At 71.8% G+C, this 56,910-nt stretch carries 53 protein-coding genes (2 of these 53 cut by a window edge); 19 read left to right on the forward strand and 34 right to left on the reverse strand.

What is annotated here, in order from left to right; all coding sequences use genetic code 11:
- A protein-coding gene (locus JHE00_RS01620) for an NAD(P)/FAD-dependent oxidoreductase (protein WP_200313998.1) crosses the window boundary here: on the reverse strand, positions 1-1,314 show its 5' portion. Its footprint begins 363 nt before the window's first position; the window shows 1,314 of its 1,677 coding nt (coding positions 1-1,314); it begins with the start codon at positions 1,312-1,314; its stop codon lies off the left edge, out of view.
- Between the two features lie 98 nt (positions 1,315-1,412).
- Here JHE00_RS01620 and JHE00_RS01625 point away from each other — a divergent pair, with 98 nt between their 5' ends.
- Together JHE00_RS01625 and JHE00_RS01630 are read left to right on the forward strand one after the other, a co-directional pair.
- Positions 1,413-1,874 carry an SRPBCC family protein gene (locus JHE00_RS01625; RefSeq protein WP_200314000.1) on the forward strand — a complete coding sequence of 154 codons (462 nt, stop codon included), beginning with the start codon at positions 1,413-1,415 and terminating at the stop codon, positions 1,872-1,874.
- A gap of 259 nt (positions 1,875-2,133) precedes the next feature.
- Complete coding sequence (locus tag JHE00_RS01630; protein WP_200314002.1) at positions 2,134-2,595, forward strand: SRPBCC family protein; 462 nt, start codon at positions 2,134-2,136, stop codon at positions 2,593-2,595.
- Here JHE00_RS01630 and JHE00_RS01635 read toward each other — a convergent pair whose 3' ends face one another.
- The 4 genes from JHE00_RS01635 to JHE00_RS01650 form a co-directional block, all read right to left on the reverse strand.
- The gene (locus tag JHE00_RS01635) at positions 2,596-3,384 is read right to left on the reverse strand and encodes a crotonase/enoyl-CoA hydratase family protein (RefSeq protein ID WP_200314004.1); all 789 of its coding nucleotides are present in this window, start codon (positions 3,382-3,384) and stop codon (positions 2,596-2,598) included.
- 132 nt (positions 3,385-3,516) lie between these two features.
- Complete coding sequence (locus tag JHE00_RS01640) at positions 3,517-3,903, reverse strand: VOC family protein (RefSeq protein WP_200315748.1); 387 nt, start codon at positions 3,901-3,903, stop codon at positions 3,517-3,519.
- Positions 3,904-3,957: 54 nt separating this feature from the next.
- On the reverse strand, positions 3,958-4,788 hold the full coding sequence (locus tag JHE00_RS01645; RefSeq protein ID WP_200314006.1) for an ABC transporter permease: 831 nt from the start codon (positions 4,786-4,788) through the stop codon (positions 3,958-3,960).
- The gene (locus JHE00_RS01650) at positions 4,778-5,671 is read right to left on the reverse strand and encodes an ABC transporter ATP-binding protein (protein WP_200314008.1); all 894 of its coding nucleotides are present in this window, start codon (positions 5,669-5,671) and stop codon (positions 4,778-4,780) included. The genes JHE00_RS01645 and JHE00_RS01650 overlap by 11 nt, the downstream gene beginning before the upstream one ends.
- Before the next feature lie 95 nt (positions 5,672-5,766).
- Here JHE00_RS01650 and JHE00_RS34855 point away from each other — a divergent pair, with 95 nt between their 5' ends.
- On the forward strand, positions 5,767-6,258 hold the full coding sequence (locus tag JHE00_RS34855) for a tetratricopeptide repeat protein (protein ID WP_200314010.1): 492 nt from the start codon (positions 5,767-5,769) through the stop codon (positions 6,256-6,258).
- Here JHE00_RS34855 and JHE00_RS01660 read toward each other — a convergent pair.
- The 12 genes from JHE00_RS01660 to JHE00_RS01715 form a co-directional block, all read right to left on the reverse strand.
- Positions 6,239-7,066: an inositol monophosphatase family protein gene (locus JHE00_RS01660; RefSeq protein ID WP_200314012.1), complete on the reverse strand. Its 828-nt coding sequence runs from the start codon at positions 7,064-7,066 to the stop codon at positions 6,239-6,241. The two genes, JHE00_RS34855 and JHE00_RS01660, sit on opposite strands and share 20 nt — an antisense overlap.
- Complete coding sequence (locus JHE00_RS01665) at positions 7,063-8,262, reverse strand: alpha-D-ribose 1-methylphosphonate 5-triphosphate diphosphatase (protein ID WP_200314014.1); 1,200 nt, start codon at positions 8,260-8,262, stop codon at positions 7,063-7,065. The genes JHE00_RS01660 and JHE00_RS01665 overlap by 4 nt, the downstream gene beginning before the upstream one ends.
- Positions 8,259-8,975, reverse strand: coding sequence for an ATP-binding cassette domain-containing protein (locus JHE00_RS01670; protein ID WP_200314016.1), 717 nt, complete (start codon positions 8,973-8,975; stop codon positions 8,259-8,261). Before JHE00_RS01670 ends, JHE00_RS01665 begins: the two co-directional genes overlap by 4 nt.
- A 5-nt stretch (positions 8,976-8,980) precedes the next feature.
- The gene (locus JHE00_RS01675; RefSeq protein WP_200314018.1) at positions 8,981-10,798 is read right to left on the reverse strand and encodes an alpha-D-ribose 1-methylphosphonate 5-phosphate C-P-lyase PhnJ; all 1,818 of its coding nucleotides are present in this window, start codon (positions 10,796-10,798) and stop codon (positions 8,981-8,983) included.
- Positions 10,795-11,904: a carbon-phosphorus lyase complex subunit PhnI gene (locus JHE00_RS01680; RefSeq protein WP_200314020.1), complete on the reverse strand. Its 1,110-nt coding sequence runs from the start codon at positions 11,902-11,904 to the stop codon at positions 10,795-10,797. The genes JHE00_RS01675 and JHE00_RS01680 overlap by 4 nt, the downstream gene beginning before the upstream one ends.
- Positions 11,904-12,509 carry a phosphonate C-P lyase system protein PhnH gene (phnH, locus tag JHE00_RS01685; RefSeq protein ID WP_200314022.1) on the reverse strand — a complete coding sequence of 202 codons (606 nt, stop codon included), beginning with the start codon at positions 12,507-12,509 and terminating at the stop codon, positions 11,904-11,906. The genes JHE00_RS01680 and phnH overlap by 1 nt, the downstream gene beginning before the upstream one ends.
- Positions 12,506-12,940 (reverse strand): phosphonate C-P lyase system protein PhnG, encoded by a 435-nt coding sequence (locus tag JHE00_RS01690; protein WP_200314024.1) that lies wholly within the window; start codon positions 12,938-12,940, stop codon positions 12,506-12,508. Before JHE00_RS01690 ends, phnH begins: the two co-directional genes overlap by 4 nt.
- Positions 12,937-13,692, reverse strand: a complete 756-nt coding sequence (locus JHE00_RS01695) for a GntR family transcriptional regulator (RefSeq protein ID WP_200314026.1) — start codon at positions 13,690-13,692, stop codon at positions 12,937-12,939. The genes JHE00_RS01690 and JHE00_RS01695 overlap by 4 nt, the downstream gene beginning before the upstream one ends.
- 94 nt (positions 13,693-13,786) lie before the next feature.
- Positions 13,787-15,406, reverse strand: coding sequence for a phosphonate ABC transporter, permease protein PhnE (phnE, locus tag JHE00_RS01700; RefSeq protein WP_200314028.1), 1,620 nt, complete (start codon positions 15,404-15,406; stop codon positions 13,787-13,789).
- Positions 15,403-16,170, reverse strand: a complete 768-nt coding sequence (phnC, locus tag JHE00_RS01705; protein WP_200314030.1) for a phosphonate ABC transporter ATP-binding protein — start codon at positions 16,168-16,170, stop codon at positions 15,403-15,405. Before phnC ends, phnE begins: the two co-directional genes overlap by 4 nt.
- On the reverse strand, positions 16,155-17,078 hold the full coding sequence (locus JHE00_RS01710; protein ID WP_200314033.1) for a phosphate/phosphite/phosphonate ABC transporter substrate-binding protein: 924 nt from the start codon (positions 17,076-17,078) through the stop codon (positions 16,155-16,157). Before JHE00_RS01710 ends, phnC begins: the two co-directional genes overlap by 16 nt.
- A gap of 140 nt (positions 17,079-17,218) precedes the next feature.
- On the reverse strand, positions 17,219-18,799 hold the full coding sequence (locus tag JHE00_RS01715; protein WP_200314035.1) for an alkaline phosphatase D family protein: 1,581 nt from the start codon (positions 18,797-18,799) through the stop codon (positions 17,219-17,221).
- Between the two features lie 110 nt (positions 18,800-18,909).
- Here JHE00_RS01715 and JHE00_RS01720 point away from each other — a divergent pair, with 110 nt between their 5' ends.
- Complete coding sequence (locus JHE00_RS01720) at positions 18,910-19,452, forward strand: GNAT family N-acetyltransferase (RefSeq protein WP_200314037.1); 543 nt, start codon at positions 18,910-18,912, stop codon at positions 19,450-19,452.
- Positions 19,453-19,459: 7 nt separating this feature from the next.
- Here JHE00_RS01720 and cysC read toward each other — a convergent pair whose 3' ends face one another.
- Positions 19,460-20,065 carry an adenylyl-sulfate kinase gene (gene cysC / locus JHE00_RS01725; protein ID WP_200314039.1) on the reverse strand — a complete coding sequence of 202 codons (606 nt, stop codon included), beginning with the start codon at positions 20,063-20,065 and terminating at the stop codon, positions 19,460-19,462.
- 157 nt (positions 20,066-20,222) lie between these two features.
- On the opposite strand from cysC, the gene JHE00_RS01730 reads away from it, so the two are divergent.
- On the forward strand, positions 20,223-21,404 hold the full coding sequence (locus tag JHE00_RS01730; protein WP_200314041.1) for a hypothetical protein: 1,182 nt from the start codon (positions 20,223-20,225) through the stop codon (positions 21,402-21,404).
- Positions 21,405-21,620: 216 nt separating this feature from the next.
- On the forward strand, positions 21,621-22,547 hold the full coding sequence (locus JHE00_RS01735; RefSeq protein WP_200314043.1) for an alpha/beta hydrolase: 927 nt from the start codon (positions 21,621-21,623) through the stop codon (positions 22,545-22,547).
- Between the two features lie 113 nt (positions 22,548-22,660).
- Here the strand turns inward: JHE00_RS01735 and JHE00_RS01740 are convergent, their stop codons facing one another.
- The 4 genes from JHE00_RS01740 to JHE00_RS01755 all read right to left on the reverse strand — a co-directional run bounded on the left by JHE00_RS01740 (position 22,661) and on the right by JHE00_RS01755 (position 26,890).
- A complete protein-coding gene (locus tag JHE00_RS01740) occupies positions 22,661-23,668 on the reverse strand; it encodes a hemolysin family protein (protein WP_307831774.1) in 1,008 nt (335 codons plus the stop codon).
- The gene (locus JHE00_RS01745; protein ID WP_200314045.1) at positions 23,665-25,035 is read right to left on the reverse strand and encodes a hemolysin family protein; all 1,371 of its coding nucleotides are present in this window, start codon (positions 25,033-25,035) and stop codon (positions 23,665-23,667) included. The genes JHE00_RS01740 and JHE00_RS01745 overlap by 4 nt, the downstream gene beginning before the upstream one ends.
- A gap of 167 nt (positions 25,036-25,202) precedes the next feature.
- Complete coding sequence (locus tag JHE00_RS01750) at positions 25,203-26,231, reverse strand: fatty acid desaturase family protein (RefSeq protein WP_372440339.1); 1,029 nt, start codon at positions 26,229-26,231, stop codon at positions 25,203-25,205.
- A gap of 71 nt (positions 26,232-26,302) precedes the next feature.
- On the reverse strand, positions 26,303-26,890 hold the full coding sequence (locus JHE00_RS01755; protein ID WP_200314048.1) for a TetR/AcrR family transcriptional regulator: 588 nt from the start codon (positions 26,888-26,890) through the stop codon (positions 26,303-26,305).
- Between the two features lie 137 nt (positions 26,891-27,027).
- Between JHE00_RS01755 and JHE00_RS01760 the strand changes: the two genes are divergently transcribed.
- Complete coding sequence (locus tag JHE00_RS01760) at positions 27,028-27,894, forward strand: SDR family NAD(P)-dependent oxidoreductase (protein ID WP_307831775.1); 867 nt, start codon at positions 27,028-27,030, stop codon at positions 27,892-27,894.
- Between the two features lie 4 nt (positions 27,895-27,898).
- Here the strand turns inward: JHE00_RS01760 and JHE00_RS01765 are convergent, their stop codons facing one another.
- Complete coding sequence (locus tag JHE00_RS01765) at positions 27,899-30,202, reverse strand: molybdopterin-dependent oxidoreductase (protein WP_200314052.1); 2,304 nt, start codon at positions 30,200-30,202, stop codon at positions 27,899-27,901.
- A gap of 69 nt (positions 30,203-30,271) precedes the next feature.
- On the opposite strand from JHE00_RS01765, the gene JHE00_RS01770 reads away from it, so the two are divergent.
- Positions 30,272-31,060 carry an enoyl-CoA hydratase gene (locus JHE00_RS01770; RefSeq protein WP_307831776.1) on the forward strand — a complete coding sequence of 263 codons (789 nt, stop codon included), beginning with the start codon at positions 30,272-30,274 and terminating at the stop codon, positions 31,058-31,060.
- A 19-nt stretch (positions 31,061-31,079) separates the two neighbouring features.
- On the opposite strand, the gene JHE00_RS01775 is transcribed toward JHE00_RS01770, so the two are convergent.
- On the reverse strand, positions 31,080-31,634 hold the full coding sequence (locus JHE00_RS01775) for a putative immunity protein (protein WP_200314054.1): 555 nt from the start codon (positions 31,632-31,634) through the stop codon (positions 31,080-31,082).
- Positions 31,635-31,770: 136 nt separating this feature from the next.
- Here JHE00_RS01775 and dinB point away from each other — a divergent pair, with 136 nt between their 5' ends.
- Complete coding sequence (gene dinB / locus JHE00_RS01780; protein ID WP_200314056.1) at positions 31,771-32,967, forward strand: DNA polymerase IV; 1,197 nt, start codon at positions 31,771-31,773, stop codon at positions 32,965-32,967.
- Positions 32,968-33,024: 57 nt separating this feature from the next.
- Here the strand turns inward: dinB and JHE00_RS01785 are convergent, their stop codons facing one another.
- Positions 33,025-33,774 (reverse strand): ABC transporter permease, encoded by a 750-nt coding sequence (locus tag JHE00_RS01785; RefSeq protein WP_200314059.1) that lies wholly within the window; start codon positions 33,772-33,774, stop codon positions 33,025-33,027.
- On the reverse strand, positions 33,771-34,757 hold the full coding sequence (locus JHE00_RS01790; RefSeq protein WP_200315753.1) for an ATP-binding cassette domain-containing protein: 987 nt from the start codon (positions 34,755-34,757) through the stop codon (positions 33,771-33,773). Before JHE00_RS01790 ends, JHE00_RS01785 begins: the two co-directional genes overlap by 4 nt.
- Before the next feature lie 74 nt (positions 34,758-34,831).
- Between JHE00_RS01790 and JHE00_RS01795 the strand changes: the two genes are divergently transcribed.
- Entirely contained in the window at positions 34,832-35,800 is a 969-nt protein-coding gene (locus tag JHE00_RS01795; protein ID WP_200314061.1) for a helix-turn-helix transcriptional regulator, read from the forward strand.
- Here JHE00_RS01795 and JHE00_RS01800 read toward each other — a convergent pair.
- From JHE00_RS01800 to JHE00_RS01810, 3 genes are all read right to left on the reverse strand, one after another.
- On the reverse strand, positions 35,790-36,014 hold the full coding sequence (locus tag JHE00_RS01800; protein ID WP_200314063.1) for a DUF5703 family protein: 225 nt from the start codon (positions 36,012-36,014) through the stop codon (positions 35,790-35,792). The genes JHE00_RS01795 and JHE00_RS01800 overlap by 11 nt on opposite strands.
- Entirely contained in the window at positions 36,011-36,970 is a 960-nt protein-coding gene (locus JHE00_RS01805; protein WP_200315755.1) for a YncE family protein, read from the reverse strand. The genes JHE00_RS01800 and JHE00_RS01805 overlap by 4 nt, the downstream gene beginning before the upstream one ends.
- 122 nt (positions 36,971-37,092) lie before the next feature.
- The gene (locus JHE00_RS01810) at positions 37,093-38,055 is read right to left on the reverse strand and encodes an aldo/keto reductase (RefSeq protein WP_200314064.1); all 963 of its coding nucleotides are present in this window, start codon (positions 38,053-38,055) and stop codon (positions 37,093-37,095) included.
- Between the two features lie 85 nt (positions 38,056-38,140).
- Between JHE00_RS01810 and JHE00_RS01815 the strand changes: the two genes are divergently transcribed.
- The 4 genes from JHE00_RS01815 to JHE00_RS01830 are packed head-to-tail and all read left to right on the forward strand — an operon-like array spanning position 38,141 to position 42,819.
- A complete protein-coding gene (locus JHE00_RS01815) occupies positions 38,141-39,187 on the forward strand; it encodes an LLM class F420-dependent oxidoreductase (protein WP_200314065.1) in 1,047 nt (348 codons plus the stop codon).
- Complete coding sequence (locus tag JHE00_RS01820) at positions 39,187-40,026, forward strand: undecaprenyl-diphosphate phosphatase (protein ID WP_200314066.1); 840 nt, start codon at positions 39,187-39,189, stop codon at positions 40,024-40,026. The genes JHE00_RS01815 and JHE00_RS01820 overlap by 1 nt, the downstream gene beginning before the upstream one ends.
- Positions 40,027-40,045: 19 nt before the next feature.
- Entirely contained in the window at positions 40,046-40,762 is a 717-nt protein-coding gene (locus JHE00_RS01825; protein WP_200314067.1) for a histidine phosphatase family protein, read from the forward strand.
- A complete protein-coding gene (locus tag JHE00_RS01830) occupies positions 40,759-42,819 on the forward strand; it encodes a M3 family metallopeptidase (RefSeq protein WP_200314068.1) in 2,061 nt (686 codons plus the stop codon). Before JHE00_RS01825 ends, JHE00_RS01830 begins: the two co-directional genes overlap by 4 nt.
- A gap of 78 nt (positions 42,820-42,897) precedes the next feature.
- Here JHE00_RS01830 and JHE00_RS01835 read toward each other — a convergent pair whose 3' ends face one another.
- The 5 genes from JHE00_RS01835 to JHE00_RS01855 form a co-directional block, all read right to left on the reverse strand.
- Positions 42,898-43,887, reverse strand: coding sequence for a malate dehydrogenase (locus tag JHE00_RS01835; RefSeq protein ID WP_200314069.1), 990 nt, complete (start codon positions 43,885-43,887; stop codon positions 42,898-42,900).
- 79 nt (positions 43,888-43,966) lie between these two features.
- Entirely contained in the window at positions 43,967-46,033 is a 2,067-nt protein-coding gene (locus JHE00_RS01840; RefSeq protein WP_200314070.1) for an FUSC family protein, read from the reverse strand.
- On the reverse strand, positions 46,030-49,170 hold the full coding sequence (locus JHE00_RS01845; protein ID WP_200314071.1) for a GH92 family glycosyl hydrolase: 3,141 nt from the start codon (positions 49,168-49,170) through the stop codon (positions 46,030-46,032). The genes JHE00_RS01840 and JHE00_RS01845 overlap by 4 nt, the downstream gene beginning before the upstream one ends.
- Before the next feature lie 32 nt (positions 49,171-49,202).
- Positions 49,203-50,513, reverse strand: a complete 1,311-nt coding sequence (locus JHE00_RS01850; RefSeq protein ID WP_200314072.1) for a M20/M25/M40 family metallo-hydrolase — start codon at positions 50,511-50,513, stop codon at positions 49,203-49,205.
- 9 nt (positions 50,514-50,522) lie between these two features.
- A complete protein-coding gene (locus JHE00_RS01855; RefSeq protein ID WP_200314074.1) occupies positions 50,523-51,350 on the reverse strand; it encodes a M55 family metallopeptidase in 828 nt (275 codons plus the stop codon).
- A 154-nt stretch (positions 51,351-51,504) separates the two neighbouring features.
- On the opposite strand from JHE00_RS01855, the gene JHE00_RS01860 reads away from it, so the two are divergent.
- The 5 genes in view from JHE00_RS01860 to mptB are tightly spaced (at most 14 nt apart) and all read left to right on the forward strand, a layout consistent with a single transcriptional unit that may run on beyond the window.
- The gene (locus tag JHE00_RS01860) at positions 51,505-53,283 is read left to right on the forward strand and encodes an ABC transporter substrate-binding protein (protein ID WP_372440369.1); all 1,779 of its coding nucleotides are present in this window, start codon (positions 51,505-51,507) and stop codon (positions 53,281-53,283) included.
- Positions 53,284-53,289: 6 nt separating this feature from the next.
- Positions 53,290-54,309, forward strand: coding sequence for an ABC transporter permease (locus JHE00_RS01865; RefSeq protein WP_200314078.1), 1,020 nt, complete (start codon positions 53,290-53,292; stop codon positions 54,307-54,309).
- Positions 54,306-55,190 (forward strand): ABC transporter permease, encoded by an 885-nt coding sequence (locus JHE00_RS01870; RefSeq protein WP_200314080.1) that lies wholly within the window; start codon positions 54,306-54,308, stop codon positions 55,188-55,190. Before JHE00_RS01865 ends, JHE00_RS01870 begins: the two co-directional genes overlap by 4 nt.
- Positions 55,187-56,833, forward strand: a complete 1,647-nt coding sequence (locus tag JHE00_RS01875; RefSeq protein WP_200314082.1) for a dipeptide ABC transporter ATP-binding protein — start codon at positions 55,187-55,189, stop codon at positions 56,831-56,833. The genes JHE00_RS01870 and JHE00_RS01875 overlap by 4 nt, the downstream gene beginning before the upstream one ends.
- Before the next feature lie 14 nt (positions 56,834-56,847).
- Positions 56,848-56,910, forward strand: partial view of a polyprenol phosphomannose-dependent alpha 1,6 mannosyltransferase MptB gene (mptB, locus tag JHE00_RS01880; RefSeq protein WP_200314084.1) — the 5' end (the start) only. It continues 1,530 nt past the right edge of the window; 63 of the gene's 1,593 nt are visible here — the first part of the coding sequence; the start codon lies at positions 56,848-56,850; the stop codon falls past the right edge of the window.

Consider the following 56,910-nt stretch of genomic DNA (forward strand, 5'->3'; position numbering starts at 1 on the left):
GCAGACCACCTCGGTGCTGGTGCGCACCGTGATGTTGGGCTGGGCCGCGATCTGCTGGATGAGGTAGTGCGACATCGACGCCTCGAGCGAGGTGCCGCGCACCAGCATGGTCACCGACTTGGCGCTCCTGGCGAAGTAGACCGCGGCCTGGCCGGCGGAGTTGGCGCCGCCGACCACGTACACGTCCTGCTCGGCGCAGCTGGCGGCCTCGGTGAGCGCGGAGCCGTAGAACACGCCCTTGCTGGTCAGCTCGTCCAGGCCCGGCGCGCGGAGCTGCCGGTAGGACACGCCCGTCGCGAGGATGACGGAGTGGGCGTGCAGTTGCGAACCGTCCGCGAAGCGCACCGAGCGGGCCGATCCGTGGGCGGAGAGTCCCACGGCGTCGCGGGTGGTGAGGACTTCGGCGCCGAACCGGGTGGCCTGCCGCCGCGCGCGGTCGGTGAGCTGGGAGCCCGAGACGCCGTCGGGGAAGCCGAGGTAGTTCTCGATGCGGGAGCTCTGCCCGGCCTGGCCTCCGGTGGCGGTGCGTTCGACCAGCACCGTGCGCAGTCCCTCCGACGCCGCGTAGACGGCGGCGCCGAGCCCGGCCGGGCCACCGCCGATCACCACGACGTCGTAGAAGTCCGACGACGGCACCGTCGACAGACCCACGCGTTCGGCGAGTTCGGCGTCGCTCGGGGCGACGAGCGCGTCGCCGCCCGGCGGGACGACCACCGGCAGCCGGAGCCCGTCCGCGCCCGCGGCGTCGAGCAGTCGCCTGCCCTCGGGCTCGTCGGCGAGGCACCAGCGGTAGGCGATCTGGTTGCGCGCGAGGAAGTCGCGGACCTCGTGCGAGCGCGCGGACCAGCGATGGCCGACCACCCTTGTCTCGGTGACGGGCGTGCGGTCGGACGTGCGCCAGGCGTCGAGCAGCGCGTCGACGACGGGGTAGAGCTTCTCCTCGGGCGGGTCCCACGGCTTGAGGAGATAGTGGTCGAGGTCGACGACGTTGATGGCCTCGATCGCGGCCCCGGTGTCGGCGTAGGCGGTGAGCAGCACGCGCCGCGCGGCCGGGAACAGGTCCATCGCCTGCTCGAGGAACTCGATGCCCGTCATGCCGGGCATCCGGTAGTCGGCGAGCAGCACGGCCACCTGATCGCCACGCAGCGTGATCTCGCGCAGGGCCTCCAGCGCCTGCTCACCCGACTCGGCGCGCACGACGCGATGGTGCTCGCCGTAGCGGCGCCGCAGGTCTCGCGCGACGGCACGGGAGATGCTCGGATCGTCGTCCACCGTCAACAGGACCGGGCGCAGGCCGGCCAGACTCTCGGTCACGGTGTCGAGTATGCCGCCACTGCCAGCCGACTCTGACAAATTACGCGGTTGAGGGACGGGCGTGGTGGGTACGCGGTCGCCATGACGAAGGCGGCGACGTGATCGGCGTCAGCCGGGTGGTTCCGGCACCACCGCACGAGGTGTTCGGGGTGCTGGCCGACGGCTGGTCGTACGCGGGCTGGGTGGTGGGCAACGCCCACATCAGGACGGTGGACGGTGATTGGCCCTCCGTGGGCAGCCGCATCCACCACAGTGCGGGCATGTGGCCGGTGCAGGTGCCCGACGTGTCGACGGTGGTGGCGATGCGGCCGGACGAGCTGCTGGAGCTCGAGGCGCGGCTGTGGGTGCTCGGCAGAGCCAGGGTACGGCTCACGTTGCAGCCGCAGCTCGACGGCGGCACCGAGGTGATCATGGAGGAGCGGGTGGTGTCGGGGCCGGCGTCGCTCGTGCCGGTGGCCGTGCAGGCGCTGGTGGTGAAGCCACGCAACGCCGAGGCGCTGGGCCGGCTCTGCGACATCGCCGTGGCCCGCACGGCGCTGGCGGGCGCCCGGCACCTCTGAGCGCCGGGACTCCACCGTGGACGGTGGGGGAGCGGCACGATCCACGTCGGACTCACCGGCGCCGGGCGCACTTGAGTCACGCCTCCTGACGCGCCGGTGCCCGCCCGTCAGTTCGATGGTGTCCGCCACGGTGAAGTCCGCGGCGACCGTGCCCGGCATCCGGTTCGGATGTGTGTCCCGTGCACTCGCGGGTACCCGACCACGACGACCTGACGCACGAGGTGCGTCTGACCCCCGAGTGCGGAACGAGGAGGTTGTGGTGAGCACGATCATCAAGGCCGTCGATGTGAACGTTGCCGTATCGACCGCCTACAACCAGTGGACGCAGTTCGAGTCCTTTCCGGAGTTCATGGAAGGCGTCGACGAGGTGAGGCAGCTGGACGCGACCCGCACGCACTGGGTCACCAGGATCGGTGGCATCACGCGGGAGTTCGACGCCACGATCACCGAGCAGCACCCCGACGAGCGCGTGGCGTGGACCTCGGACTCCGGTCCGAACCACGCCGGGGTGATCACGTTCCATCGCCTCGGCGATGGCGTCACCCGCGTGACGGCGCAGATGGACATCGACCCCGAGGGCTTCGCCGAGAACGTGGCCGACAAGGCCGGGCTGATCGACCAGCGCGTCAACGGGGATCTCCAGCGGTTCAAGGAGTTCATCGAGGACCGCGGCCGGGAGACCGGTGCGTGGCGAGGCGACATCGACCGCCCCGGGCAGTAGTCACCGGCCGGTGAAGCGTGCGTCGCGCCGTTCGAGGAAGCTCTGGACGCCCTCGGCGGCGTCCTCACTGGACACGATGCCGGGCATCGCGGCGCGCAGGTGCTCCGCGGCCTCGGCTTCGGAGCCGGAGCGCAACGCGACCCTGGCGTTGGCCAGCGTCGTCCGCACGCCCAGGGGTGCCTGTGCGGCGACGAGCCTGGCCAGTTCGACGGCGCGCGGCAGTTGCTCGCCGGGACGCACCACTTCCTGCACGAGCCCGATCCGGTGGGCCTGTTCGGCGCCGAACTCCTCGCCGGTGAGCAGGAACCGCATCGCGTTGCCCCAGCCGAGTTGAGCGGGCGCGCGCAGGGTGGCTCCGCCGAAGGGCAGGATGCCGCGGGCGATCTCGAGTTGCCGGAACCGGACGTCGTCGGCGGCGACCACGATGTCGCTGGCGAGCGCGAGCTCGATCGACAGTGTGAACGCGATGCCCTGGACGGCCAGCACCACCGGCTTTGGCACCGGTTCCTTCCAGAGCCCGAAGGGGTCGTGCCTGCCCTCGCCCGACAGCGCGTCGGGGCCGTGCTCGGTGACGGCGGGCCACACGTCGGCGAGGTCGAGTCCCGCGCTGAAGTGGTCGCCGTGTCCGAACACGACACCGACCCTGGCCTCGTCGTCGTCGGCAAGCCGGTCGTAGGCGAGGGCCACCTCGGTGATGGTGGCCCGGTCCCAGGCGTTGCGTTTGTCGGCCCGGTCGATGCCGATCAGCAGGACGTGGCCGTCGCGTTCGACGGTGACTCGAGGGGACACGCTCGGGCTCCTTCGTTGGCTGCGCCGCTCAGACTCTCACGAGAGATATGTATAACGACCTATACGGCTCGGCATTGGAGGGGCCTGTTGGCCCCTTACCGACGTCCTCACACCCAAAAACAGCACGGAAGGTCAGGGGCAGCGGGTCTCCAGCACGCAGAACTCGTTGCCCTCGGGATCGGTGAGCACGATCCAGGTTTCGTCGCCCTGACCGACGTCGGAACGCCGGGCGCCCAGTTCGAGCAGCCGGCGCACCTCGTCGTCCCGGCTCCGGTCGGTCGGGTTGACGTCGATGTGGACCCTGTTCTTGACGGACTTGCCCTCGGGGACCCGGGCGAAAGTCAGGGTCGGAGGAATCGGACCGGGGTGGTTCCTGCCCTCCGGCACCTCGGGCGGGCCGATGGTGACGAGTCCGTCCTCCTCGTCCTGCACCACATAGTCGAGGACCGAGCACCAGAACCCGGCCAGCCGGCGAGGATCGGCGCAGTCGATCGCGAGTTCGGTGAACTTGCTGGCCACGTCGAACCTCCCCGTCACGCCGACCTTTGTCGAGGGCCACACACTAATCGCCGGTCACTCGATGTCGCGACGCCACAGCAGGAATCCGCCGACGACCGTGAACACCACCAGGTAGCAGGCCACCACGACCGCGCCCTGCCCGGCGCCGACGACCTCGGAGACCCCGGGCGTCCCTGACGGTGCGCCCAGTGCCGAGACGAGCGAGCCCGCGTTGGGCCCCGGCAGCACCTTCTGCAGGGACGCGATCCAGTCCACGAGCGGAGCCGCCACGGCGGACAGCAGGTTCTGCACGGCCAGCAACCACACCAGGCCGAGCCCGATCGGCAGCGCGACGCCGCGCAACGCCACCGCCAGCAGCACCCCCGCCATCGCCCACATCGTGGTGATCAGCCAGCCGCCACCGGCGCCGACGAGCAGGGCCGGCAGCGATGGCCACGTGATCGGCGCACCCTGCAGCAGCGCGACGCCGAGTCCCGCCGCGGCACCGGTCGCGAGCAGGGCGAGCACCAGCACGAGCGAGCCGAGCGTGGTCACCACGACCTTGGCGGCGAACACCCGCAGCCGAGGCGAACCCTGCGCCAGCACGGTCTTCCAGGTCTGCCAGCCGTACTCGCCGCCGACCACCAGCACTCCGAAGATCAGCGCGAGCGCGCCGACGAACACGGGCGTGCCCGCGATGGTGTTGCCCACCAGCTCGGCGGGCAGCATCGACTCGAGACCTCGGCTGCGCTCACCGGAACGACCGGTGTAGCCCAGGTACGGGATCACGTAGGCGAAGGTCAGTGTCAGCACCACGGCGACACCCAGGAGCAGCCAGTGCGCGGGCCGCCGGACCTGCTTGCGCAGCTCCGCGCGGACATCGGCGAGGACACGGTCAACGAGCACGGGAACCACCTCCGGTGAGTTCGAGAAACCTCTGTTCGAGATCCACCTCGGCGGGCCGCAGCTCCCGCACCGCGAGTCCGGAGTGGACCAGCTCGGCGTTGAGCGCCGCCGCTCGGTCGGCGGGAACATCGACGCGCAGGGCGTCGCCGTCGACCTCGACGCGGCCGTGGCCGACGAGCGAGGTGAGCAGAGTGCGCGCCTCGGTGAGGGGATCGGCGACCACCCGCAGGCCGCGCGTGCCCAGGTCGGCCACGGCGAGCTCGGCCACCAGACTGCCGCGCGAGATCATGCCGACGCGGTCGCAGATCTGCTGCACCTCGCCGAGCAGGTGGCTCGAGAGCAGCACGGTCCGGCCCTCGTCGGCAAGCCGGCGGACGGTGGCGCGGATGTCGGCCATGCCCGCGGGGTCGAGCCCGTTGGTGGGTTCGTCGAGGATCAGCAGACCCGGGTCCTTGAGCAGCGCGGCGGCCAGACCGAGGCGCTGCTTCATCCCGAGCGAGTAGGTCGAGTAGCGGTCGCGCCCGCGCTCGGTGAGGTCGACGACGTCGAGCACCTCGGCGACCCTCGCGGTCCCCGCCCCGGCGTGGCGGGCGAGCACCCGCAGGTTGTCGCGCCCCGAGAGGTAGGGATAGAACGCGGGGCCCTCGATGAGGGCGCCGACACCGGCGAGGGCGGCGGTGCCACGCACTCCGTACAGGCGCACCGATCCCGAACTCGGCCGGATGAGCCCGAGCAGCATGCGCAGGGTCGTTGTCTTGCCCGCGCCGTTGGGTCCGAGGAAGCCGTACACCTCGCCCTGACGCACGGTCAGGTCCAGTTCGTCGACGGCCACGAGGTCGCCGTAGCGCTTGGTCAGCGCGGTGGTTTCGACTGGTTCGCTCATGACACCCATCGTGGGCGCGCGGAGCGGTGTGGTCGTCCGTCGCGGAGCGCGTTCCGTCGCTACGCCCGCCGACGTAGGTGTGCGAGGCTGCGCGGGTGACCGAGACCGACTGGGAGCAGCGGGTCGCCGGGGTGTGGAGCACGCTTGACGACCGCACCGAGGCCGACTTCAGGGACGCCATCGACGCACTCGCCGCCGAACGGCCGGGCGAGGCCGCGGCGGTCTTCGAACGGGCGGCAGCGTTCGACTCGACGGGCCACTCCGATCGCGCGGTGCCGCTCTACCGGGAGGCGCTCGCGACCGGGTTGGCCGGCGAGCGCAGGCGGCGGGCGGTGATCCAGCTGGCCAGCTCGCTGCGCAACCTGGGCGAGTCGCACGAGAGTGTGCGGCTGTTGACGGCCGAACTCGCGGAGGGCCCGGATCACCTGGACGACGCGGTGCGGGCGTTTCTCGCGCTGGCGCTGACGGACGTGGGGCGCGAGCGCGAGGCGGTGTCGCACGTGCTCACCGCGCTCGCGCCGCACCTGCCGCGTTATCAGCGTTCGGTGGGCAACTACGCGCGGCTGCTCACCGATCCTCCCGCGTGATCGTGTCGACGAGCTCCTCCGCCAGTTCTCTGCTCGCCGCGATCACGCCGGACCACCGGCGCGTCAGGTCCGGGTCGAGCTCGAGCGGCCTGCCCCTGACGTCGAGCACGGCCCCGCCCGCGGCGGGCAGCGTGACCAGCGCGGTGGCGAGGTCGACGATGCGGTGGGTGTCGGAGCCGGGGTCGCAGAAGGCGTCGGTGGAACCCTCCGCGACGAGTGCGGCCTCGAGCACGGTGCTCGACAGGATCCGCACCCGGCCCGCGGCGCGTTCGACGCGCCACCAGGCGTCGGCGCTGGCGCGTTTGGGGCGCAGCATGCTCACGGCCGCGCCCGTGAGGGTCGTTCGTCCTGTCGTGCGGTAGGAAGTGGCCTCACCGGCGACCGCGTGCCAGGCGCGGCCGGTGTCGAGCCACGTCGTGAGTGCTTCGGTGGCGGTGCCGTCGATGGCGACGACGCCGCCGAAGCAGCTCAGCGGCACGCCCGCGGCGGCGTTGGCGGAGCCGTCCATGGGGTCGACCACGAGCGTGACCGCCGAGCCGTGGTCGAGGAAACCGACCTCCTCGCTGAGCAGGTTCACGCCCGAGCGCTGCGCCGCCTCGGCGATGGCGTCCTCGACGAGCTGGTCGACGCGCATGGTGGGAGTGCCGTCGGCGCCGTCGGCGACCTCCTCGGCCAGTTCGAGCCTGGTGAACCGGCGGCGGGCGTCGGCGTAGGCGGCCGAAGCGGCCCTGGCCGCGGCGGCCAGCGCGCCGTGCACGCCGTCGGGGAGCTCGGGTTCGGGCACGGGCCAGGCGATGCGGGTACTCACAGCTCCATCCTCACCGGCTCGCCCGCCCGCAGCACGGCGGGCACGGCGGGCCACGGTTCACCGGGTGCGACGAGTGCCAGGTCGGCGCGCAGGCCGGGTTCGAGCCTGCCGCGGTCGGTCAGTCCGGCGACGTCGGCGGGTCCGCTGGTGACGAGTGCGACGGCCTCCGGAAGGGTGACCAGTTTCTGTTCGGCGAGCAGCAGCGCTGCCCCCAGCAGGCCGGAGGGCAGGTAGTCCGACGCGAGTGCGGTGACGAGGCCGAGGTCGACGAGTTCCTGCGCTGAGGTGTTGCCGTTGTGGGAGCCGCCGCGCAGGACGTTCGGCGCGCCCATCACGACGGCGAGGTCCTGCTGCCTGGCCGCCCGTGCGGCCTCGACGGTGGTGGGGAACTCGGCGACGCGGCCGCCGCGCTCGCGCAGCGCGTCGATCTCGCCCGCCGTGGCCGGGTCGTGCCCGAGCAGTCGTACGCGGCCCGCGTGGGCCTGCTCGCCGAGCCAGCCCAGCGACTCGTCGCGCACGGTGAGCCTGCCCGCGCGTTGTTCGATGAGCTCGTCGACGACGTCGCGCGCCTCGTGCTCGCTCATGCCGCGGGAACCCGAGAGGTAGCGCTCGAAGTAGGTGCGGTCGGCGTACTGGCCCTGGCCGGGGGTGTGGTCCTCGTGCGACACGAGCGCGGGCTCGGTGAGTCCGGCGAGGCGGTCGCGCAGGGCGGCGAGGCCGGTGGGGCAGCGGACGTCGAGCCGGTACAGGATCCGGTGGTCGACCAGGCCGTCGTGGTGGGCGTCGACGGCGCCGCAGACGTCGAGCGCCGTGCTGACGGAGCGCGCGAGGCCGCGGCCGGAGCTCTCCTCGAAGCCTGCGCCGTGGAAGACGGTGGTCACTCCGGCGGCACGCAGTTTGCCCTCGAAGGACAGCAGGGCGAACTCGATCGGCAGTTCGGCGCCGGGGCGGGGCAGACGTTCCTTCTCCAGGCCGTCGCTGTGCACGTCGACGAGGCCGGGCAGGCACAGCAGGCCCTGGCCGTCGACGTCGGCGGTGACGCCGGGCCGGTGGGGTTCGACGGCGGCGAGTACGCCGTCGCGCACGGCCACGAGCGCGTCGTCGAGCACGCGGTCGGGCAGTACGGCCCTGACGTGGCCGAGCACGTAGTCCTCGGGTGGGGCGGCGAGTGTCCAGGGGGCGATCGCGGTGGTCATACGGTCTCCAGCAGGTCGGCGGGGGCGCCCTGGTCGGCGATGAGTCCGTCGCGCATCAGCACCACGCGGGTGGCGAGCCTGCGCATGGCGTCGAGGTCGTGGAACACGGCGAGCACGGCGACGCCGTGTTCGCGCAGTGCCTCGATCAGGTCGAGTGCGGCCTCGCGGTTGGCGGGGTCGAGTGCGGAGACCGGTTCGTCGAGCAGGAGCAGCCGAGGGGGCCGGACCGTGCCCGCGGCGAGGTTGACGCGCTGGCGTTCGCCGCCGGAGAGCACGGAGCAGTCGACGTCCCACAGGGTCTCGTCGAGGTTGAGCCGTCGCAGCGAGTCGGCGGCGGCGTCGCGGGCCTCGCTCGGGTCGAGTCCGCGGCGCCGGGCGGAGGCGGCGACCACGTCCAGCGGTCCCGTTCGCGGTGGTGCGCTGAGGAACTGGGAGACGTAGCCGAACTCGCGGCCGCGCAGGCGGGCCATCGCGCGGTCGGGCAGCGAGGTGAGTTCAGTGTCGCCGAGCCGGACGGAACCGGAGTCGGGCAGGTAGGTGCGGTGCACGCAGCGCAGCAGCGACGACTTGCCCGCGCCGCTGGGTCCGGCGAGCGCGACGTGCTCGGCTTCCTCGACGTCGAGGTCGACGCCGTGCAGGGACGCGACGGTGCGCCCGTCGATGGTGTGCAGGGTGAAGGACTTGCGCAGAGCCCGGATCGAGAGCACCGGCATGGCGGTCACCTCCGTGCCGCGGCGACGAGCCGCTGGGTGTAGGGGTGGTGCGGGTCGTGGAAGAGCTGGTCGGTGAGTCCGCGTTCGACCACGCGGCCGAGCTGCATCACGAGCGTGCGGTCGGTGAGTGCTTCGATGACGGCGAAGTCGTGGCTCACCACCACGGCGGCGATGTCGCGTTCGGAGAGCAGTCCGCGCAGCAGGTCGAGCACGCCGGCGGCGACGGAGGCGTCGAGTCCGGTGGTGGGTTCGTCGAGTAGCAGCACCGGTGGTTCGGTGGCGAGTGCCTTGGCGATCTGGACGCGCTGGCGCATGCCGCCGGAGAAGGTGCGCACCGGATCGTCCATCCTGGACAGTGGGACCTCGACGCGGTCGAGCAGTTCGGCCGCGCGTTCGCGGATCCCGTGGTAGGAGCGCCAGCCTGCGGCGGTGAGGCGTTCGGCGATGTTGCCGCCCGCGCTGACGCGCAGGTCCAGGCCCGCCGCCGGGTTCTGGTGCACCACGGCCATGGAGTCGATGCGCAGCCGTCTGCGGGCCTCGGGCGGCAGGGTGAGCAGGTCGGTGCGGCCCTCATCGAGTGCGGCCAGGCGCACCGTGCCCGCGGTGGCCTGTTCGTCGCCGATCACGCACGCCAGCGCGGTGGACTTGCCCGAGCCCGACTCGCCGATCACGCCGAGTGCCTCGCCGGGCGCCACGTCGAACGAGACGTCCCAGGCGGCCACGATCGCGCCGGTGGTGGGGCTGATGGCGCTGCCGGACTCGGGGCCGGTGCCGGGCACGGCGTCGGCGCCGCCCGCGCCGAAGACCTTGCCGAGTCCGTCCACGCGCAGCGCCCAGTCCTGTCCCGGTGTGGGCGCGGGCCGGGCGCGTTGGGGGCGCGGTGTGGTCGTGGTGGTGCCGGTGAGCCGGGTGGCCGGGTCGGGCAGCAGGTGCAGTGGCGCGCGGTCGCGGTGGGCGGTGAGGTCGGCGTCGGCCTCGCGCACGCGGGCGCACCACTCGGTGTCGCTGCACGCGTAGGCGCCGGAGGTGCCCGCCGCGACGAGGAAGACGTCGTCGTGGCCGCAGAGCACACAGGCCGCTCCCGGCGTGTACTCGACCTCGAACGGCACGTCGTCGAAGGTGAGCGGGCGGACGTCGGTGTGAGGCGGGATGGCGTAGATCCGCTTCTCCCTGCCCGCGCCGAACAGGCTCAGGTGCTCGCTGTCGTGCAGGCGCGGCACGTCCCAGCGCGGGATCGGCGTGGTCGCCAGCACGTAGCGGCCGTCGACGAGCACGGGGTAGCCGGTGGTGCGGGTGATCATGCCGTTGCGGACGAGGTCCTCGTAGAGGCTCACCCACATCGCCGAGTAGTCGCCCTCGGCGTGCATCCTGGCGCACTCGACGACCGACTTCTGCACGCCGCGCAGCGGTTCGGGCACGGGCACCTGCAGCACGAGTACCTGGCCGTCGGCGAGGTGTTCCTCGGGGACCCGGTGTCGGGTCTGCACGATGGTCGCCTCGCGGGTGTCGGCGGTGTCGGCGCAGCCGGTGGTGCTCGCGATCATGCGGCGGAGGTTGGTGGCGTTGACTCCGGCGTCGTCGCCCTGGTCGATCACCTTGACGGTGTCGTCGGCGCCGATGACGGCGAGGGTGATCTGGAGTCCGCCGGAGCCCCAGCCACGGGCCACCGGCATCTCGCGGGAGCCGAACGGCACCTGGTAGCCGGGCACGCACACGGCGGTGAGCGTGGCGCGGCGGATCTCGCGTTTGGCGCCCTCGTCGAGGATTCCCAGGGTCAGGGTGTCCTCGGCGGTGGCGGCCAGTGCGTCCAGTGTGGAGGTCATCGGCACTCCTGTCCGGCTGGTTCGGCGACGCGGGGGCCTTCTGCGGCCTCGGCCGCGGCGCGCATGGCCTGCTTGCGCTCGACCATCGAGCGGAACGTGACGTAGTGGGGGAGCTTGAGGTGTTCGAGGAAGCCGCCGGAGTCGAGGCCGTCGGTGGTGAGCAGCAGCAGCTGTTCGAGCGGGCCGGTGCGGCCGAAGCGGCGGTTGGCGACGTCGAGGTTGGCCATCGCGATGGCCTTGCGTTCGTTGTGGCCGAAGCACAGGCCGTAGCCGACGTCGAAGCGGCTGCGGTCCTCGTCCGCGCCGTCGAGGTCCTCGATGGCCTCGGCCTCGGTGACCCGGAACCGGCCGACGCACACGGGGTTGCCGGTGTGCGGGTGGCGCACCCGCAGGGGGAGCCTGCCGTGGCGGACCTCGCCGAGGGTGACCTCGTGGATGTCGCCGTCGGGTCCCAGGATCGAGCGGTACCAGAGCGCGACGAGCGCACCGGTCTCCGCGCGGGCCATCGACGCGAGCGCGGCGGAGCGTTCGGCGGGAGGCCTGGCGGGGGTGCGGGTGATGTCGACGGGTTCGGGGTCGTCGACGCGGCGGTGGTCGACGACGAGGTCGAGCTTGCGCAGCAGGTCGAGGAAGCGGCCCGGTCGGCGTTGCTCCTCGGTCCGCTCGCGGACCTCGGTGTCGGGTTTCGGTGCCGGGGCCGGGGGCCCGGAGGGTTGTTCGAGGAGCCTGCCGGTGTAGTCGGTGGTGCGCCCGAGCAGCTGCGGGCCGTCCGGTTCGCGGAAGGCGGGCACGATCCGGCGCAGCACCACCATCTCGTCGGGGTCGACCGGTTCGCTCACGGCGAGGCGGGGCAGGCGCGAGCGGTGTGCGCGCACGAGGTGTGACGCCTCGAGGGGGTCGCCCTCGGCCTGGCGCAGCGCGGCGGCGGAGGTGTCCTCGTGGTGAAGCCCGGCCTCGCCCATGACGCGGTCGACGGCGAGGCGGAATCGGGCGGTGATCTGTTCGGTGGGCGCCCAGGGTGCGGCGGCGTGGTCGCGGGCGCGGCGGACGAGGTCCTCGGCGGCGAGGATCGCCTCGAGTCCGCCGCGGGCTCCGGAGTACCCCATCAGTTCTCCTTGCCTGCGGTGTCGGCGGTGGTGTCGGTGAGGCGGGTGGTGCGGGGCAGGCCGGCGAGCGAGCCGTCGGGTGCGACGAGCAGGAGGTCGATCCCGGCGGGGAAGTCGCCGTGGCCGCGTGCGGTGACGAAGCCGGCGGGCAGGCCCGCCGGGGCGAGCACGGTCCGGTCCCGGATTCCGGGTCCGGTGAGGTGCAGTTGCTCGCCACCCGTGAGGCGTGGCACGGCGAGGGCGGCCAGTGCCGCGTTCTCGGGGGCGGGTGCGCTGCCCCGGCACAGCGAGGCGAGCTCGGTGCCGGTGATGGGCCGCAGTGCGGCGACCAGACGTGCCTCGTCCAGTGGCGCCGACGGGGCGTTGGTCGCCACGCCGGTGATGTCGGCCCAGAGCGGGTCGTCGGCGAGCACGTGGACGCCGGTGCCGAGGTCGGCCAGCGCGAGTACCGGCACCAGCGCCGCGGGCACTGTCCCCAGCGGACCCTGGGGCAGTCGGGTGATCCTGCCGGGGCGGGCGAGGGCGTCGAGCACCGCGCGGAACGCGTGCTGTGCGTCGTCGGGCCGCAGGCTCGCGGTGCGGATCAGTTCGGCTGTCGTGTTCATGTCAGCTCCTCGAACTCGACGACGGTCGGGGCCAGCTCGGCCCACTCTGCGTCGTCGCGGTCGGCGCGCCTGCCGGCGACGTGCGCGCACAGTCGGTGCACGGCCTCGGCGTGGGGCCTGCCGGCCTCGGCCTCGGCGTCGAGTACCGCGGCGGCGAGCACGGCCGCCCGGTCGTCGCCGAGGCGCATCGCCCAGCCGCGGTGTCCGTCGAGCTCCACCTCGGCGCGGCACGTGAGCACGTCGCCGAGCAGGAAGCGTTCTGCCGCAACGGGTTCCCGGATCTGTGCCGTGACGAAGCCGACCTCGGGGCCCACCAGCACGCGGACGTCGCCGCCGTCGGCGAGGCACTCGTCGGCCAGCGCGCGCAGCTCGTCCGGTTCGGCGTCGGCGAGCAGGCCGCACCGTTGTTCGCGGCTCACCACCTGTGTCACCGCTGTTCCTCCTCTGTGTCGTTCGGGTTGTCGGGATGCCAGGTCTCCTGGAGCTCGACGACCACGCGGACGGCGTCGGCGCGCGTCCACGCGGTGCTGCAGGTCAGTCCGGCGCCGGTCTCGGCGTCGCGGCTGAGGCTCTCCACCTGCCAGGTGGGGGAGCTCGCCTCGATGCGCAGGTTGCGCACCACCTCGGGCGGCGGGACGTCGAGGCTCGCGCGGCACCAGGCGCGTACCGGGCTCACCCGGCCCATCTGGCGCAGCACGAGGTCGAGCGAGTCGGCCGCGTGCAGCGCGAGTTCGAGTTCCGGCACCACGTCGACGGGAATCCACTCCTGAATCCACGTGGCGAGCAGGTCGTCGATGTAGAACTCGCGCGCCACGCGGTGGGCGAGCGTGCCGGGCTCGCGCCGGAGCTGACCCGCGTAGCGCGGCGGCAGCGGTACCCGGTCGACGTCCTTGACGACCGAGCGCGGCACCGCCCCGGCCGCCTGCACCGTCGCGCTCCACGACGGTGGCCTGCTGTGCGAGATGACGTAGTCGATGCGCCGGTTGACGAACGTGCCCGCTCCCTGCACCCGGCGGACCAGCAGGCGGCGTTCCAGCTCCTGCAGCGCGGAGCGGGCCGCCGCCCTGCCGACCCCGAATCGCTGGGCCAGCTCGGGTTCGCTGGCCACCCGGGTGCCGGGGGCGCGGTCGGCGAGCTCGTCGGCGAGCCGTTCGGCGATCTCGAGGTATCTCGTCGAGCTCATGTCCGAGACTCTGCGCCCCCGGCTTGTCCGGACAACCTCACCGCGACCAACGCGGCGAACCCCGCAGGTGAACATCCCGCACGGTTGTCGGGAACTAGCGGCGTCCGGCGACCCGGCGCAGCCACAACGCGATCAGCTCCACCACCATCGCGAGCGCGAACACCAGCAGCAGCACCGTGGTGACCACGCCGAACTCCAGCACGCGTGAGGCGTTCTGCAGGTAGAAGCCGATGCCTCCGGCGCCGACGATGCCCAGCAGCGTTGCCGAGCGGATGTTCACGTCGAGCTGGTAGAGCACGTGTCCCACGAACGCGGGCGCCGCCTGAGGCACGGTCGCGGAGGCGAACACCTGCCACCGGCTCGCGCCGGTGGCGCTCACGGCGTTCTCGACGCGTTCGTCGACCTCTTCGAGCGAGTCGGCGACGAGCTTGCCCAGCAGGCCGACGGCGCCCACCGCCAGCGCGAGCGTGCCCGCGACCGCGCCGAGCCCCGTGAGCACCACGAACACCACCGCGAGCACGAGTTCGGGGACGCCGCGGATGAGCACGATCAGTCCCCGGAACACCGCCGCCACGCGCGGCGAGGGTGCCACGTTGCGTGCGGCGAGCGCCCCGATGGGCAGGGCCAGCACGGCACCGAGCAGCGTCGCGGCGAGTGCGATCTTGACCGTCTGCCACAGCGCGGCCAGCAGGTCGGGAAGGATGCCGCCGGTCTCCGGTGGCCAGAACAAGCCGAGCGTCGTGCCCAGTTGCCCGAGCCCGGAGAAGAATCCGGCGGGGGAGAGTTCCGCTCCCCACAGCGACGCCACGACCACGAGTGCCGCGACCAGTGCGTAGCCGGTGCGCCGCACGCGGCTGCCGGTCCACGGTGGACTGATCCGCCCGCGCGCCGGGCGGGGTGGGGAGGGCGGCGCGTGCGCGAGGGCCCTGCGCACCGCCCCGGAGAGCAGTTCCGCCAGCACGCACAGCACGAGCACCACGAAGGCGAGGGCCATGCCGCGCTGGTAGTCCAGCTCCCGGAACGCGCCCGCGATGGCGAATCCGAGTCCGTCCACGCCGACGAAGCCGAGCAGCACGGACACGCGCAGGTTGATGTCGAAGCGGTGCAGCGCCGTGGACACGAACGCGGGCAGCACCTGCGGCAGCACACCCGTGGTCAGCTCCTGCAACCGGCCCGCGCCGCCCGCGCGCACAGCGGTGCGCGGGCCCTCGTCGATCTGCTCGACGGCGTCGGCGTAGAGCTTGCCGATCATGCCCACCGAGTGCAGGCCCATCGCGAGCACGCCCGCCATCGAGCCGAGTCCGAAGACGCGGATGAACACGATGGCCAGCACCACGTCCGGTACTGCCCTGGCCAGCACGATCAGCGCGCGCGAGCCGAGCCTGGCGGTGTTGCCGGGGGTGGTGTTGCTCGCCGCGAGCACGGCGGCAGGCACGCTCAGCAGCACCGAGAGCAGGGTGGCGCTGATGACGATCGCCAGCGTGATGCCCGACAGGCGCAGCAGTTCGCCGATCTCCGGGAAGTCGAGCGGGAACATGCGCTGGGCGAAGTCGGCGACGTTGCTCGCGCTGTCGACGAGCGTGGCGATGTTGATGCCCAGGTCGCCCGCCGCCCACACGCCCGCGCCGAGTATGGCGAGCACCACCACCGACGCCGCCACGCCCGGCCCCGACGGGGCCGGCACGGTGCGGCGATCGAGGACCGGCCGCGTCATGCGGCGGCGGGCACGGTCGCGACGGCCGAGTACACCGCCATCGCCTCGCCCCGGTCGAGCCCGGCGGTCTCCCGGTCGAGCACGACCCGCCCCGAGCGAAGTCCCACCACCCGGTCGCCCCAGCTCAGCGCCAGGTCCACCTGGTGCAGGCTGCACAGCACCGTCAGGTCCTGCTCGGTGCTGATCTCGCGCAGCAGCCGCATCACCTGGCCCGCGGACTCGGGATCGAGCGAGGCGACGGGCTCGTCGGCCAGCAGCACCTCGGGCCGCTGCAGCAGCGCCCGCGCGATCGCGACCCGCTGCTGCTGCCCGCCGGAGAGCGTGTCGGCGCGCTGGAACGCCTGCTCGGCCAGCCCGACCCGGTCGAGGTGACGCAACGCCTCGTGGCGCACGTGCTTCGGGTAGGTGGCCAGCCCGAGCCGGGGACCACGCAGCGCGCCGAGCGCGCCGGTGCACACGTTCTCCAGCACCGTCAGGGTGCCGACGAGGTGGAACTGCTGGAACACGAACCCAACCCGGCGCCGCAGCGCGCGCAGGCGCGTCCCGGAGACGGTGGCGAGGTCGGTGCCCAGCACGGTGACGGTGCCCGCGGTGGCGCGCTGCAGTCCGTCGACGTGGCGCAGCAGCGTGGACTTGCCGGAACCGGAGAGGCCGAGCAGCACGGTGGTCTGCCCGCGCGGCACGCGCAGCGACACGTCGTCGAGCGCCAGCGTGGCCTGCCCGAACCGCTTGCTGACGTTGCTGAAGGTTACGACGTCGTGCACTGCTCGTCCTTGGTGACGTCGCAGACGCGGCGCACGCCGTCGTAGAAGGCGTCGTCGACCGCGCCGAAGCCCCACACGCTGTCGCCGAGGCGGCAGTCTCCCTCGCAGAAACCGTTGGCGCGCAGGTAGTCCACATTGGCCCGCTCGCCGAGCGCGGTGGCGATCCGCTCGCGCAGCTCCGGGGCGAGGTCGTCGCTCAGCGCGATGGGCGAACCGGCGATGACGTCGGACTTCCACACGGTGCGGACGTCGCCCTGCTTGAGCTGTCCCTTCTGGATCAGCTGCTTCTCGACCATGTTGTCGGTGGCGAAGCCGACGTCGCACTGTCCGCTCGCGACGGCCAGCACCGAGGCGTCGTGCCCGCCGGACATCACCGGCGTGATGTCGGAGTCGGGGTCGATGCCCTCCTCGATCAGGCCAGCGCTCGGGTACAGGTAGCCGGAGGTGGAACCGGGGTCGACGAAGCAGGTCTTCTTGCCGCGGAAGTCACCAAGGTCCTGTACGGGCGAGCCGGCGGCGGTGACGCCGTAGGACTGGTAGCCCGGCTCCTCGCCCTTCTGCTGCACCTGGGCGGCGACGGCCGTGGTCTTGACACCGCTGTTGCGGGCGAGCACGTAGGAGAACGGGCCGTACTGCGCGATGTCGATCTTGCCGGCTCGCTGTCCCTCGATGATCGCCGCGTAGTCGGTGGCCTGCTGGAACTCGATGGTCTTGCCGGTCTCCTCCTCCAGCAGGTCGATCACCGGCTGGAACGCTTCCTGCAGGCTCGTCGACTCCTCGGAGGGGATCGAGGCGAACACGAGCGTGTCGGAGTCGCCGGAGTCGTTGGCCGCGCTCTCGCCGCAACCTGCCAGTGTCACGGTGGCGATCGCGGCCAATCCCACGGCGCGCCAAGGGGTCGGGGACATCGAGGTGCCTCTTTCGTCGGGGGAGGGGTGGCACGGACGAGGTTGGTGGCGGGGAATGCCAGCCACGCGGCCTCCTGGTTACCGGCAACCGAACGCGGCGGGTCGCCTCGACTCACCCGACCGGACGACCACGGAGCGCCTCACGCCCGCTGGGCTTCTGGCCGGTCCCGTTCGACGACGAACGACGCGAACGTGGACTCGGCGGCGTCGCGGCGGCTCACCGTGTCGACCATCCGCAGGTCGGTGCGGAACTCGGACGTGTCGACGCGGCAGCGCACATAGCCGCGGCGGTCGCCGTCGAAGAACCGGATGTGCGGGTTGTGCTTGATCATCGGGCCGTAGTAGGGGCCGTAGACCTCGCCGTCGCCGTTGGAGGAGATGGACGTGCCGACGAACTCGGTGGCGATCACGGGGGAGTCGGGGCGGTCGAAGTCGGTGTGGATGTCGTTGACGAACGTCGAGTGCCAGTCACCGGTCACCACCACGGGGTTGCGCACGCCGTGGCGTGCCCACGCGTCGGTCAGGCGGGTGCGGGCGGCGGGAAAGCCGTCCCACGCGTCGTGCCACAGCCTGCTGCCGTCCGGGCCGTCGTGGTCGAGCCTCGCGAGCAGCACGTTGCTGCCCAGCACGTTCCACGTCGCCGACGACGGGGCGAAGCCGTCGTAGAGCCACTTCTCCTGCGTGCGGCCGAGCATGGTCACCTCCGGTGCGTAGGCGGCGGCGCACGCGTCGGCCTCGCCCCAGCCGCACGGCGGGACGCTGCGGTACTGCCTGCCGTCGACGACATCGAGCTGTGCGAGCCTGCCCCAGTTCGTCCTGCGGTAGATGCGTGGCCCACCGAGCGCGTCGTGGCGGGCCGGTGCGCGCACCGGCTGGTGTTCGTACCAGGCCTGGTAGGCGGCGGCGCGCAGGGCGCTGATGTCGCCCGCCTGTTCCTGTTCGGTGCCCGCGTAGTCGTTCTTGACCTCGTGGTCGTCCCACGTCACCAGCCACGGGAACCGGGCGTGCGCGAGCTGCAGGTCCGGGTCGCTCTTGTAGAGCGCGTACTGCATGCGCCACCGTTCGAGGTCGAGCGGCTCGCTGCGCAGCACCTCGGGTGTCGCGACCTTGCGGTAGCCGCCGTCGGCGGGGATGCCACCCTCGTAGACGTAGTCGCCGAGGTGCAGCACCAGGTCGAGGTCCTCGCGCGCCAGGTGCCGATACGACGGGTAGTAGCCGCTGGCCCAGTCCTGGCACGACGCGAACGCGAACTCCAGCGAACCGGCAGGCCCGCCGGGCCGCGGCGTCGTGCGGGTCCGGCCGACCGGCGAGACGTGGCCGCGATAGCGGAACCGGTAGAACCACTCCCGGTCCGGAGCCAGGCCCTCCACCTCGACGTGCACCGAGTGCGCGAGCTCGGGCAGTGCCCACGCCGAGCCCGTCGCGACGGGGTGCCGGAACCGCTCGTCGCGCGCCACCTGCCACTGCACCGGCACCCGCCGGGGCTCCATGCCGCCGCCGGGTTCGAACGGCTCGGGCACGAGCCGCGTCCACAGCACCATGCCCGTTGACGTCGGATCGCCACTGGCGACGCCGAGCCGGAACGGATGGTCGCCGCCCGAGGGCCGGGTCGTCGCCGCGGCCCGGCCGACGGGGAGCTGGGCCAGTGCGGCGGCACCGGCCACCGCGGACACGCCGGCGAGGAACCTGCGCCGGCCGAGATCGGAGGAGGTGTCGTTCATGCGCCCCTGTCTAGCCGCTCACCGTGGCGGCGAGACCACGTCGAGATGAACCGGGTGTGAGCGGAAAAATCCGGTGGACAGCGCCTCGCGGCGGCGGGCACGCTCGGCGCGTGGAGATCGGCATTCGCGGTCAGCGACCCGGCGACGCGCCTGGCGTGCGCGACGTCCTCGAACGGTCCTTCGCCACCGAGCCGGTGGTCGCCGACCTCGCGGAGGCATTGAGGCAGGGACCGGCCGGCGCGGCCGGACTGTCCTTTGTGGCCGAGAACGCCGGAGAAATCGTGGGTCACGTCCAGCTCACGCGCTCCTGGGTGGACGCCCCGCGACGGCTGGTCGAGGTACTGGTGCTGAGCCCGCTCGGCGTGGTCCCGGCGCTGCAGGGCCGGGGCATCGGAGCACGCCTGGTGACGCGCGCGCTCGACGAAGCGGCCCGGGCCGGGGCGCCGCTGGTGTTCCTGGAGGGCTCGCCGGACTACTACCCGCGCTTCGGGTTCGAGCGCGCGAGCGCCCGTGGCTTCACCGCGCCGTCGACGCGGATTCCCGACGCGGCGTTCCAGGTGGACACCCTGCCCGCGCACGAGGAGTGGATGACGGGCGCGGTGGTCTACGCCGAGCGGTTCTGGAGCTTCGACTGCGTCGGCCTGCGCGACTGAACCCCGCTCAGCGGTCCCTGTACTCGGAGCCGGTCAGCACCGGCGACTCCACGTACTCGAGCACGCCACGCTCCAGCAGCAGGTCCACGATCCGCTCCGCGGACGGCCCCGCGTCGAGCTCGGTGGTGTCCAGCCGCAGGTCGGGATGCTCCGGCTGCTCGTAGACGTCGTCGTAGCCGGTCAGCCCGGTGATCTCGCCCGAGGCCGCCTTCGCGTAGAGCCCCTTCGGGTCGCGGCGGGCGCACTCGCCCAGCGGCGTGCTCACGTACACCTCGAGAAAGGCCGAACCATTGCGCTCGTGGCGTTCACGCACGGCGTCGCGCGTCTCCGCGTACGGCGCGATCACCGGCACCAGGGTCAGCACCCGGTGCCGCGTCAGCAGTTCGGCGATGAAGCCGACCCTGCGGCCTTGCGCGTCGCGGTCCTGCCGGGAGAAGCCCAGGTCGCTGGAGATCGTCCTGCGGATCTCGTCGCCATCGAGCACCTCCACCTCGGTGCCGCCGCCAACCAGTTCCGCGACCGTGCCTGCCAGCGTCGACTTCCCGGCGCCCGACAGTCCGGTCAGCCAGACCGTCGCGCCGCGGTTGAGTCGCAGTGCCGGGCCCGATGCCATAGCTGGGTCCTCCTCGGTGTCGCCGGCCATGAGAAGCCGTCCTCGCTGGTGATCGCCCATCATCCCGGTTCGTATCCACATTGATAACGTTCTGAGAGAAACACTCAGGAAGGTGACAGGAAACCATCCGCGTCCACCCACGACGATCCCGGGGCTCATGACCTCTCCCACTCAGCGCGTGTACCTGCACATCGGTCTGCCGAAGACCGGCACCACGTCCCTGCAAGAGCTGCTCTGGCACCACCGGGAGGCGCTCACCGAGGACGGGGTGCTCTACCCGGGCAACGACCGGGCCACCCAGCACCGTGCCGCCATGGACGTTCACAGCGGCCGCTACGGGCGCTGGAAGGAACGCGGCACCGCAGGCTCCTGGGCCTGGGTCGTCGAGCAGGCCAGAGCCTGGCCCGCCACCACGGTGATCTCCACCGAGCTGCTGGCCCCCGCGGGACCCGAGGAGGCGGCCCGCCTCCTCGCCGACCTGGACTTCGCCGAGGTGCACGTGGTGTGCACCGCGCGCGACCTCGCCCGGCAGATCCCGTCGGTGTGGCAGGAGAACGTCAAGACCCGCCAGACCACGTCGTTCGTCGACTTCCTCGGCGCGCTGACGGCCCCCGAGCTCAACGACACGTCCCGCCTGTTCTGGGACTACCAGGACCTGCCGAGGGTCCTCCGGACCTGGGGCGGGAACCTGCCGCCCGAGCGGGTGCACGTGGTCACCGTCCCGCCTCGCGGGGGTGCGAGCGGGCTGCTGTGGGAGCGCTTCGCGTCCGTGCTCGGCGTCGACGGGAGCCGCTACTCCACCGACGTGCCGCACTACAACAACTTCTCCCTCGGCATGACCGAGACCGAGCTGCTGCGCCGCGTCAACACCGCGCTCGGCGACGACGTGCCGTGGCTGCGCTACGCCGACGTCGTCAAGGACGACTTCGCCGCCACCATCCTCGCCGGCCGCAGCGGCTCCACCCACATCCCGTTGCCGGACGCCGATCACGGCTGGGTCGCCACGACCGCGCAGCGGTTCCGTGAAGACCTCGAGGGCCGGGGTTACGACATCGTCGGCGACCTCGGCGATCTCGAGCCGGCTCCGCCCTCGGGTAAGGCCGCCGACTCCCACGCCGCCACGCCGGACGACCTCGATGTGCTCGACGCCGCCGTCGACGCGCTCGCCGCACTCCTGCGCCGCGAACCGGAGGAACCGGCCGCGCCCACCGCGGCCCCGGCTCCGCCGCCTCCGCCAGGCGCGCTGCGGCAGCGCCTGGTCGACTTCACCGAGCGCCACCCCCGGACCATGATCGTGCGGCGCCTGTACTGGCGGGCCAAGGCGACGGTGCGCCGCTGAGCATTCCTGTACCTGGCCAGGCGTCGTCGGCGGCGAGGGTGCGGTAGAGCGTGACGGCTGTGGGATGTCGACCGGCGTTCTTCCCGGTCTTGACGGTCGGCCGCATAGGGCGGCGCATCCGTCCCGACCTGGCCGTCACCCGCGACGACGGCAGAGGATAATCGCGACGGCCGGTCGCGGAGACAGGGCCGATGCACTGAAACACTGGGGACTCTCATGCAGCTGGGATTGACGAGTCTCATCAACACGGAGCTCGCCGCGCACGTCGAAGAATGTCGGGCGGCCAACGCCGGGTCGGCCGGCGCGAAGGGCCCCAGCGGCCCAACTGACCTGCGGGAGGCACGAGCCAAGCGGGACGCGGTCTCATCACGGCATGACCCGTCAGTTGTCGAGCAGGTAGTCGAAGCCGCTGGTCGGCGAGCGCCCGTGAGAATCCACGCTCCCCGGGACACCGTGCCGCGCGCGGTCTACCTGGACATCCACGGTGGTGGCTTCTACCTGGGGTCGGCGGCGCAGGGGGACGCGCGCAACCAGCAGCTCGCGGATGCTCTCGGGATCGTCGTTGTGAGCGTGGACTACCGGCTCGCTCCTGAACATCCGTGGCCGGCCGCGCCCGACGACTGCGAAACAGTGGCGCTGTGGCTCCTCGATCAGGCCGAGGCTCGCTTCGGCACGACCCGGCTGGCGATCGGCGGCTTCTCGGCGGGAGCCACGCTTGCCATGACGACACTGTTGCGTCTGCGTGATCGCGGCGTCGTCGACTCGGTCGCCGGTGCCGCGCTGCAATTCGGCACGTACGACCTGAGTGGTCTGACCCCAGCAGGTCGGCTGATCGCTGACGAGTACTTCATCCAGGCCTATGCCGGTCATGTCGCCGACCGCACCGCCCCGGACATCTCCCCGGTCTACGGCGACCTGCGTGGCCTGCCTCCGCTTGTGATCGTCGTCGGTAGCTTGGACGTCCTGCTGGAGGACAACATGGCCCTGGCGGCCCGGGTGTCAGCAGCCGGTGGCGACGTCGATCTCCGGATCTATCCGGAAGCACGACACGGCTTCACCTCTCGTTCAACCGGCATGGCCACAGCCGCGCTGCGCGACATCGAGTGTTGGCTCGCGGACCGCTTCTCCTCGGCGTCTGGCTGAGGTGGGCGCTACCCCGACCACTTGGCAGGTTTCTCCCGTATCCCGGCATCCCCGTACACGACGAACGCCCCGCCACACCGACGAAGGTGTGACAGGGCGTTCGGGTCGCCGCGCTAGACGGTGAGCAGCTCGTCGAGCAGGTCCTGCATCGTGACCAGCCCGAGCAGCTCGTCGCCGTCCTGCACGATCGCCAGGTGATCGCGCCGCTCCCGCATCGTCGTCAACGCCGTGTGCACGGGCGTGTCGGCGGGCAGGGTCTGCGCGGGGCGCATCAGGTCGGCCGCCGTCGTGCCCGCGGGCTCGGCCAGCGTGTCCCGCACGTGGACCACACCGATCGCCGCGGCGCCACCGCCGTACACGACCAGCCTCAGGTGGCCACTCGTGCGCGAGGCCTCCTGGACCTCGGCCACGGTCGCCGTGGGCGCCACCGAGATGACGTCCTCCCTCGGAGCCATGACGTCGCGGACCCGGTGCGAGCCGAGATCCAGCGCCGTCGACAGCTGCTCGTGCGTGGGCGCGTCGAGCGAGCCAGCCTGAACCGAGTGATCCACGAGCTGGCGCAGGTCATCGGGCGTGCGGCCCGCGCTGACCTCGTCGACCGCCTCGACCCCGACCTTGTGCAGGCACCAGTTGGCCACCCCGTTCAGCGCGATCAGCAGCGGTCTCGTGAACCACATGAAGATCCGCATCGGGACGGCCAGCATGGTCGCCGACCGCTCGGGGTGCGCGATGGCCCACGACTTCGGAGCCATCTCGCCCACCACGAGGTGCAGGAACGTCACCACAACCAGCGACAGCACGAACGCGATCACGTCCGCCGTCGCCATCGGCAGGCCCCAGCTCTCCATCACCGGGGTCAGCATCTGGTGCACGGCGGGCTTGGCCACCGCACCCAGGCCGAGCGTGCACAGCGTGATGCCAAGCTGCGAACCCGCCAGGAGCAGCGACAGCTCCCGCGCGCTCGCGAGCGCCGCCCGTGCCGACCGGCTCGACTCCGCCGCGTCCTCCAGCCGGTAGCGCCTCGCGGCGACGAGCGCGAACTCGATCGCCACGAAGAACGCGCTGAGCGCGATGATCGCCGCGGCGATGGTCATCGCGAGCCATGGACTCAGGTTGCTCACTGGTCCACCTCCTCGGCGCTGTACTCGTGTTCCTCGAGCCGCAGCCGCACCGTCTCGGGCACGTGCCGGTCGACCTCGCCGACGGTCATCGACAGCAGCCTCGTGGGCTCGTCGTCCTCGGCGCCGGGCCTGCGGGGCAGCGTGATGGTCACGCTCTCGCCCGGCTCCGGCAGCGTGCCCAGTTCGGTGATCACCAGGCCGCCGATGGTCTCGTAGTCGCCGTGCGGGAGGTCGTGCCCGATGAGGCGCTCGACCTCGTCGATGTGCACGATGCCCGCGACCTGCCAGCTGTCGTCGGCCAGTCGCGTCGCCACGTCACCCGCGGGGTCGTGCTCGTCGGCGATCTCGCCCACGAGCTCCTCGGCGACGTCCTCCACGGTGATCACACCGGCGAGGCCGCCGTACTCGTCGACGACACACGCGATCTGCTCGCCTGCCTCCCGCAGTTGCGTGAGCACCTGCCGCAGCGGCAGCGAGGAGGGCACCATCACCGGTTCCCTCGCGATCTCGGTGACCCGGCGGGTGCTGCGCTCGGCGGGCGTCAGCGCCAGCACGTCGCGCAGGCACACGATGCCGCGCACGTCGTCGATGCCGTCGCCGAGAACCGGGTACCTCGAGTGCCCCGACGCCATGCGCTCCACGACCTCGGTGACCGTGGCCGTGCCGGGCACGGTCGCGACGCGGGGGCGGGGAATCATGGCGTGTTCCGCTGTGCGCTCGTGCAGGTCGAGCACCCGGTCGAGCAAAGTGGACAGCTCGTCGGGCAGGTCGCCCGTGCGCCGCGACTCGTCCACGATGCGCTCGAGGTCACGCGGGGTCGCCGCGTGCTCGACGTCGTGGACGGGTTCGATGCGCACGGCCTTGAGCAGCAGGTTCGACGCCGCGTCGAACAGCTTGATCAGCCAGCCGAACGCCGCGAGATACACGTTCGTCGACCACGCCAGCCAGCGGGCGACCGGTTCGGGACGGGAGATGGCGAGGTTCTTCGGGAACAGCTCCCCGAAGACCATCTGCACCACGGTGGAGAACAGCAGCGCCAGCGCGATGCCGATGCCGACACCGACCGACTGGGAGACTCCGACGCCGCCGAGCAGCTGGCCGATCCCGTTACCGATCAGTGGTTCGGCGACGTAGCCGACCAGCAGGCCGGTGACGGTGATGCCCAACTGTGCCCCGGAGAGCATGAACGACGTGCGTTTGGTGATGGTCAGAGCGCGTTCGGCGCCGGAATCACCGGCGGAGGCGCGGGCCTTGAGGCGGGAACGGTCCACGGCCATGTAGGCGAACTCCTGCGCGACGAAATATCCCGTCGCGGCTGTGAGCAGGAGAACCACGAGCATGCCGAGGAGAATGTTGACCACGATCATCGCGTCATCACCAGCTTACGGAGCGTGGTGGCGACGCGGACGGTACTTCGGGAGGGGTCCATTGTCCTCTCGTCAGGAAGATGAGCCGGAATTGTCCGCTACTCATATCACGAGCGAACCCCTCCCGGAAGTTCCGCCATGCCACTGGATGTGGCGTGCGTCAACTCTCAGCGGAGTGGTGCGCCCGTGTCGTGCATGTGTCTGAGCGCCTCACGATAGGACGCGAACAGACCCGTCTCATGGTAGGGCACCCCGAGCTCCGCGCAGTAGTCACGCACGATCGGTCGCGCTTTGCGCAGGTGCACGGACGGCATGGCGGGGAACAGGTGGTGCTCGATCTGGTAGTTGAGCCCGCCGAGTGCCACGTCGATGAACCGGCCGCCCAGTACGTTGCGGGAGGTGAGCACCTGCTTGCGGAAGAAGTCGGGCTGGGCGTCGCCCGAGAACATGGGCATTCCCTTGTGGTTCGGGGCGAAGATCGATCCCATGTAGACGCCCCACAGTCCTTGGTGGACGAGGATGAACAGGACCGCCTTGCCGGGGGAGAGCACCAGGAACACCGCGGCGAGGTAGGCCACGACGTGGGTGCTCAGCAGCACCGCCTCCAGGCCCCGGCGCTTCAGGTTGCCCGAGAACAGGGCACGGAAGCCCGACACATGGAGGTTGAAACCTTCCAACGTCAGCAGCGGGAAGAACAGCCACGCCTGCCTGCGCCCGATGAAGCGGGCTACTCCCGAGCTCGCGCGCGCCTGGTTCTGCGACCACACGAGGAGGTCGGGCGAGACGTCGGGGTCGAGCTCCTCGTGGTTCGGGTTGGCGTGGTGGCGGGTGTGCTTGTCCATCCACCAGCCGTAGCTCAGCCCGATGCCGAGGTTGCCCACGAGCAGGCCGGCGAGCTCCGTCGCCCCTCGGCGGCGGGACACCTGGCGGTGGGCGAGGTCGTGGGCGAGTAGGGCGACCTGTCCGAACAGGACGGCGAGCGCGGCGGCGAGCAGCAGCTGCCACCACGAGTCGCCGAGCGCGAAGAAGGCCACCCACGCCCCTGCGAAGAGCCCGCCGACAGTGGCGAAGCGCACAACGTAGTACCCGGGTCTGCGACGCAGGAGTCCGGCTTCCGAGATCCGCTGGGACAGGCGCGCGTAGTCGCCGCCCCGCTGGGCGCGGCCCTCGGGCCGCGCGATGTCGTCGATGCTCACCTGACAGAGTCTGCTCATCGCACTTTCGCGCGGTAATCCCGGGTGCACCCGAATCGAGCCGGGGGTCAGCCCTACCCCCGCTCCGCGCCGCGCAGCCCTGCGACGACGCGGTCCGTCGTGGCGCTCAGGAACTCGTCGGTCACCGGCTCGCCGGTGACCAGCACGCGGAAGTACGGCGGCCCGAGCACGGCCTCGATCACCTCGCGGGGTTCGACCGCGGCGATCTCGCCCCTGGCCACGGCCCGTTCGACGACCTCGCCATCGACGGCGAGCCGCTCTGCCCAGAACGCGCGGCTCGCCGCGGCGACGGTCGCGTCGTGCGGCGCCAGTGCCGCCACCGTGCGGACGACGGCCTGGACCTCGGGGGTGGCCAGGTTCGCGATCGCCGCGCGAGCCAGCGCGAGCAGGTCGTCCCGGAGGGAGCCGGTGTCGGGAATGGGGACCGCCGCCTGCGCGCGGGCGCGCATCGCGTCGTGGAGCAGTGCTTCCCGGGTGCCCCAGCGGCGGTAGACGGTCGTCTTGTGCACTCCGGCCCGGTGGGCGACCGCGTCGAGAGTCAGGCCGTGGTAGCCGGACGCGACGAGTTCGGCCAGCGCCGCGGCCTGCACGGAGGCCCCGACCTTCGCGCTGCGCCCGCCCGGGCGCGTTGCTCGCACCATGAGCGCAGACCCTAACGCAACTCGTCGTTGCAGCTGTTCGGAGATTCCGGTAGAGGTTAAAGCGACCAATAGTTGCGTTAAGGGAGGCCGAGTTGCTCGAACACAGGAGACGCACGGTTCTAGGCGGGGCGGCCGGGGTGGGAGCGATCGCGACTCTGACGGCGCTGCCGCGGCGGGCGTCGGCCCAGCAGGGCCGCACCGGAAGTGCCGGTGGCCGGTTCCAGGGCAAGGTCGTGCTCGTCACCGGAGGCACCTCGGGCATCGGCGAGGCCACTGTGCGCGCCTTCGCCGCCGAAGGGGCCACAGTCGCGTTCTGCGGCAGGCGCCGGCACCTCGGCAGGCACGTCGAACGCGTCGTGCGCGAAGCCGGGGGACAGGCGGTCTATACCCACGCCGACGTCCGCGATCCCCGCTCGGTGCAGCGGTTCGTCGATGGGGCCGTGCGCCGCCACGACGGGCTCGACATCGCGTTCAACAACGCCGGCATCCAGTACTCGGCTCCGCTGCACGAGACCACCCTGGAGCAGTGGGACGACCTCATGAACACCAACGCGCGCGGTGTCTTCCTCGCGATGCGTCATCAGCTGCCGCATCTGATCGAGCGCGGTGGCGGGCACATCATCGTCAACTCATCCGTCGGCGCCCTCGTCGGCCGCCCCGACCTGTCGCTGTACCAGGCCAGCAAACAGGCCGTCCAAGCGCTCGTGAAGTCCGCCGCGCTGGAGTACGGCAGGCATGGCGTGCGCGTGAACGCGATCCTGCCCGGCATCACCGACACGGCGATGATCCGCCCGCCCGACCTGGACGACGCGACGTGGGAACGGGCCAAGGTCGCGCTCGGGGAGCTGAACGTCGACGGGCTCAAGTCCGTCGCCACACCTGATCAGATCGCGGCCGGTGTGCTGGCGCTGGCGGCCGACGAGTTCGGCTATCTCACCGGCGTCTCGTTGCCGGTCGACGGCGGAATCGCGGCCGGACGGCGGATGCTGCTGCCGGAGGTGTGACGGCTCACGCCGTCGCGATCGGCGGCGGGCGCAGGGAATCCACGGCGGGCAGTGGCCCGTCGAAGCGCTCCACCTGCACGCGTGTGTGCTGGGCGGCGCAGCCCTGCGCCAGCCGCGACGTCGGGACGTCCGCGATGAGCACGTTCGGGTTGCCGTGCGCGCACAGCGTGCCGCCGGGCCTGCGCGGGTCCTCCACGGGGGCGAACCACGCGCCGGTGGCCAGCACCACCACGCCGCGCCGCAGCCCGTCGTCGAGCCGCGCGCCTGCCAGGCACGCGCCCCGGTCGGTGAACACCCGGACGACGTCGCCCTCGCCGACGCCGCGCTCGGCGGCGTCGGCCGGATGCAGTGTGATGGGCTCCCTGCCTCCGATCTTGGCGCCCTGGCTCGTCGCTCCGACGTCGCCCTGGCCGTGCAGCCGCGTCCCCGGCTGGTTGGCGATGAGCCACAGTGGATGGTCCTCATCGGACTCCGGCTCCAGCCACGTGGGGTGGCCGGGGCAGTCCGCGTAGCCGAACCCGGCCACGGCAGGGGAGAACAGCTCGACGCGGCCGCTCGGCGTGTTCAGTGGCGTGCGTTCGGGATCCGCGCGGAACTCGGCGAAGGGAGTCGGATGCTCGCGCTCGGCCGGCAGGCGCCATTCGCCGTCGGCCCAGAACCGGTCGAAGTCCGGAGCCTCGTGCCCGCTATCGGCGAGCCGGTCGCGCCACTCGCCGTAGAGGTGCGCGAGCCACTCCCGGGGCGTGCGGCCCTCCGTGAACCGCTGTCCGAGACCGAGGCGCTCGGCGACGCCGGTGAGGATCGCGTAGTCGTCGCGTGCGTCGGCGAAGGGTTCCAGCACGCGGTGCATCGCGATCACATGCGTGTCGCGGCGGCCGGAGCCGAGGTCCTCGCGTTCGAGTGTGGTCGTGGCGGGCAGCACGATGTCGGCGTGCCGGGCGGTGGCCGTCCAATGTGTCTCGTGCACCACCACCGTGTCGGGCCTTTCGAACGCGCGCCGGAGCCTGGCGAGGTCCTGGTGGTGGTGGAACGGGTTGCCGCCAGCCCAGTACACGAGCCGCAGATCCGGATAGGTGAGTGCGGCGCCGTCGAAGTCGTAGGACCGGCCGGGGTGCAGCAGGGCGTCGGCGATCCTGGCCACCGGGATGAACGCCGGCACGGGGTTGTGTCCCTGCGGCAGGGTCGGCAGCGGCAGCAGCGGTCCGTCCTCGCCGACGTGGCCGATCGAGCCGTAGCCGTGGCCGAAGCCGCCGCCCGGCAGTCCGATCTGACCGAGCATGGCGGCCAGCAGCACTCCGGCCCACACCGGCTGCTCGCCGTGGCGGGTGCGCTGCAGCGACCACGACACCGTCACCAGCGTCCGGCCGGAGGCCATCCGGCGCGCCAGCGTGCGGATCTCGTCGGCGGGCAGGCCGCAGCGCTCGGCGGCCCACTCCGCGCCCTTCACAGTTCCGTCGCTGCCGAGCAGGTACTCCGCGACGGTGTCGAAGCCCGTGCAGTGGCTGTCGAGGAACGTGGAGTCGTGCAGGTTCTCGGTGAGCAGCGTGTGCGCCAGCCCCAGCATCAGCGCGACGTCCGAGGCGGGCGCGACGGGCAGCCAGCGCGCGTTGGGCGCCGCGGGCACGTCGGAGCCCAGCGGCGTCACCACGGCCAGCTCCACTCCGGACCCGGCCAGCGCGTGCAGCGCCGTCGCGGTGGCGTGCCCGGTGGTGCCCCCCGGCGTCACCGAGACGTTCTTGAGCGCGAGCCCGCCGAAGGCCACCACCAGGTCGGTGTGCCTGGCGATGGTGTCCCACGTGTCGGCGCGGTAGAGCACGGTCGCCGCGTCGCCGAGCACGTGCGGCAGCAGCACCGTCGACGTGCCGTGGCTGTAGGTGCCCCGGGACGCGGTGTAGCCGCCCGCGAGGTTGAGCAGCCGGTGCAGCTGGCTCTGGGTGTGGTGGAAGCGGCCAGCGCTGCCCCAGCCGTAGGAGCCGCCGAAGATCGCCTCGTTGCCGTGCTCGCGCCGAACCCGGTCGAGCTCGCCCGCAACCAGGTCGAGGGCGGTGTCCCACGAGACCTCGACGAACTCCTCGCGACCGCGGCCCTCACCGCGGCCGGGTCCGTGGTCCAGCCAGCCTCGCCGCACGGCGGGAGCGCGCACGCGCGTGGCGTGCCGGACGCTGCCCGCCACGTTGCCGAGCAGCGGCGACGGGTTCGCGTCCAGCGGATGGGGCGCGATCTCCAGCTCGCCGGCTTCGGTGGTGCGGGCTCGGTAGGCGCCCCAGTGCGACGTGGTGCTGCGCCAGGTCCCCGTGCTGCCGGACATCGGGCCACGATAGCCCCGAGCGGACCGGGCCTTTGCCGAACGGCCCGTCGATCTTGATACTCGGGGGGCGTGAGCGGCACGCGGACGGAGAGTGAGCACGTGATGAGCAAGGTGGCACTGGACAACGACGCCGGCCGGTGGACCCTCACCCTGACCGACCCCGAGCGGCGCAACTGCCTCGACGAGCAGATGTGCCGGGAGCTGGGCGAGGCGATCTCGACCGTCGCCGACGACGCCGACGCGAGAACCCTCGTCGTCACCGGTGAGGGCAAGTCCTTCTGCGCGGGCGCCGACCTGCCCGCCCTCTTCGGTGAGGCGGCGGGACGCTCGGTGGCGGACCTGCGGACCCACCTGCACCGCGTGTACGACAGCTTCCTGCGCCTGCGCGGGCTCAGCATCCCGACGGTCGCCGCCGTGCAGGGCGCGGCCGTGGGCGCCGGGCTCAACCTGGCGATGGCCTGCGACGTCCGCATCGCGGGACCGCGTGCGTCGTTCGCGGCGACGTTCTCGAAGATCGGACTGCATCCCGGCGGCGGCTGCACGTGGTTCCTCGTCGACGCGCTCGGCCCGCAGCAGGCGCTCGCGCTGCTGCTCGACGGTGGCGCACTGGACGGCGAGCAGGCCGTCCGGCAGGGGCTCGCGCTCCAGATGGCCGACGATCCGCTGGCCACGGCGCACGAGACCGCGGCGCGGTGGGCCGGGCTCGACCCGGCGCTGGTGCGCGACATCAAGGCCGCCGTGGGCGTCGCGCGCACCGGCGGGTTCGACGCCTCGCTCGAATTCGAGTCCTGGGCGCAGGCCTCCTCGGCGACCGGCCCCGCGATCCAGGAGGTCGTCGCCAGGTTCCGCAAGTCCTGAGGCAAGTCCTCAGGCCGCGTCAGCGACCGTCGGACCGCAGCGCGATGTCGAGCGTGCGCACGAGCTCGCCCACCCGGCCTCCGCCACCCGGCGCGGCCGGGTACCGGTGCAGGACGCTCACCACGGTGGCATCGGCCAGGTCGCGGGCACGGTCCAGGTGGGCCGCACCGATCGCGGGGTCGCCGCCAGCGTCGAGTTCGAACGCCCTCGCGGCGTTGCCCGCGGAGCCGAGGATGTGCAGCACCTGGGTGGCTTTCGCCAGCGGGTGCAGATATCCCGCCGCTCCCGCGTGCCCTGCTGCGCGCGCCGCCTCGGCCGCGGCCCACCGGTGCTCGTCCCTGGCGGTGCGGGCCGATCGGTGTGCGTCCAGCGCGGTCACCCGGAGGGCCTTGGTACGGCGGCCTCCCTCGGCGAACGCGGCGGCCTCGTCGAGTACGGCCCTGGGTCGAGGGTCGTCCGGGTAGTCGCGGTCGAAGAGCGCCACCGCGGGCCGCGCGCATGCCAGCGCGTAGCCCGCGACCGCCCGCAGCTCGGTCAGGGTCAGCTCGATGTAGAGGTCGTCGTCGGTTGCCATGACATTGACGCTATCGCTGAACGACCGGTGCAAACCTGCGCGCGATCGCCGCTGGAGAACCACGTCGAAGTCTCAAACCGCGGCCGGCTCCCGCGTCCCGCTCTTCCCGGTTCGTGTCGGTGGGCCATGCGAACATATGTTCGTGTCGAACGAGGGCCCCATCCTGCACGCCGATCTGGACGCGTTCTACGCGTCGGTCGAGCAGCGCGACGACCCGCGCCTGCGCGGCAGGCCGGTGATCGTGGGCGGCGGCGTGGTCCTCGCCGCCAGTTACGAGGCCAAGGCGTGCGGGGTGCGCACCGCGATGGGCGGGGGACTCGCGCGCAGGCTGTGCCCGCAGGCGATCGTCGTGCCGCCGCGCATGGCGGCCTACTCCGCGGCGAGCAAGGCGGTCTTCGAGGTGTTCGGTCAGACGACACCGCTCGTGGAGGGCCTCTCGATCGACGAGGCGTTCCTCGACGTCGGCGGCCTGCGCCGCATCGCCGGCACGCCCACCGAGATCGCGCGGACCCTGCGGGCCGATGTCGCCGAGCAGGTCAGGCTGCCCATCACGGTGGGGGTGGCCAGGACCAAGTTCCTCGCCAAGGTCGCCAGCGGTGTCGCCAAGCCCGATGGCCTGCTCGTGGTGCCGCACGACGGCGAACTCGACTTCCTGCACCCGCTGCCCGTTGAACGGCTCTGGGGCGTCGGGCGGGTCACGGCCGAGAAGCTGCGAACGCGTGGAATCACCACGGTCGGCCAGGTCGCCCGGCTCGACGAGACCTCGCTGGTGGCGATGCTGGGCAAGGCGTCGGGGCGGCATCTGCACGCGCTGGCCCACAACCGCGACCCCCGGCCGGTGCAGGTGGGCCGACGCCGCCGGTCGATGGGCGCGCAGCGCGCGCTCGGGCGCAGGCAACGCTCGCCGGGGGAGCTCGACGCGATGGTGGCCGGGCTTGCCGACAAGCTCGCCCGGCGGCTGCGCGCCGCCCACCGGGTGTGCCGCACCGTGGTACTGCGCCTGCGCTTCGGCGACTTCACCCGCGTCACCCGCTCCCACACCATCGCCGAGGCCACCGACCACACCGAGACCATCCTGGGCACCGCGCGGATCCTGCTGGCCGCGGCGCTGCCGACGATCGAACGCGAGGGCCTGACCCTGATCGGGCTCGCACTGACCAATCTGGACAACGACGGCGCCGTCCAGCTCGCGCTGCCCTTCGACGAGCGCTCCGGCAGCGCGCTGGACTCCACATTGGACACCGTGCGCGACCGGTTCGGCTCGGCCGCGGTCACCAGGGCGACGTTGCTGGGCCGCGACCCCGGCATCTCCGTGCCCTTGCTGCCCGACTAGCGCCCCGCCATCGACAGTGATGCGCGGCGAGGCGCCAGGACAGTGGCCGGGTAGTTCTCAGGCCGTGGTGCGGCGCATCGCCCGCACTCCGATCCCGAGCCCCACCGCGCCGACCGCGAACGCCGCCAGCACGCCGTAGCCCACCGTCGCCGAGAACACCTCGCCGTTGAACAGGACCCGCACGGCGTCCACGACATAGGTGAGCGGGTTGAGCTGCGAGGCGGTGCGCAGCCAGCCCGGCGCGTTGTCGATCGGCAGCAGGATCCCGGCGAGCAGTAATAGCGGGAACAGCAGTGTCTGCTGCACGGCCCAGAACATCCACTCCTTGTTACGGGCCGCGAGCGCCAGCGTGTACGACAGCGAGCCCAGCCCGACGGAGAACAGCGCGAGGACCACCAGCGCCAGCAGCGCGCCGCCGACGTGGAGCGTGAAGCCGAACGGCAGGGTGATCAGCACGATGACCGCGGCCTGCACCAGCATCGGCACGATCTCCTTGAGCGCCCGGCCCACGATCAGCGCGGGCCTGCGCAGCGGCGAGACCAGCATCCGCTCGTGCGAGCCGGTCTGGATCTCGAACAGCAGGTTCGCGCCGGTCGCCGACGTGCCGAACAGACACGACATCACCACGATGCCCGGCACGAACCACTGCAACGCCGAACCCCCGCCGGTGTCGGGCAGCAGCGGGGCGAACAGCGCGAGGAACAGCAACGGCTGCAGCATCGAGAAGATCACGGAGAACGGGTCGCGCAGCACGGGCCGCAGCTCCCGGCTGAACACCGTCGTGGTGTCGCTGACGAAGGTGGTCATGCCGCACTCTCCTCGGCGTCGGCGGTACCGGTGCCCTCTTCGCGCAGGCTCCGGCCGGTGAGGTTCAGGAAGACGTCGTCGAGCGTCGGCCTCGCGACCTCGACGGAGGCAACCGGCAGGTGGGCCTCGTCGAAGCTCCGCAGCAGCTTGGGCGCCAGCCGGGCGCCGCCGTCGAGCCGCAGTTCGAGCCGGTTGCCCTCGCGCACGGCCACGGCGCCCTCCGCGATGCCGAGCCCGCGGGCCTGCGCGCGCCGCGCCTCGTCGTCGTGGTCGAACTCGAGGACGATCCGGTCGCCCGCGTGCGCGGACTTGAGCCGCGCCGGGGTGTCGTCGGCGATGATCCGGCCGTGGTCGATCACCACCACCCGCTCCGCCAGCTGGTCGGCCTCCTCCAGGTAGTGGGTGGTGAGCACCATCGTGGTGCCGCGCTCGGCCCGCAACCGCCGGATGTGCTCGGCGAGGTTCGCGCGGTTCTGCGGGTCGAGTCCGGTCGAGGGCTCGTCGAGGAACAACAGCTCAGGCGCGTGGATCAGGCCCATCGCGATGTCGAGGCGCCTGCGCTGTCCTCCGGACAGCGTCGACACCACCCGGTCGGCGACCGCCTCCAGATCGAGCGATGCGACGAGCTCGGCGGCCCTGCTGCGCGCCGCGCGCACGCTCATCCCGTACGCGCGGCCCTGGCTGATCAGCTCGTCGCGAGCGCGCTGGCTGTGTCCCGCGCCGTTGCCCTGCCCGATGTAGCCGATGCGGTTGCGCACCCCGCGCGGATCGCGGATCACGTCGTGGCCCGCGACCTCGGCGGTGCCGGAGGTCGGCCGCAGCAGGGTGGTGAGCATCCGCAGCGTCGTGGACTTCCCGGCGCCGTTCGGGCCGAGCAGGGCCACGAGCTCGCCCTCGGCGACGGAGAGGTCGAGCCCCTTCACCGCCTCGACCGTCTGCCGCTTGACGGTGAAATGCCTGGTCAGTCCGCGGGTGCGGATCATGGTTGAGGTCATGACACCTAAGCTAGAGTTCACTCCGGTCAGTTCTTGACCTCAATGGACACGAGGCTGGAGTCATGGCGAACACGAGCGGACGGATGCTGCGGCTGCTATCGCTGCTGCAGACCCATCGGTACTGGCCCGGCAGCGACCTCGCCGAGCGGCTCGAGGTCAGCGAACGCACCCTGCGCCGCGACATCGACCGGCTGCGCGAGCTCGGCTACCCGGTCGACGCGAGCCGGGGCGTCGCGGGCGGCTATCAGCTCAGGTCGGGCGCGGCGATGCCACCGTTGCTGGTCGACGACGAGGAGGCCGTGGCCATCGCCGTCGGCCTGCGCACCGCGGCCGGCGGCGCGATCGACGGCATCGAGGAGGTCTCGGTCCGCGCGCTGAGCAAGGTCATCCAGGTGATGCCCCCCCGGCTGCGGCGGCGGGTCGACGCGCTGCAGGCGTTCACCGTGCCCGCGACCTTCGCGGGCGGTCCGACCGTCGACGCCACCGCGCTCACCGTCCTCGCGCAGGGCTGCCGCGACGACGAGCGCATCCGGTTCGGCTACACGGCGCGCGACGGCGAACAGAGCACGCGGCTGGTGGAGCCGCACCGGCTGGTGTCGCTGGGGCGGCGGTGGTACCTCGTGGCGTGGGACGCCGAGAAACACGGCTGGCGCACGTTCCGCGTCGACCGGCTCACCGAGCCGAGGGCCACCGGCGCCCGGTTCCGGCAGCGCGAGCTGCCCGGCGGTGACGCGGCGGAGTTCGTGCGGCAGCGGCTGAGCGTCGCACCGGCACAATACGAGGTGGTGCTGACCGTGCACGCACCCGCGGAGGTCGTGGAGCGCGTGGTGGGGCAGTGGGCGACGGTGGACGTTCGCGACGACGGCTCGAGCACGATGACGATGCGCGTCGACAGCTTCGAGTGGCCCGTGCTCGTGCTGGCCTCGGTGGGCGCGGAGTTCGACGTCGTCGGCCCGCCCGAGCTGCGCGACTACCTGCGCGAGACGGGGGAGCGGCTGCTCAGGGGCGCGGCGGCCCCGGTCACGTCATGAGACCCGGCAGGCCCACCGCGGCGCGGCTGCGCCGCCTGCGGAGCCACACCCGGCGCGTCCCGTCGGAGTAGAGGCGGACGTTGGACAGTTCCCAGCCGGAGAACTCGGCCTGGATGGAGAGCTGGACGGCGGCGGTGACTCGGGACAGGCCGGGCGGCAGGTGCACCCGCCGGTATTCCCAGTCCTCGTCGACCACCGCTTCCGCGTTGGTCATGGGGCGATCACCTGGATCCCTTCTCCGGCTCCCGAACCGACGACGACCCGTGACGTCTGTTCGTCGACGGTAACCGAATTCGGCTGCCGAACGGTGGGCAGCCGGAACTTTTCCGTGGGTTCACCTCCACGCATGTCGAAGCCGACCACCTCGTTGCGCTCCGTGAGCGTCACCCACGCGACGTGCCGTTTCTCGTCGTAGGCCAGGCCATAGATGCCGCCGGGAACCGGGTAGCGCTGGCGCAGCAGCAGCGGGTCCGCGCCGAAGGCGAGCAGACCGCCGCCCCGGGTGTCGGCGACGAGCACGCGCCCGAAGGCGTCCACGACGGCGTTGGTCGCGCCGTCGCCCGCCCGCAGTCCCTCCTGAATGCTGCCGTCCGCGAGGTCCACGGTGAACAGAGCCGTGCGCAGGCGGTCGAGCACGACGGTCGCGTCGCCGGAGACGAGCACGTCGTCGGCGCTGTAGAGGCTGCCGGTGATCGTCTTCTGCACCTGGTCGCCCTCGAGCACCTCGACGGCCTTGCGGTCGCGGACCGCGACCAGCGTCTGCCCGTCGCGCACCGCGGTCGCCGCGGGCTCGCCGTCAACGTCGACGGTGCTGACCTCGCCGCTCGGCACCGAGATCCGTGCCAGCGTGCCCGCCCTGGGCAGGCTGGCGAGCACCGCGCCGTCGACGGGCGTCAGCTCGGCGGCAGGCCCCGGCAGCTCGACGGTCCTGGGCTTCGCCTTGAGGTCGTCGAGGTCGTAGAGCAGCACCGACGCGGGCTCGGACACCGCCGCCACAAGCGTGCGGCCGGCCGTCACCATGCTCGTGACGTCGGCGCGCTGCGGCACGACCTGCCCGGCGGGCTCGGCCGTGGGGTCGGGTGAGGTGGCGGCCACGGCCGCGGTGGGGTTCTGCACGACCTGGAGGTCGTCACCCCCGCCGCCCTCCGACGAGCAGCCACTGACCAGCATCGCGCCGGCCACGGCCACGACGGCGAGCCGGCGCGCACGGTGGGCGGGAATCACACAGCCTCCGAGAGAAACGAGCGGTTACCTACAGCATCCCGCAGGTTGATGGTGCCGTCACGTGCCCGTTACCTGGGCCACCGTTCGGGATAGCCGAGCTCGATCGAGCTGACGTCGTCCAGCGCCGCCCTGATCGCGATCGGCAGCGTGAGCTCCTCGGCCGCCAGCGAGCCGGACAGCTGACCCGTGTCGCGGGCGCCGACCACCGGGGCGACCACCCCGGGCCGGTCCCTGATCCACGCCAGCGCCACCGCCAGCGGCGACGTGCCCAGTCCGTCGGCGGCCGTGGCGACGGCCTCGACGATGCGGCTCGCGCGCTCGGTGCGGTGGTGCTCGACGTAGCCCGCGTAGGTGGCCGAGGCGCCGCGCGAGTCGGCGGGCGTGCCGGTCCGGTACTTGCCGGTGAGCACGCCGCGACCCAGCGGCGCCCAGGGCAGCAGGCCGATGCCGTGGTGCGACGCGGCGGGTACCACTTCGCGTTCGACGCCGCGCTCCAGCAGCGAGTACTCGACCTGCGTCGAGACGATCCGGTGCGGGCGCAGCGCCGCCGCCGTCGCCAGCTGCCAGCCGCAGTAGTTCGCCACTCCGGCGTAGCGGACCTTGCCGGTGGTCACCGCGAAGTCCAGCGCCGAGAGCGTCTCCTCGATCGGCACGGTGTGGTCCCAGGCGTGCAGCTGCCAGAGGTCGAGGTGGTCGACGCCGAGCCTGCGCAGCGAACCCTCCAGCGCCGACAGCAGCGCTCCGCGCGAGGCGCCGCCGCCGAACGGGCCCTCGGTGCGCCGGGCGACCGCCTTGGTGGCCAGCACGATGTCCTCACGCGGGACCAGGTCGGCGAGCAGCGACCCCAGGATCCGCTCGCCCTCGCCCTCGGCGTAGATGTCGGCGGAGTCCACCAGGGTGCCGCCCGCGTCCACGAACGCCACGAGCTGGTTGGCTGCCTCTTCCGAGTCGGTCAGGGTTCCCCAGGACATGGTCCCCAGGGCCATGCGGGACACCTTCAGTCCGGAGGTGCCGAGCGGGCGGCTTTCCATGAGTGCCCACCCTATCGACCGGCGCCGCGCGCTCTTGACGAAGGCAAGTGAGCGCGCGATCAACCGCCCGATAGTGTCGGCGACCGTGCGATTGGGACTGAATCTCGGATATTGGGGCGCGGGCAACGACGCGTCGAACTTGGCGCTCGCCAAGCATGCCGACACCCTGGGCTACTCGGTGGTCTGGGCTGCGGAGGCGTACGGATCAGACGCGCCCACGGTGCTCGCGTGGATCGCCGCGCAGACCGAGCACATCGACGTCGGCAGCGCTGTTCTGCAGATCCCCGCGCGGACGCCCGCGGCCACGGCGATGACCGCCGCGACGCTCGACTCGCTCTCCGGCGGCCGCTTCCGGCTCGGGCTCGGCGTGTCGGGCCCGCAGGTGTCCGAGGGCTGGCACGGCGTGCGGTTCGGCTCGCCGCTGGGCCGCACCCGCGAGTACGTCGACATCGTGCGGATGGCGCTGCGGCGCGAGCGGGTCCGCTACGAGGGCAGGCACTTCGAGCTGCCACTGCCCGACGGTCCCGGCAAGTCGCTGGCGCTGACCGTGCACCCGGTCCGCGACCACATTCCCACCTACCTGGCCGCGATCGGACCTCGCAACCTGGAGCTGACCGGCGAGATCGCCGACGGCTGGCTGCCCGTGTTCTTCTCGCCGCAGCACGCGGGCGAGCAGCTCGCGCACGTGCGCGCGGGTGCCGAGAAGGCGGGCCGCGACCTCGCGGACTTCGACATCGCACCCACCGTCCCGCTCGTCACCGGCGACGACTGGCGGGCCTGTGCCGACGCCGTGCGCGCCTACGCCGCGCTGTACCTGGGCGGCATGGGCAGCAAGGACAAGAACTTCTACAACCAGCTCGCCTGCCGCATGGGCTTCGAGGCCGAAGCCGCGCAGGTGCAGGAGAAGTACCTCGCCAAGGACTACGTGGGCGCGATGGCCGCGGTGCCGCTCGAGTTCGTCGACGCCACCTCGCTGCTCGGCCCGAAGGAACGCATCGCCGAGCGCATGACCGCCTTCGCCGAAGCGGGCGTCACCACGCTGACCACCGCCATCTACGCCGCCGACGCGGAGGAAGGCGCGGCCGCGCTGCGCACCGCGGTCGACGCGCTGGAACTGGCCGGGGTGGCGTGATGGGCTGGTTCGAAGCACTGGTCCTCGGTCTCGTCCAGGGCCTGACCGAGTTCCTGCCCATCTCCTCCAGCGCCCACCTGCGGGTCACGGCGGCGTTCGCGGGCTGGGGCGACCCGGGCGCGGCGTTCACCGCGGTGACGCAGATCGGTACGGAGCTGGCCGTGCTGCTGTACTTCAGCCGCAAGATCGGCCGCATCCTCAGCGCCTGGTGGAAGTCGCTCTACCAGCGCGAGTACCGGAGCGACCCGTACGCGCGGATGGGCTGGCTGATCATCATCGGCTCGGTCCCGATCGCCGTGCTGGGCCTGCTGTTCGAGAGCCAGATCGAGAACACGTTCCGCGACCTGCGCCTCACCGCGGCCATGCTGATCATCTTCGGCCTGCTCCTGCTGCTGGCCGACCGGATCGGGTCACAGCAGCGCGATCTCGACCACCTCACGGTCAAGCACGGCCTGACGTTCGGGTTCTTCCAGGCTCTCGCGCTGATCCCCGGCGTCTCGCGTTCGGGCGGGACGGTGACCGGTGGGTTGTTCCTCGGCTACAAGCGCGCCGAGGCCGCCGAGTACTCGTTCCTGCTGGCCGTGCCCGCCGTCATGGCTTCGGGGCTCTACCAGCTCACCGACATCGCGGGCGGACAGGGACCGGCGTGGGGGCCGACCATCCTGGCGACGGTCGTGGCGTTCGGCGTCGGCTACGCCGTGATCGCCTGGTTGATGGCCTACATCAAGAAGAACAGCTTCACACCGTTCGTGATCTACCGCGTCGCGCTCGGTGTCCTGCTGCTCATCCTGGTGTTCACCGGCGTGCTCGACCCCAACGCGGGGCCGACCGGGTCGTAGGAACCCGTAGGGTGGCCGTGTGGCAACTGTGATTCTGCTGCGACACGGCCGCTCCACGGCGAACGGTTCCGGCGTGCTCGCCGGGCGCACCCCGAAGGTCGGACTCGACGACCGGGGCCGCGCCCAGGCCGAAGCGCTGGTCGACCGACTGGCCGCGGTGCCGCTCGCGGCGCTGGTCTCGTCCCCGCTGCTGCGCTGCAAGCAGACGGTCGCTCCGCTGGCCAAAGCGCGCGAGCTCGACCGGCTCGCCGAGCCGCGCCTGTCCGAAGTGGACTACGGCGACTGGACCGGCAGGGAGCTCAAGACGCTGGCGAAGGAACCGCTGTGGCGGGTCGTGCAGGCGCATCCGTCGGCGGCGGTGTTCCCCGGCGGGGAAGGGCTGGCGACCGTGCAGGCGCGCGCCGTCGCCGCCGTGCGCGAGCACGACGCGCGGATCTCCGCGGAGCACGGCGACCACGCGGTGTGGGTGCTGTGCAGCCACGGCGACGTGATCAAGTCGGTGCTGGCCGACGCGCTCGGCCAGCACCTCGACGGCTTCCAGCGCATCGTCGTGGACCCCGGCTCGCTGTCGGTGGTGCGCTACACCGAGACCCGACCGTTCGTGCTGCGCGTGAACGACCTCGGTGGAGACCTCTCCGGCATCGTGCCGCCGGAGCCCAAGAAGCGGCGCACGAGCAAGAAACAGAGCTCCGACGCCGACGTCGGAGGGTCGACGGGACGAAAGGGACGATCGTGACCACCCAGGAGAACCCGCTGCTGGCGGCGAGCGAGCTGCCCTTCGGGCTACCCCCGTTCGGCCGGATCGCCGACGAGCACTACCGGCCCGCGTTCGAGGTGGGCATGGCCGAGCACAAGGCCGAGGTCGAGGCGATCGCGGGCGACCCGGAGGCGCCGACGTTCGACAACACCATCGTCGCTCTGGAGCGCGCCGGCAGGCTGCTCGGCCGCGTGTCGTCGGTGTTCTTCAACCTCACCGGCGCCCACACCAACGACACGCTGCAGGCGGTGCAGGCCGAGATCGCGCCGAAACTGGCCGCGCACTCCGACGCCATCCACCTAGACCCCCGCCTGTTCGCGCGGGTCGAGCAGCTGTGGCAGCAGCGGGACTCGCTCGACCTCGACGCCGAGCAGCGGTGGCTGCTGCGCCGCTACCACCTGGACTTCCAGCGTGCGGGCGCCGGACTCGACGAGCAGGCCCAGACCCGGCTGCGGGCGCTCAACGAGGAACTGTCCACGCTGCAGACCCGTTTCCAGGACAACCTGCTCAGCGACACCAACGACCTCGCCGTCGTGGTGTCCACTCGCGACGAGCTGGCCGGGCTCTCCGACGACGCGATCGCCTCGGCCGCCGAGGCGGCCACCGCGCGGGGCGAGGACGGCAAGTACCTGATCAAGCTGGGGCTGCCCACCGCGCAGCCCGCGCTGGCGTCGCTGCACGACCGGTCGCTGCGCGAGCGGGTGTTCCGCGCGTCGAGCTCCCGGGGCAACCGCGGCAACGAGCACGACAACTCGGGCGTGCTGGCGCGCATCGCGGCGCTGCGCGCCGAGCGTGCCGCGCTGTTCGGGCATCCGCACCACGCCGCCTACGTGATCGAGGACCAGACCGCGAAGACCTCCGACGCCGCGCTGGCGCTGCTGCACCGGCTCGCGCCCGTCGCCGCCGGGAACGCGCAGACCGACGCCGAGGAGCTGCAGCGCGAGATCACCGAGTCCGGTGCGGACTTCACGCTCCAGCCCTGGGACTGGGCCTACTACGCCGAGCGCGTGCGGCGCCGCCGCTACGACCTCGACGACGCCGAGCTGCGCCCCTACTTCGAGCTGGAGCGCGTGCTCGTCGACGGCGTCTTCTTCGCCGCGGGCAAGCTCTACGGGCTGAGCTTCGCCGAGCGGACCGACCTGTCCGGCTACCACCCCGACGTGCGCGTGTGGGAGGTGTCGGACGCCGACGGCAGCCCGCTGGGCCTGTTCCTCGGCGACTACTACACACGTGACTCCAAGCGCGGCGGCGCGTGGATGAGCACGTTCGTGGACCAGTCGCGGTTGCTGGGGGAGCGGCCGGTGGTGGTGAACAACCTCAACATCGCCAAGCCGCCCGCGGGGGAGCCGACGCTGCTCACCTTCGACGAGGTGACCACGGCCTTCCACGAGTTCGGGCACGCGCTGCACGGGCTGCTCTCCGACGTCGCCCACCCGTCGTTCTCGGGCACGAGCGTGCCGCGCGACTTCGTGGAGTTCCCCTCGCAGGTCAACGAGATGTGGGTGCTGTGGCCCGAGGTGCTGGCCAACTACGCGCGCCACCACTCGACCGGTGAGCCGCTGCCCGCACGGCTCGTGGAGCGGCTGGAGGAGTCGCGCCAGTACGGCGAGGGCTTCTCGACCACCGAGTACCTCGCCGCGGCTCTGCTCGACCTGTCCTGGCACCTGATCGGCCCGGACACCGACGTCTCCGGTGTCAAGGATGTCCAGCGGTTCGAGGCCGAGGCACTGGAGAAGGCGGGCGTCGCGCTGGAGACCGTGCCGCCGCGCTACCGCAGCACCTACTTCGCGCACATCTTCACCAGCGGCTACGCGGCGGGCTACTACTCCTACATCTGGAGCGAGGTGCTCGACGCCGACTCGGTGGAGTGGTTCCGCGAGAACGGCGGCCTCACCCGGGCCAACGGCGACCACTACCGGCGCGAGCTGCTGGCCCGCGGAGGCAGCGTGGACGCGATGGAGGCCTTCCGCGCCTTCCGCGGCCGCGACCCGGAAATCGGCCCCCTCCTCACGCGCCGAGGCCTCACCGACGCCTGACCCCGGATGCGGTGAAGGGCACCTTCCGTGCGTTCAATGCACGGAAGGTGCCCTTCACCGCGGGTGGAGCGTGGCGGCTCAGACCAGGCCGAGCTGCTTCACGGCGTCGCGCTCCTCGGTGAGCTCGCGCACCGAGGCGTCGATGCGCTCGCGGGAGAAGTCGGCGATCTCCAGGCCCTGGACGATCTCGTACTTGCCGCCCGAGCAGGTGACCGGGAACGACGAGATGATGCCCTCCGGGACGCCGTAGGAGCCGTCCGACGGGATACCCATCGAGACCCAGTCGCCCTGCGGCGTGCCGTTGACCCAGTCGTGGACGTGGTCGATCGCGGCGTTGGCGGCCGAGGCGGCCGACGACGCGCCACGCGCCTCGATGATCTCCGCGCCGCGCTTGGCCACGCGCGGGATGAACTCGTCGGCCAGCCAGGCCTGGTCGTTCACGGCCTCGGCGGCGTTCTTGCCGTTGACCTCGGCGTGGAAGATGTCCGGGTACTGGGTGGCCGAGTGGTTGCCCCAGATCGTCAGCTTTTTCACGTCGGCCACGGTCACGCCCAGCTTGGTGGCCAGCTGCGCGATGGCGCGGTTGTGGTCGAGGCGGGTCATCGCGGTGAAGCGCTCCGCCGGGACGTCGGGCGCGTGCGACTGCGCGATGAGCGCGTTGGTGTTGGCGGGGTTGCCCACCACGAGCACCTTCACGTCGTCGGCGGCACCGGCGTTGATCGCCTCGCCCTGTGGCTTGAAGATGCCGCCGTTGGCCTCGAGCAGGTCGCCGCGCTCCATGCCCTTCGACCGCGGGCGGGCACCCACCAGCAGCGCGACGTTGACGCCGTCGAAGGCCTTGGTCGCGTCGTCGAAGATGTCGACGCCTGCCAGCAGCGGGAACGCGCAGTCCTGGAGCTCCAGTGCGGTGCCCTCGGCCGCCTTCACCGCCTGCGGGATCTCCAGCAGCCGCAGCTTCACCGGAGTGTCCTGACCCAGCAGCTGACCGGACGCGATGCGGAACAGCAGCGCGTAGCCGATCTGGCCGGCAGCGCCGGTGACGGTGACGTTGACAGGGGCTTGGGTCATAACGTTCTCCTGCTGACGGGTTCTGTTCTTGTACCGGGGATGTTATCGGCCGCTGGTCCACCCGGGTGGGTGCGTCGCCTCACCTGTACCGATTGAGCGCCGGCACGGCCTCCACCTCGAACGCGCGGCCGAGCGCGAGCACCGCCTCGTCCAGCCTGCCGAGACTCGACAGCACGCCGCGGCCCTGCGCGTTGTCACCAAGATCACCGGCCGGCGCGTCGTCGCCCTCGGTGAGCACTCGCGGCTCGGTCTCGCCGTTGATCACCTCGAGCAGCACGTCGATGTTGCCGGTGAGCCGTTCGCTGGTCGCGGGCAGCCGGTCGTCGAGCGCGAGCAGCCCCGGCTGGGCCCGGGCGGCGATGTTGCGGGCCCGGAACGCGATGGCCTCCAGCGTGGTCAGCACGTAGAACCCGTAGTCACGGCGGGCGCCGCGCACGTTGATCGGGTGGGTCAGCGGCTCGACGGTGGTGCGCAGCTGGGCCACCGACCGGTCGAGCTCGCGCGAGAGCTCGATGACGTTGACGTTCTCGCGCCCGGCCAGCAGCGTCTCGGCCTGCGTGACGAACTCGCGCAGGTCCTCCAGCGCGGCGGCGACGTCATCGAGCATCACCGACCTGGTGCGCACCGGCACGATCACCACGGCCGCGAGAATGCCGGCCAGCGCCCCGACCGCGGTCTCGGCCAGCCGCACCCCGAGCACCTCCAGGCTGAACGTGCCGAGCAGGCTGTAGAGCAGGCCGAGCATGGTCGTGATGAAGAAGGCCATCAGCGTCTGGGACACCCGCGCCACGAACGCCATGCCGAACACGCACACGAGGATCAGCCCGACGGTCGCCGGGGTGCTCCCGGCGACGACCAGCGCGCACAGCGCCCCGGCGAAGATCCCGATCAAGGTGCCGACGAGCCGCCGGGCGCCCTTCACGAGGGTCGCGCCCGCGCTGGAGGCCCCGAGGAACACCACGAACACCGTCAGCACGGCCCAGTACCAGCGCTGGTGCGACACCAGCTGGCCGCCGACGACGGCCAGCCCGCCCCCGATCACGGCCTGCAGCGCGGCCCGGGTGCGGTTGTCCCAGGCGAACACCGGGGTGGGTTCGGGCTCCTCCGGCTCCGGCGGTTCGGTCTCGGCGGAGTAGTCGCGTTCGGCGATGCGCTGCGCGTTGACGTCCGCGAGTGCGAGCTCCGCCATCGCCCTGCGCAGCTCGTCGCCGGGCTGCGGGTCGTCCCTGAGCCTGCTGCCCTCGACGAGGAACCTGCTGAACTCCTCGGTGTCGCTGATGACGGGAAGCTCCCGCGGGTCCCGTTCGATCAGCGAGCGCAGGCGCCGCAGCCGTCCGAGCAGGTCATCGCGCACGTCGTCGCCGAGCTCCTCGGCGCAGGTGCGGCGCGTGGTGATCGCCAGCCACTGCACGGCGAGCTCCACCTCGATGGCGCGCCGCCGCAGCAGTGCGGCCGCGGGTGCGTCGATCACGTCCTCGGCGGTGTCCTCGATCAGCAGCACGCACTCGTGCAGCCGGTCGTTGGCACGGCGCAGTTGCCGCTCGGCGCGCGCCGAGCCACCGGAGGCCAGGTGCGCGCTCGCGGCGCGCACGACGGCGCCCAGCCGGGCGCGGAACGCCTTGCGCACGCTCAGCAGCTCGCGCTCCGCCCTGCGCCGCAACAGCCCGAACCGCACGATGGCGTTGGCCGTGAGCCCCACCGCGAGCGCCACGAGCAGCAGCGGCACCTGCGCGATGCGGGTCTGCAGGAACATCGCGAAGAAGAATAGGAAGAACGCCAGCGAGCCGAGCGCGATGCCGCGGGGCCCGAAACGCTGCGCGTAGACGGCGACGAAGATCAGCAGCACGAACACGACGCCGTCGAGCGGCGCCGCGGCCTGCCCGAGACTCGCCGCCGTCAGCGCGGCCGCACCGACCACGAACCCCAGCACCAGCGTCAACGCCTGCTGCTTCGGTTCGGGATCGTTGACGGTGAACGCGGCCATCATGGCGGCGATGGCGCCGACGAGCACGGTCAGCAGCGGCTGCCCGACAGCCGTGAGCACGCCCGCGGCGATCGCGATGCCCAGCACCGCCGAGGCGGCCTGGCGAAAGCGCACCAGCCCGGGGTCGGAGGCCCGCAACCGGTCGAGCGACTCACCGATCATGCGAGCAGCTCCCACTGCGCGAGCCGCGGCCCCCGCGCGGGCCCGCCGGTGATCCGCAGCCGGTGGTGGGTGCAGGCGCGCGGCTCGGCGACACGGAACGGCCGGGTCTGGTTGCGCCAGCGGAAGGTCTCCTCGCGGCGCTCGTCGAGCACCGTCCACTCGGCACCGTCGGCCGAGCCCTCCAGTACCCACGCGTGCGGGTCGCCCGCGCGGGCCGCGGAGGTCAGCGTGTAGCAGCGGACCGTGACGGGGCCGGTGGCGACGTGCTCGACCACCGGGGCCTCCGAGCGGAACGTGACCTCAGTGCGCGTGGTGTCGTCGCGGAGGTCCGCCACGTCGGTGCCGTCGGAGCAGCGCACGGTGCCCGGCACGTCACGCAGCGGGCGTGGCGGCTCCGGTTCGCCGGTGAGCGTGCCCCACTCGGAGGGCTCCGGTCCGAGGTCGATGTCGATCACCGCACCGGCGGTCAGCACGTCGTGGTCGAGCCACGGCGAGTCGTGCGGCTCGCCGTTGACCCGCACGCTCCGCACGTAGACGTTGCGCTCGGAGTTGGCCGGGGCGTTGATCACCAGGTCCTCGCCGTTGTCCAGGTGCACCACCGCGCGCGTGAACAGCGGCGAGCCGAGCACGTAACGCGGGCTGCCGGGCGCGAGCGGGTAGAAGCCGAGCGCGCTGAAGACGTACCAGGCCGACAGCTCGCCGTTGTCCTCGTCGCCGGGGTAGCCCTGCCCGATCTCGCTACCGGAGTAGCAGCGCCGCAGCACCTCCCGCACGATCCGCTGCGTCTTCGCCGGCGCGCCCGCGTGCGCGTACACGTAGGGAATGTGGTGCGAGGGCTGGTTCGAGTGCCCGTACTGGCCGAGCCGGACGTCGCGCGCCTCGGTCATCTCGTGGATGACCTTGCGGTAGGACCCGGTGCGCAGTCCCGTCTCCGGCGTCACGAAGAACCGGTCCAGCAGCGCCTCCAGCCGTGCCCGCCCGCCGTGCAGCGCCGCCAGGCCCTCGCCGTCGTGCGGCGCGGAGAACGCCGTGTTCCAGCCGTTGGTCTCGGTGTAGTCGTGGCCCCAGTCGGCGGGGTCGTAGTCGCCGGGCTCGCGGCGCCACCCGCCTTGTGCCGTGCGGCCTTGGAAGAACCCGGTGCGCTCGTCGAAGTGGTGCACATAGGCGGCGGCCCTGCTCGCGAAGTACACGGCGTTGTCCTCGTCGCCCAGCGCCCGCGCGAGGTTCGCGATGCCGAAGTCGTTGACGCACCCTTCCAGCGCCCACGACAGTCCCTCGCGCGTCGAGAGCGGCGTGTACCCCAGGAAGATCGACTCCGTGAGTCCCTTGCGGCCGACCGCGCGGTTCGGCGGCGTGACCGTGGCGTTGCGCAGCGCGGCATCGTAGGCGGCGCGGACGTCGAAGCCGCGCACGCCCTTGAGGTAGGCGTCGGCGAACGCGACGTCGGAGCTGGTGCCCACCATCGAGTTCGCGTACCCGGGCGCCGACCAGCGGGCGATCCAGCCGCCGTCGCGGTACTGCTGTACGAACCCCTCGATCAGCTCGGCGCAGCGGCGCGGCGCGAGCAGCGCGAAGGCGGGCCAGGTGGTGCGGTAGGTGTCCCAGAAGCCGTTGTTCACCGACATCGGCCCGGCGAGCACGGCCGCGCCGGTGCGCCGCCGGGTACTCGGCCGCCGGCGGTGCACGACCGGACTCGCGTGCCGGATGCCGCGCGGGGTGTCCTCGTGCCCGGCGTTCGGATAGAGGAACAGCCGGTAGAGGCTGGAGTAGAGCGTCGTGAGCTGCTCGTCGGTGGCGCCCTCGACCTCGACGCGGCCGAGTACCGCGCGCCACGCCTCGCGCGCGGCGTCGGCGACCTCGTCGAACGTGCGCGGCGCCGCCACCTCCAGGTGCAGGTTGCGGCGCGCCTGCTCGAGGCTGATCAGCGACGTCGCGATGCGCACGGTCACCTCGCGGGTGGCGAACCGGACGTGCCCGGTCACGGTGCGCCAGAACGGGGAGCGGTCGCGCCCGCCGCTGACCGGCTGCTGGTCGAAGCAAGCGTGCACGAACATGCGCCGGGCTCCCGCCGAGGAGCGGCTGCGCACCCACGTGTGCCCGGTGACGGTGCGGTTCGCGACGTCGATGCGCAGCCCGCCGCGGTTGCCGACGTTGTCGAAGACCAGCCAGCCGTCGTCGCCGGGGAAGGTGAAGCGCAGCACCGCGGCGTGGTCGGCGGGCGCGATCTCGGCGGTGCCGCCGTTGTCGAAGCGCACGGCGTAGTGGTGGGGGCGGTCGGTCTCGGCGTCGTGGGAGAACGAGAGCGCCCGCGCCCCGGGATCGGTCACCACCTCGCCCGTGCCTGGCATGAGCTGGAATGTGTGCCGGTCGCCCACCCACGGGCTCGGCAGGTGGCTCAGCGCGAGCGCCTGCAGCGCCGGGCGGTTCGCCTGGTTGTTCGCGCGGTGGTACTCGTACGGCCAGTCCAGTGCGCGCGCGTCGGTCACCGGCGTCCAGAAGTTGAACCCGTGCGGCACCGCGGTGGCGGGAAAGCAGTTTCCGCGCGAGAACCGGGAACCGGACTGCGTTCCGCGCGTGGTGCGCACCCGGTCGACCGGCTCGAGGTCCTGGGGTTCGTGTTCGGCGATGCGGACGTCGTCGAGCCAGCCGGTGAGCTCGGGGCCGTCGTCGGGCACGTCGGTCGCCAGCACCACGGCGCGGACGGTGCGGCCCGCCGCGACTCCGCCCAGCCGGTGGCGCACCAGGTTCCACTGGTCGAGGTAGAGCTCCTTGGACTCGCCGCGTGTGCGCGCGGCGGTGTGCGGCGCGAGCTCGCTGAGCCGGGACCCGTCGGTGAACTCCAGGTCGAGCGCCACGAACGTGCTGCGATAGCTCGGGCCGGTGTCCGATTCGGGAAAGACCACGTAGGACAGTTCGGTGTGCTCGCCGACCGGGACGTCGACGGAGAACAGCCCGGCCCGAGCCGGGCCGGTCACCTCGGTCGCGTAGTGCAGCGCGTGCAGGCCGGTGAACCCGACTCCGGGTTTCGCCGCGAGCGGCCGCACGGGCCCGCCGCCGACGTGGGTGCGCAGCCGCTGACCGGTGCCGGGCCGTGGATCGCCGTCGTCGAACGAGGAGAAGAACCCGGAGCGCACCACGTTGTCACCGTAGTCGCCGGGAGGCGTCCCGCTCAGCTCGACACGAGGAGGCGATCCAGCACGCGCGCGCCGAATCGCAGCCCCTCCACGGGAACGCGCTCGTCCACACCGTGGGCCAGCGCCCGGTACGGGAAACCCTCGGGCAGCCACAGCGGCGCGAAGCCGAAGCAGTCGATACCCAATGGGGCGAAGGCCTTCGCGTCGGTACCGCCGCCCATGCAGTAGGGCACCACCACGGCCTCGGGGTCCTCGGCTCGCAGCGCCCCGGCCATCGCGTCGAACCACGGCGAGTCGACCGGAGCCTGCACCGCGGGCTGGTACGTCACGAACTCACGCTCCACACCCGGGCCGAGCAACGCGTCGACCTGCTCCAGCAGCGCCTGTTCGGTGCCCGGCAGCACGCGGGTGTCCACGAGACCGGTGGCGTCGCCGGGGATCACGTTCACCTTGTAGCCGGCCTGCAGCATCGTCGGCGTGGTGCTGTTGCGGACCGTCGACTCGGCCAGCGGTGCCGCGGCGCCGAGCCGCGCGAGGGTGCCGTCGACGTCGTCGAGGTCCACCTCCACGCCCAGCTCCTCGCCGGTGCGCTGCAGAAACGCCCGCACCGCAGGGGTCAGCACCACCGGCCAGCGGTGGGCCGCGAGTGCGTGCAGCGTGTCGACCAGGCGCACCACCGCGTTCTCGTCATTGCGGCGGGAGCCGTGACCGGCGCGGCCCCGCGCGGTGAGGCGCAGGTGCGCCGTGCCCCGCTCGGCGGTGCCGACGGGGTAGAGGCGCACGGGACGGCCGTCGGCGGCGCGCACGTGATAGGTGTAGCCGCCCGACTCGCTGATCGCGGCCGTGCAGCCCTCGAAGAGCTCGGGATGCCGGTCCGTGAGCCAGTGCGCCCCGTAGGCACCCTGGTCCTCCTCGTCGGCGACGAAGGCGAGCACCAGATCGCGGCGCGGGCGCCTGCCCGTGGCGGCGAGGTCGCTCACCACCGACAGCACCATCGCGCAGAAGTCCTTCATGTCCACCGCGCCCCGGCCCCACAGACAGCCGTCGCGCAACTCCGCGGAGAACGGGTCGACGGTCCAGTCGGATGCGTCGGCAGGCACGACGTCGAGGTGGCCCTGCACGAGCAGCGCGGGCAGCGACGGGTCCTCACCCGGCACGCGCGCGACGACGTTGGCCCTGCGCGGCGCGGACTCGAGGATCCGCGCCTCGACACCGGCTCCCTCGAGTACCCCGGCCACGAACTCGGCTGCCTCGCGCTCGCCCTCGGAGTCGCCGTTGCCGCGGTTGGTGGTGTCGAAGCGGATCAGCCTCGCGCAGAGGTCCACCACATCTCTGGAGTCGCTCACGTGCCCACCTCAGCCGTACTTGCCCTGGACCGCACCGTCGGCGATCGCCGTGACCACCTTGAACGCCTGCATGGCGTCGGTCATCGTCGCGGCGTCGAACCCGACCGTGCGCACGCCCGTCTGCTCCACCGTGGGGATCACGGCCGTCGCCTGCGCCAAGTGGCTCGCGTCGAACTCGACCTCGATCCGATGGGCGCTCACGACCGGCTCGACCCGGCCCGCGTGCCGCATCCCCGCCTCGGCCGCCTCGGTGAGCAGCGCCGCGGTGACCGACGGCGGGCTGCAGATCGCGGCGTAGCGGCTCACGCACTCCTTCACCGCCACGAGCGCGGCGTCGGGCGCGTACCCGCGCGCGTCCTCCACGGTCTTGTCGTCGCCGGTGACCACGAGCACCGGCACGCCGTACTCGGCGGCCAGTGCGGAATTGAGCCTGCCCTCGCTCGCGGGCACCCCGTCGAGCCACACACCCGTGATCTGGTTGGGCAGATATGTGTGCGACAGGACGCCGTCGCACCCGGCCCCCGCGTGGTAGCCGAGGAACACGACGCCGTCGATGCCGGAGTCGATGCCCTCCATCATCGACAGCGGCTTGTGCCGCCCGGTGAGCATCCGCGCCCTGGGGTCGAGGTCCTCCAGCAGCAGGTTGCGCTGCGACGAATGCGCCTCGTTGACCAGCACACCGCCCGCGCCGCCGTGGTGCAGACCAGCGATCGTGGCGTTCACGTCGCCGGTGAACATGCGCCGGAAGCGTTGCCACTGCTCCGTTCCCGGCACCACGTCGTCGGTCCACGTGACTCCGGTGGCGCCCTCCATGTCGGCAGAGACCATGATCCGCATGCGGCAAACCTACTGCCTTGGTCACGGCTTGGCATTCGAACCAGCGAATCGTTGACATCGCAAACCGTGAAGTGGTTACTTTTCGGCTTCGGGATCTCCAGACAGCGACAAGGGGTGCACAGTGGGTTTCCATCGTCTCCGGCGAGCCAGAGCCGTGCTCGTCGTGCTCGCGGTTCCGCTCCTGATCGCCGGGCCGGTGACGCAACCCGCGCAGGCACAGTCCGAGACGGTGCTGCGGGTCGCGCTGATCCAGGAGATCGACCACCTGAACCCGTTCACGGCGAGCTTCTCCTCCAGCGCGATGATCGGCCGCTTCGCGTGGGAGTTCCTGACACTGCCCTCCGCCGAGGACGCCACACCGACCGGGGGAGTCGCCGAGGACTGGCAGGCCTCGGACGACAAACTCACGTGGACCTTCACCATCCGCGAGGGCATGACCTGGTCCGACGGTGAGCCCGTCACCGCCGAGGACGCGGCGTTCACCTTCAACCGGATCATGAGCGACCCGAAGGCCGCCGAGGCCAACGGCAGCTACGTGGAGAACTTCGAGAAGGTCACCGCGCCCGACGAGCGCACGCTCGTGATCAAGACCAAGGCGCCGCAGGCCAGCATGACGGCGCTGGACATCCCCATCGTGCCCGAGCACCTCTGGTCCGACGTCACCGACATGGCGGCCCCCGAGACCGACGAGCTCGACCTCGTCGGCGTCGGCAGCGGGCCGTTCGTGATCTCCGAGTACCGGCCCAACGAGATCGTCACGCTCGAGGCCAACCCCGACTACTGGCGCGGCGCTCCCCAGATCGACGAGCTGCAGTTCGTCAAGTTCGAGAACGCCGACGCCGCCGTGGCCGCGCTCAAGAACGGCGAGGTCGACTTCGTCAACCGCCTCACCCAGGCCCAGTTCGACAGCCTCGAGGGCGAGGACGGCATCGAGACCAACCAGGCCTCGGGCCGCCGCTACCGCGAGCTGCTGATGAACCCGGGCGCCACCAACATCGAGGGCCAGCCGATCGGCGACGGCCACCCCGCGCTGCGCGACGTCGAGGTGCGCCGCGCCATCGCGCAGGCGATCGACCCGCAGGTGCTCGTGGACAAGGTGCTCGGCGGTTACGGCGAGCTGCCCGGCGGGCTCGTCCCGCCGATCTACGAGGACTTCCACTACATGCCCTCCGACGAGGACAAGTTCACGTTCGACCCCGCCGCCGCCAACCGCGCGCTCGACGAGGCCGGCTACCGCAAGGGCCCCGACGGAGTGCGTGCCGGCGCCGACGGCCGCAAGCTCGAGTTCCGCCTCACCGCACGCTCCAGCGAGGACTACGGGCTGCGCGCCAGCGACTACCTCGCCGGCTGGCTCGGCGACATCGGCATCAAGGTCACCAAGAACCTGGTGTCGGACAACGAGGTGGACGAGACCACCTCGTCCGGCAACTACGACCTCGCCCTCTCGGGCTGGGGCACCAACCCCGACCCCGACTACATCCTCGGCAAGCAGACCTGCGCGAGCCTGCCCGCGACCTCCGGCAGCAGCAGTAGCAACGCCTTCTTCTGCGACGAGACCTACGACGAGCTCTACGCCAAGCAGGCCGCCGCCCTCGACCCGGCCACCCGCGCGGAGTTCGTCAAGCAGGCGCAGGCCCGCTACTACGAACAGGTGCCGAGCCTGGTCCTGGACTACGACAACGTCCTGGAGGCCTACCGCTCCGACCGCTTCACCGGACTCCAGCGCCAGCCCGAGGGCGAGGGCCAGATCATGGAGCAGACCGGCTACTGGGGCTTCTACGGCGCCAGGCCCGTGGAGGGCGGCGCCGGAGACGACGGCGGCGGCGTGTCCGCGGGCACCTGGGTGGCCATCGGCGCGGGCGCGCTGCTGGTGCTCGTCGGCGGCGGCACGGCACTGGCCCGGCGCCGGTCGGCAGCGGACGACCGGGAGTAGCGCGCGTTGACCAGCACGACCGACGGTCACCTCGCCGCCGACCTTGACGAGCGCAGGGCCGGGACCTCCACGCCCCGGTTCGTCGCGGGCAAGGTCGGCGGCGCGCTGGCCAGCCTGGTGCTCGTCGTGGTGCTCGGGTTCCTGCTGTTCCGCATGATCCCGGGCGACCCGGTGGCCACCATGACGCGCGACCGGCCGACCAGCCCCGAGCAGCTCGCGCTGCTGCGGGAACGGCTCGGCGTGGACAAGCCCATGTGGCAACAGTTCCTGGACTACTTCGGCGGGCTGTTCCAGGGCGACCTCGGTACGTCCTACATGTACAGCCGTCCGGTGGCCGACATGATCGGCGAGCGGCTGGGCCCGACGCTGCTGCTCGTCGGCACGGCGACCGTGCTCGCCGTCCTACTGGGCATGTGGCTCGGCATCCGCGCCGCGTGGAAGCGCGACAGCGCGTTCGACCGCGTGCAGACCGGCGTCGCGCTGACCCTCTGGTCGGTGCCGCAGTTCTGGCTCGGCCTGCTGCTGCTCATCGCCACACAGGGTCTGTTCCCGAGCCGGGGCATGCGCTCACCCGACGTCCCCGAGGGTTTCGTCGCGCAGAGCCTCGACGTCGCCTGGCACCTGACGCTGCCGTGCGTGACCCTGCTGGCGGTGATCTACGCGCAGTACATGCTCGTGATGCGTTCGTCGCTGCTGGAGGAGATGGGCTCGGAGTACCTCACCACCGCCAGGGCCAAGGGGCTGCGCGACGACCTGGTACGCCGCCGCCACGCTGTGCCCAACGCGCTGCTGCCGGCGGTGACGCTGGTGTTCCTGCAGTTCGGCATGGTCGTCTCCGGCACCATCACGGTCGAGGCCGTGTTCTCGTGGCCCGGCCTCGGCCTGCTCACCTACGAGGCGCTGCGGGGGCCCGATCTCCCGCTGCTGCAAGGAGTCTTCCTGGTGCTCGCGGGATCGGTGATCGTGATGAACCTGCTCGCCGAACTGCTGTACCGCGTGCTCGACCCCCGGGTGCGTGCCTCATGACCTCACCGGCGTGGCAGCGGCGGCGTACCGCCGCGGGACAACTGTGGCGGGAGTTCCGCACCAACCGGGGCGGATTGATCGGGCTCGGCGTGCTCGTGGCGATCGTGGTGCTGGCCGTGCTCGCTCCGCTGATCACCGACGAGGGCGGGCTCGACGTCATCACCGCCACCGGTTCACCGCTGGAACCACCCAGCGGCGAGTACTGGCTGGGCACTGACGTCGACGGGCGCTCGGTGCTGCTGCTGACGTTCTGGGGTGCCAGGGTCTCGCTGCTGGTCGGGTTCGCGGCCACGATCCTGTCGGTGTTCATCGGCACGCTCGTGGGTATCGTCGCCGCCCACTTCCGAGGCTGGCCCTCGGCCGTGCTGCTGCGGATCACCGACTTCTTCCTGGTGCTGCCGTCGCTGGTGCTCGCGATCGCGCTGTCCAGCGTGCTCACCAAGGGCATCTGGACGATCGTGCTCGCCGTGGGCGTCACGTCATGGCCCGCCACCGCGCGGCTGGTGCGCGCGCAGACACTGACGATCGAGAGCAGGCCCTACATCGAACGCGCCACCGCGCTCGGCGGCGGGCACGGCCACATCATCGGCAAACACGTCCTGCCCGCGGTGCTGCCACTGGTGCTGGCCAACACCACCCTCGTCGTCGGCAGCTCCATCATCGCCGAGTCCACGCTGTCTTTTCTCGGCCTCGGCGACCCCACCGTGGTGTCGTGGGGCTCGATGCTGCAGACGGCGCTGTCCTCCGGCTCGGTCACCGCCGGAGCCTGGTGGTACCTGCTGCCTCCCGGCCTCGCGATCGTCGTGATCGTGCTGTCGTTCACGCTCGTCGGGCGTGCACTGGAAACGGTGCTCAACCCGCGTCTGAAGGCGGGAAGATGAGTCCTCTGCTCGAGCTGCGCGACCTCGGCGTCACCTACGCGACCGGCGACGGGGAGGTCAGAGCCGTCCGCGACGTGAACCTGACCCTGGAACCCGGCGAGACACTCGGCATCGCGGGGGAGTCCGGTTCCGGCAAGTCCACCGTCGCGCTCAGTGTGCTCCGGCTGCTGCCCAGGACCGCACGCGTCAGCGGCGAGATCCTGCTCGACGGCGAGGACGTCACCGGCATGCGCTGGGGCAGGCTGCGCGCGGTGCGCTGGTCGTCGGCGTCGGTGGTCTTCCAGGGCGCGATGCACGCGCTCAACCCCGTCCGCAAGGTCGGCGAGCAGATCGCCGAGCCGATCCGGCTGCACACCTCGCTCGCCGAGCCCAAGGTCGCGGCGCGGGTGGCCGAACTGCTGGAGCAGGTGGATCTGCCGCCCGCCAAGGCACGGTCATACCCGCACGAGCTCTCCGGCGGGCAGAAGCAGCGCGTGATGATCGCGATGGCGCTCGCGTGCGAACCGGGCCTGATCCTGGCCGACGAACCGACCACCGCACTCGACGTCGTGGTGCAGGCACAGGTGCTGACTCTGCTGAGCGGCCTCGTCGCCGAACGCGGCATCGGGCTGGTGATGATCACCCACGACCTGTCCGTGCTCGCGGCGACGTGCGCCCGCATCGCCGTCATGTACCGCGGCGAGATCGTGGAACAGGGACCTGGTTCCGAGGTGATGGGCAGGCCGCGGCACGAGCACACGCGCGCGCTCGCGGCGGCGTTCCCGACCGTCGGCGATCCGGTCTCCCGCTTCGCGCCGGCCACCGCGAACCCGCTGCCTCCCGAACCCGCCAGGGAGGAGCCCGACGCCGACGCCCCCGGGCTGCTCGCCGCGCGCGACCTGCGGGTCACGTTCCGCGACCGCGACGGCAGGGCCGTGCCCGCGGTGGCCGGTGTGGACCTCGACGTCCGCCGCGACGAGATCGTGGCGCTGGTCGGGCAGTCCGGCTCCGGCAAGACCACGCTCGCGCGCACCCTGCTCGGCTTGCAACGCCCGACCGGCGGTTCAGTGCTCTACGACGGCAGTCTCGTGCCCACGTCGTCCGCGGGACTCAAGGAGTACCGGCGGCAGGTCCAGCTCGTGCTGCAGGACCCGGCGAGCGCGCTCAACCCCCGCCACACCGTGTACGAGGCGGTGGCCGAAGGGCCGCGCATCCACGGCCTTCCTGGCGACGAACGGGAGCTGGTGCTGGAGGCGCTGGAGTCCGCGGAGCTGCGCCCTGCCGAGACTTACCTCGCCCGGCTGCCGCACGAGCTCTCCGGCGGGCAACGCCAGCGCGTGGTGATCGCGGGTGCCCTCGCACTCCGGCCCAGCGTCCTGGTCGCCGACGAGCCAGTGGCGTCTCTCGATGCCTCGGTCCGCGGCGAGATTCTGGGGCTGCTGCTGCGATTGCGGCGTGAACTCGGCCTCGCGGCCCTCGTCATCACACACGATCTCGGGCTAGCGTGGAACATCGCCGACCGCGTCGCCGTGATGTACCGCGGACAGCTCGTCGAGGTCGGTTCCGTGGAACAGGTGTTGCTCGAGCCCCGGCACGAGTACACGAAGTCCTTGCTCGCCGCACTCCCGATGGGTACGGCGAGTGCTTTCGAACGCGGTGTGTAACCTCGAAGCCCGATATGGCGACCACCACCGACCCTGAACCCGACGCTGACCGGCCAGCCGCATTGTCGGCACTGGCC

Origin of the sequence: Prauserella cavernicola (assembly GCF_016595675.1) — a bacterium.
GTDB classification, from domain to species: domain Bacteria; phylum Actinomycetota; class Actinomycetes; order Mycobacteriales; family Pseudonocardiaceae; genus Prauserella_A; species Prauserella_A cavernicola.

Bases quoted from the DNA above. Each gene is read 5' to 3' on its own strand.
- JHE00_RS01650 (WP_200314008.1), bottom strand. From the start codon at position 5,671: ATGAGCGAACCAGTCGAAACCACCGCGCTGACCAAGCGCTACGGCGAC.
- JHE00_RS01665 (WP_200314014.1), bottom strand. From the start codon at position 8,262: ATGACCACCGCGATCGCCCCCTGGACACTCGCCGCCCCACCCGAGGAC.
- JHE00_RS01670 (WP_200314016.1), bottom strand. From the start codon at position 8,975: ATGCCGGTGCTCTCGATCCGGGCTCTGCGCAAGTCCTTCACCCTGCAC.
- JHE00_RS01675 (WP_200314018.1), bottom strand. From the start codon at position 10,798: ATGACCTCCACACTGGACGCACTGGCCGCCACCGCCGAGGACACCCTG.
- JHE00_RS01680 (WP_200314020.1), bottom strand. From the start codon at position 11,904: ATGGGGTACTCCGGAGCCCGCGGCGGACTCGAGGCGATCCTCGCCGCC.
- phnH (WP_200314022.1), bottom strand. From the start codon at position 12,509: ATGAACACGACAGCCGAACTGATCCGCACCGCGAGCCTGCGGCCCGAC.
- JHE00_RS01695 (WP_200314026.1), bottom strand. From the start codon at position 13,692: ATGAGCTCGACGAGATACCTCGAGATCGCCGAACGGCTCGCCGACGAG.
- phnE (WP_200314028.1), bottom strand. From the start codon at position 15,406: ATGACGCGGCCGGTCCTCGATCGCCGCACCGTGCCGGCCCCGTCGGGG.
- JHE00_RS01710 (WP_200314033.1), bottom strand. From the start codon at position 17,078: ATGTCCCCGACCCCTTGGCGCGCCGTGGGATTGGCCGCGATCGCCACC.
- JHE00_RS01715 (WP_200314035.1), bottom strand. From the start codon at position 18,799: ATGAACGACACCTCCTCCGATCTCGGCCGGCGCAGGTTCCTCGCCGGC.
- cysC (WP_200314039.1), bottom strand. From the start codon at position 20,065: ATGGCATCGGGCCCGGCACTGCGACTCAACCGCGGCGCGACGGTCTGG.
- JHE00_RS01730 (WP_200314041.1), top strand. From the start codon at position 20,223: ATGACCTCTCCCACTCAGCGCGTGTACCTGCACATCGGTCTGCCGAAG.
- JHE00_RS01735 (WP_200314043.1), top strand. From the start codon at position 21,621: ATGCAGCTGGGATTGACGAGTCTCATCAACACGGAGCTCGCCGCGCAC.
- JHE00_RS01745 (WP_200314045.1), bottom strand. From the start codon at position 25,035: ATGATCGTGGTCAACATTCTCCTCGGCATGCTCGTGGTTCTCCTGCTC.
- JHE00_RS01755 (WP_200314048.1), bottom strand. From the start codon at position 26,890: ATGGTGCGAGCAACGCGCCCGGGCGGGCGCAGCGCGAAGGTCGGGGCC.
- JHE00_RS01765 (WP_200314052.1), bottom strand. From the start codon at position 30,202: ATGTCCGGCAGCACGGGGACCTGGCGCAGCACCACGTCGCACTGGGGC.
- JHE00_RS01775 (WP_200314054.1), bottom strand. From the start codon at position 31,634: ATGGCAACCGACGACGACCTCTACATCGAGCTGACCCTGACCGAGCTG.
- dinB (WP_200314056.1), top strand. From the start codon at position 31,771: ATGTTCGTGTCGAACGAGGGCCCCATCCTGCACGCCGATCTGGACGCG.
- JHE00_RS01785 (WP_200314059.1), bottom strand. From the start codon at position 33,774: ATGACCACCTTCGTCAGCGACACCACGACGGTGTTCAGCCGGGAGCTG.
- JHE00_RS01790 (WP_200315753.1), bottom strand. From the start codon at position 34,757: ATGATCCGCACCCGCGGACTGACCAGGCATTTCACCGTCAAGCGGCAG.
- JHE00_RS01795 (WP_200314061.1), top strand. From the start codon at position 34,832: ATGGCGAACACGAGCGGACGGATGCTGCGGCTGCTATCGCTGCTGCAG.
- JHE00_RS01800 (WP_200314063.1), bottom strand. From the start codon at position 36,014: ATGACCAACGCGGAAGCGGTGGTCGACGAGGACTGGGAATACCGGCGG.
- JHE00_RS01805 (WP_200315755.1), bottom strand. From the start codon at position 36,970: ATGCTGGTCAGTGGCTGCTCGTCGGAGGGCGGCGGGGGTGACGACCTC.
- JHE00_RS01810 (WP_200314064.1), bottom strand. From the start codon at position 38,055: ATGGAAAGCCGCCCGCTCGGCACCTCCGGACTGAAGGTGTCCCGCATG.
- JHE00_RS01820 (WP_200314066.1), top strand. From the start codon at position 39,187: ATGGGCTGGTTCGAAGCACTGGTCCTCGGTCTCGTCCAGGGCCTGACC.
- JHE00_RS01835 (WP_200314069.1), bottom strand. From the start codon at position 43,887: ATGACCCAAGCCCCTGTCAACGTCACCGTCACCGGCGCTGCCGGCCAG.
- JHE00_RS01840 (WP_200314070.1), bottom strand. From the start codon at position 46,033: ATGATCGGTGAGTCGCTCGACCGGTTGCGGGCCTCCGACCCCGGGCTG.
- JHE00_RS01855 (WP_200314074.1), bottom strand. From the start codon at position 51,350: ATGCGGATCATGGTCTCTGCCGACATGGAGGGCGCCACCGGAGTCACG.
- JHE00_RS01870 (WP_200314080.1), top strand. From the start codon at position 54,306: ATGACCTCACCGGCGTGGCAGCGGCGGCGTACCGCCGCGGGACAACTG.
- JHE00_RS01875 (WP_200314082.1), top strand. From the start codon at position 55,187: ATGAGTCCTCTGCTCGAGCTGCGCGACCTCGGCGTCACCTACGCGACC.